This is a genomic window from Sanguibacter biliveldensis, from assembly GCF_033798665.1.
GTDB classification, from domain to species: domain Bacteria; phylum Actinomycetota; class Actinomycetes; order Actinomycetales; family Cellulomonadaceae; genus Sanguibacter; species Sanguibacter inulinus.
The window spans coordinates 1,488,249-1,545,919 of record NZ_CP138359.1 but is presented as its reverse complement, the minus strand read 5'-3'; the positions used below and the strand labels follow the sequence as shown (position 1 = coordinate 1,545,919).

Genomic DNA, 57,671 nt, shown 5'->3' with positions numbered 1-57,671 from the left:
TTAGTCATGTACTCCCCGGCGCCTGCTCCGAAGCCCGACTCGACATCGCGCTCCTGGGTCTTCGCGGTGAGCAGCAGCACCGGGGTGGTCGCGGTCTGCTCGGCGTCACGGAGCCTGCGGAGCACGTCGATGCCCGACATCCCCGGCATCATGACGTCGAGCACCACGAGGTCGAAGGACCCGTTCAGCCCGAGCTCGAGACCGGTGATCCCGTCGTTCGCCTGGGTGACGTCGAAGCCCGCGTTCGTGAGCTTGAGCGCGAGCAGGTCGCAGATGTCGTGGTTGTCGTCGACGACGAGCACCTTGCCCAGTGTCATGTGCCTTCAGCCCCCTGGAAGATCATGCCGACCACCCTAGGTCAGGTCGTCGCACCTGGCACGGGGAGGACGACGTGTGCTCGGTGGCTCGACGTGGCCGTCCGACGGCTCCGCCCAGGGTGATCGAGGCGGGCTCTCGCGGAGCGGTCACGAAACATGCCTGAAACACTGGGGCCCTTCCATGAAACACACGGGCCTTAGCGTGCCCAGAGCGAATGTCACCGATGGAGAGCTGGATCATGACTGCCAACCACGTCCGAAGCCAGGCGATCACCGAGGTCCTCAACCGCCCCGCCGTGCAGACAGCCGAGACGCAGCCGCTGAGCGAGACCTGGGCGACCGACGTCTTCAACCTCGCGAAGATGGAGGAGGCGCTCTCCAAGACCGCCTTCAAGGCCGTCAAGAAGACCGTCAAGACCGGCGAGCCGCTCGACCCGGCCACGGCTGACATCGTCGCCGCCGCGATGAAGACCTGGGCGATGAGCAAGGGTGCGAAGTTCTTCTCGCACGTGTTCTACCCGCTCACCAACATCACGGCCGAGAAGCACGACGGGTTCATCGTCACCAACGCCGACGGTCACGCGATCACCGAGTTCACCGGCAGCCTGCTCATCAAGGGTGAGCCCGACGGCTCGTCCTTCCCCAACGGCTCGCTGCGCATGACGAACGCTGCGCGCGGGTACACGGCCTGGGACCCGACGAGCCCCGCGTACATCATGTGGACCGCCAACGGCGCGACCCTGATGATCCCCTCGGTCTTCATGTCCTGGACCGGGGAGTCCCTCGACAAGAAGATCCCCCTGCTCCGCTCGATCTCCGCGATGGACGCCTCCGCGCGCCGGGTCCTGACGCTCATGGGTGAGACGGACGTCGCGCCGCTCGACGCGAGCTGCGGCCCCGAGCAGGAGTACTTCCTCGTCGACCAGCACTTCGCCGCTGCTCGCCCGGACCTGCTGCTCTCCGGCCGGACGCTCTTCGGCGCCCCGCCCGCCAAGGGCCAGGAGTTCGACGACCACTACTTCGGGGCGATCCCCGAGCGCGTCCAGGTGTTCATGCAGGCCTTCGAAGAGAAGCTCTACCGCCTGGGCATCCCCGCCAAGACCCACCACAACGAGGTCGCCCCCGGGCAGTTCGAGATCGCGCCGTACCACGAGTCCGCCAACGTCGCCGCGGACCACCAGCAGCTGCTCATGACCGTCATGAAGGCGACCGCCGCCGAGCACGGGTTCCTGTGCCTGCTGCACGAGAAGCCCTTCGCCGGCCTCAACGGCTCGGGCAAGCACGTCAACTGGTCGGTCGGGAACTCGACCCAGGGCAACCTGCTGGACCCGGGGACCTCGCCCGAGCACAACTTGAACTTCCTGCTCTTCTGCGGCGCGGTCATCCGCGGCGTGCACAAGTACGGACCGCTGCTGCGCGCCGTCATCGCCTCGGCGTCCAACGACCACCGCCTCGGTGCCAACGAGGCCCCGCCGGCGATCCTCTCGGTCTACCTCGGCGACCAGCTCGAGGGTGTCTACAACGACATCAAGGCAGGCAAGATCTCGGTCTCGACCGACGGCGGCATGATGGACCTCGGTCTGTCGCAGATCCTCAACTTCCAGCGTGACCCGGGCGACCGCAACCGCACGTCGCCCTTCGCCTTCACGGGCAACCGCTTCGAGTTCCGTGCCGTCGGGTCCTCGCAGTCGATCTCCGGGCCGCTCACAGCCCTCAACACCATGCTGGCCGACTCCCTCACCTGGGTCGCCGACCAGCTCGAGAAGCAGCTCGACGCCGGGCTGACGCGCCCCGAGGCCGTCGCTGTCGTCGTCAAGGAGCTCATGGAGCTGCACGGCGACGCCGTCTTCGGCGGCGACGGCTACTCCTCCGACTGGCACGAGGCCGCCGTGTCGGACCGCGGCCTGCGCAACCTGCCGACGAGCGCCGAGGCGCTCCCGGTCTACACCGAGCCCGACGTCATCGCGCTCTTCGAGCGGACCGGCGTGCTCTCGGCGATCGAGCTCAACGCCCGGTACGAGGTGTACTCCGAGCAGTACATCAACTCGATCGCGGTCGAGGCTCGCCTCGTGATCGACATGGCCCGGACGGTCATCTACCCGACCGCCCTCAAGTACGCCGCAGACCTGGCGACCACGTACTCGGTCGCCAACGAGGTCGGGGTGTCCTTCGACACCACGCAGGTCAAGGTCATCGCCGAGAACGCGAACCTGCTGCTCTCGACCGTGACGGAGCTGGAGTCCGCGCTCGCGCAGCACGACTTCGCGGACACGAAGGCTCACATGGAGCACTCGGCCACCTCGGTCCGGACCCTCATGGAGACAGCCCGCGGGTATGCAGACGCCCTCGAGGCCCAGGTGGACGACGCCGTCTGGCCGCTGCCGAAGTACCGCGAGATGCTCTTCATCAAGTAGCGGCCTCGCTCCCTCTCCAGGCTGACGACGCCTGCCAGGGGACGAGCCGAGCGAGCCTGGCCCGGCGTACCGAGGTGTGCGCCGGGCCAGGCTCGCTCTCTGGGCAGAGACATGGGAGGGCTCCTCGTGGCACTCTCACCGGGCGCCGACGGCTCGCTCGCCCTCACTTCTCAGGTGGACCGATGCCCCTAGGCCGCAAGTTCGCCGTGCTCTGGAGCGCGAACGCGCTGTCGAACCTGGCGGACGGGATCGCCTTCGTCTCGATGCCGCTCCTCGCGGCGTCCATGACCGACGACCCTCGTCTCGTGGCGGGGCTCGCGACGCTCTACGCCCTCGTCCGCCTCCTGGTGGCACTGCCCGTCGGCGTGTGGGTCGACCGGGCAGACCGTCGCACGCTCATGGTGACCGCCAACCTGCTGCGGGGCGGTGCGCTGGTGGCCCTCGCGCTCACGGTCCACCTCGGCGTCTCGTCGCTGGCCGTCCTCTACGCGACGATGGCCGTCGTGGGGACGCTGGAGAGCATGGTCGACAGCGCGGCCGTGGCCATGGTGCCCTCGCTCGTCGACCGCGATCGTCTCGACACCGCCAACGGCCGGATCGCTGCGGGCCAGCTCATCGCCGACGAGCTCGCCGGTCCACCGCTCGGCGGGTTCCTCTTCGCGCTCGCAGCGGCCGCGCCCGTCCTCGCGACGGGAGGCCTGTGGGCCCTGGCGGGCCTCGTCGCCCTCGCGCTCCCGGTGCGTGGATCGTCGAGAGCACCGTCGGACGCCGTGGTGCCTCGCCCGTCGGTCTTCGCGGAGGCTCGTGACGGCATCGTCTGGCTCGCGCACCACAGGGTCGTGGGTGGCCTAGCGCTGATCGGGGCGCTGGCCAGCGTCGGGTACATGCTGCCGTTCTCCATCCTCGTCCTGGTCGCCGAGGAGCGGCTCGGGCTGGACGGCACCGGTTACGGTCTGCTGCTCGCCTTCTCGGCGGTCGGTGGGCTGCTCGGGTCTGCCCTCGCCCCTCGGCTGCGGCGGCGCCTGGGCTACAGGTGGACGATCGTCGCCAGCCTCACCCTCGCCGCGGTGACGCTCACAGGGCTTTCCCTGACGAGTGACCCGCGGGTCGCGGGCGTGCTGCTCGCGCTGTACATCCTGCACGCCGTCGTCTGGAGCATCTGCGCCCTCTCGCTGCGCCAGCGGCTGATCCCCGACGGGCTGCTCGGACGTGTCGGAGCAGCCGCGCGCGTGCTCGGGCTGCTGGGCCTGGCAGTCGGGTCGGCGCTGGGCGGCGTGCTGGCGTCGGTCGACCTGGTGATCCCAGTCGTGGCCGGTGCCGTCGTCTTCGCCGGGTGCTGCGTGCTCGCAGCGGTCACGCTGCGCGGCGACCTGACGCCGCACTCACCACGCCTCGCTGAGGGCCGCCCACAGGCCGACGCGCCTGCCGGGGAGCACTAGAACCTGCCCTGCCCTGCCCTGCCCTGCCCTGCCCTGCCCTGCCCTGCCCGCGCAGCGGACCACAGGTCCGGCAATCAGCGTCGACGCGTCTCACCCCGCAGCGACGTAGCGATCGCTGCGGCTCCGCAGAGCGCGAACAGGGCGCCGAGCGCGCCGACGGGGCCTTCGCCCGCGGTCCACACGAGGAGCACGATCCCGGCGACGAGCGCTGCTCCGCCCAGACCCGCGCGCCACCGAGCCGCGCGGTGCGGGTCGGTCCGAGCCTCACGCACCGGCCACGGCACGCGACGACCGTTGCGGAGCCGGCCCGGGTGGTCCAGGGGACCAGGACCGTTGACCACGCGACCGGCGGGGTCGACCCACGCTCCCGTGCCGACCTCGGGGCAGCTGTGGTGCACGGTCCGCGACACCGTCTCGAAGTCTGCTGGTGACCGCCGGTACATGACGGTGATCCGCACGTCGGTCTCGACGTGGCCGTCGTGGTGCAGCGCGTCGTAGCGGCACACGCGGACCTGTCGGCCGCGCCACCGAGACGGGCGCACAGAGGCGACGGCGCGGACGGCGAGCGGGCGGTCGTCAGGGTGGTCGTCGGAGGGCACCCGACGATGGTCACACGACGACACCCGCCGGGCACGGTCTGCCACGCCTCTCCCCCGGACGACGACGCCCGCGCCACGACCCGTGGAGGGCCGAGACGCGGGCGTCAGACATGCAAGCACCGGGCGACGCGTGGTGCGCCGCCCAGCAGGCGTCAGGCTCCGAGGAGCCGCGCGCCGAGGTACGCGGTGACCTGGTCGAGGGCGACGCGCTCTTGCGACATGTCGTCGCGGTGGCGGATCGTCACGGCCTGGTCCTCGAGGGTGTCGAAGTCGACGGTGATGCAGAACGGCGTCCCGATCTCGTCCTGGCGGCGGTAGCGGCGCCCGATCGCACCGGCGTCGTCGAAGTCGACGTTCCAGTGCTTGCGGAGCTCGGCCGCGAGGTCGCGCGCCTTGGGCGAGAGCTGCTCGTTGCGCGACAGCGGCAGGACCGCGGCCTTGACCGGCGACAGGCGCGGGTCGAGCTTGAGCACGGTGCGGGTGTCGACACCACCCTTCGCGTTGGGGGCCTCGTCCTCGGTGTACGCCTCAGCGAGGAACGCCATGAGCGAGCGGGTCAGGCCGGCCGCGGGCTCGATGACGTACGGCACCCAGCGCTCGTTCTTGCCCTGGTCGAAGTAGCTGAGGTCCTTGCCGGAGTGCTCCGAGTGCGTCTTGAGGTCGAAGTCGGTGCGGTTCGCGATGCCCTCGAGCTCGCCCCACTCGCTCCCTGTGAAGCCGAAGCGGTACTCGATGTCGACGGTGCGCGTGGAGTAGTGCGACAGCTTCTCCTGCGGGTGCTCGTACAGGCGCAGGTTGTCACGGCTGATGCCGAGGTCCACGTACCAGGCCGTGCGCAGGTCGATCCAGTACTGGTGCCACTCGGCGTCCGTGCCCGGCTCGACGAAGAACTCCATCTCCATCTGCTCGAACTCGCGCGTGCGGAAGATGAAGTTCCCGGGCGTGATCTCGTTGCGGAAGGACTTGCCGATCTGGCCGATGCCGAAGGGCGGCTTCTTGCGGCTCGCGCCGACGACGTTGGCGAAGTTCACGAAGATGCCCTGCGCGGTCTCGGGGCGCAGGTAGTGCAGCCCGGACTCGTCCTCGACGGGGCCGAGGTACGTCTTGAGCATCATGTTGAAGTCGCGCGGCTCGGTCCACTGCCCACGGGTCCCGCAGTTGGGGCAGGCGATCTCGGCGAGGCCGCCCTCGGGGGCGCGACCCTTCTTCTCCTCGAACTCCTCGAGCATCTGGTCTTCGCGGAAGCGCTTGTGGCACGAGAGGCACTCGGTCAGCGGGTCGGTGAACACCCCGACGTGGCCGGAGGCCTCCCAGATCTTGCGCGGCAGGATGACTGCCGAGTCGAGGCCCACGACGTCGTCGCGGCTGGTGACCATCGTCCGCCACCACTGGCGCTTGATGTTCTCCTTGAGCTCGACACCGAGGGGCCCGTAGTCCCAGGCGGAGCGCGAACCTCCGTAGATCTCGCCGGACTGGAAGACGAAGCCACGACGCTTCGCGAGGGAGATGGCGGCATCGAGACGGGAGGGCGCTTGGGCCACAGTGATCACTCCAAGAACATCGGTGCCCGCACGTGGCTCGTGGGGCAGAGGTGGTCGACGCACGTCGTGCGCCGGCTCCCAGGTTACTCGCCGGCGCGTGCCCGACCTGCGTCGGGCTCGCCCGCGACGACCCGGCCGTCCACACCGAGGCCACACCGGCTGCCCGTCCACAGCCTGCGCGGACGAGCGCCCGCGCCCCTGGCTCACCTCGCTAGCCTGGCCAGGACAGATCGAGGACGACCGAGAGCCCGACCCGCCAGCGACCAGCACCTGGAGCACCATGACGACACCTCGACCGGCAGGCGCCTGGTACCGCACCGCACGGGCCGCAGGGCTGCTCGGGCCCGACGGGTCCGTGGCACCGACGATCTTCGCCGAGATGTCAGCGCTGGCGGCCTCGACCGGGGCGATCAACCTCGGGCAAGGGTTCCCCGAGGACGACGGGCCGGAGTTCGTCCGTGAGGCTGCGGTGAGCGCGATCCGTGCCGGGGTCAACCAGTACCCGCCAGGACCGGGCACGCCCGAGCTGCTGCGCGCTGTCGCGCAGCACCAAGAGCGCCGCTACGGGCTGCACGTCGACCCGAGCTCCGAGGTCCTCGTGACGGCCGGAGCGACCGAGGCGATCACCGCGACGCTGCTCGCGCTCTGCGAGCCCGGGGACGAGGTCGTGACCCTCGAACCCTTCTACGACTCCCACGCGGCGGCGATCGCGCTCGCCGGGGCCGTCCACCGGACGGTGCCGCTGCGACGGGCTGCCGTCTCGACGAGCACCGACGTCCGGGAGCACAGCGCAGGTCGAGAGCACGCCGAGCCGCCCGCCCGCTTCGCGCTCGACGTCGAGGCGCTGCGGGCGACCGTCGGACCGCAGACCCGGATCATCCTCGTCAACACCCCGCACAACCCCACCGGGACGGTCCTGACGCGCCCCGAGGTCGAGGAGATCGCGGCCGTCGCGCAGCGCCACGACGTGATCGTCGTGACCGACGAGGTGTACGAGCACCTGACCTTCGACGGCACAGAGCACATCCCGGTGGCGACCCTGCCAGGGATGGCAGACCGGACCGTGACGATCTCCTCGGCCGGCAAGACCTTCTCGCTCACGGGATGGAAGATCGGTTGGCTGCACGCGCGCGCCGACCTGGTCACCGCGATCCGCACCGTGAAGCAGTACCTCACCTACGTCAACGGTGCGCCGTTCCAGCCGGCCGTCGCGCTCGCGCTCACCGACCCTCGCGGAGAGGAGGCGGTCCAGGCGCTCGCGTCGTCGCTCGCACGGCGCCGTGACCTGCTGTGCGACGGGCTGGTGACGGCCGGCTTCGACGTCGTCGTGCCGCAGGGCACGTACTTCGTCGTGGCCGACGGCGCTCCCCTCGGCTACGACGACGGGGTCGACCTCGCGCGGCGGCTGCCAGAGCTCGCCGGGGTGGTCGGCGTTCCCGTCAGCGCGTTCTGCCATGCCGGCTCGGAGACGGCAGCGCTGTTCAGGTCGAGCATCCGCTTCACCTTCGTCAAGACCGAGGCGAGCATCGAGCGTGCAACCCGGCAGCTCGCCGCGCTGGGTGGCCGGTGAACCAGCACGGCCTTGACGCCAGCAGGCTGGTCGGCGACGACGCTCGCCGCCCGTGACCCACGAGACAGCGCAGGGGTTTGACACCCCTCCCCCGCACAATTGAGAATGATGCTCATGAACATGTCCCGGTCTCGTGTCCCAGCTGCCCTCGCGGTGAGCGCCCTCGGCGCTGCGCTCGCCCTCACCGGCTGCAGCAGCTCGGACACCCCGGACGACGGACGCCTCCAGGTGCTCGCCTCGTTCTACCCGCTCCAGTTCATCACCCAGGAGATCGGCGGCGACCTGGTCGACGTCAGCTCGCTGACTCCCTCGGGCGCCGAGCCGCACGACCTCGAGCTCTCCCCTGCCGCCGCCCGCGGCGTCGGCGAGGCGGACCTCGTCGTCTACCTCTCGGACTTCCAGCCGGCCGTGGACGACGCGATCGCCCAGCGCGAGCCCGCCCACGTCGTCGACGCCGCCGACTCCGCGAACCTCGAGGCTCACGAGCTCCAGGGCGCAGAGGGCGACGAAGAGCACGCAGTGCACGAGGGCGAAGAGCACTCGGCCGACGACGGGCACGACCACGGCACGCTCGACCCGCACTTCTGGCTCGACCCCGAGCGCCTCGCCGCGGTGAGCGCCGACGTCGTCGCCGAGCTGTCGGCGATCGACCCCGACAACGCCGACACCTACGCGCAGCGCGGCGAAGAGCTCGCAGCCTCGCTGACCGAGCTCGACACGACCTTCACCGAGGGCCTCGCCCAGTGCGACTCCCAGCTGCTCGTCACCTCCCACGAGGCCTTCGGCTACCTCGCTGAGCGTTACGGGCTCGAGCAGGTCGGGATCTCAGGCATCGACCCCGAGGGCGAGCCGTCGCCCGCGCGCCTCAAGGAGGTCTCCTCGATCATCAAGGACCGCGGCGTGACGACCATCTACTTCGAGACGCTCGTCAGCCCGAAGGTCACCGAGACCCTCGCCTCCGACCTCGGCATCACCAGCGCCGTCCTCGACCCGATCGAGAGCCTGTCCGACCCCGACGGGGACTACCGTTCTGTCATGCTGACCAACCTCGAGGCGCTCCAGGCAGGCCTGGGCTGCGCATGAGCCAGACCATCACCTCCGACGAGACCAGCGCGAGCGACGGCCCCGGCTCGTCGGCCGCCCCGGCGATCGAGGCGCACGGCATCCACGTGTCGATCGACGGCAGCCACATCTTGCGCGGGATCGACCTCACGGTCCGCTCGGGCGAAGTCGTGGCACTCCTGGGAGCCAACGGCTCGGGCAAGTCCACGCTCGTCCGCTCGCTCGTCGGCATCCTGCCGACCACGCACGGCACCGTCGCCATCCACGGCACCCCGCTCGGCCGCGACGTCCCCTGGCAGCGCATCGGTTACGTCCCGCAGCGCGTGAGCGCCTCGACGGGAGTGCCGTCGACAGCCCTCGAGGTCGTCTCGTCAGGACTGCTCTACGGGCGCCGCATCCGCCTGCCACGCTCGGCGCGCGCCGACGCCCTCGACGCGCTCGAGCGGGTCGGTCTCGCCGACCGGGCCGACCGCGCCGTCGGCGAGCTCTCCGGCGGGCAGCAGCAGCGCGTGCTCATCGCACGGGCTCTCGCCCGCAAGCCCGACCTGCTCGTCCTCGACGAGCCCGTCGCCGGGGTGGACCATCCGAGCCAAGAAGCCTTCGCAGCGACGCTCACGGCACTCGTCGAGCAGGGCACGACCATCCTCGTGGTCCTCCACGAGCTCGGGACCTTCGCACCGCTGATCTCGCGCACCGTCGTGCTCCAGCACGGCACCAAGGTGCACGACGGAGCGCCGCTGGTCCCGCTGGGCGACCACGGAGCCCCCGGCCACGACCACGTGCACCCGCACCACGACGAAGAGCCCGGCTCGTCACTCATCCAGGACACAGGATTCCCCTCATGACGACCTTCTTCACCGAGCTCAGCGGCATGCTCACCGACCCCTTCATGCGCCGGTCGCTCACAGCCGCGATCATCGTCGGCCTCACAGCGCCGGTCATGGGCACCTACCTCGTCCAGCGCAAGCTCTCGCTGCTCGGCGACGGCATCGGGCACATCGCGCTCACGGGTGTCGCCGTCGGGTGGCTGGTCGGCTCGACCATGGGCCTCGTCAAGAGCGACGCCCTCGCGATCCCCGGAGCAGTGGTCGCCGCGGTCCTCGGCTCGGTCGCGATCGAGCTGGTCCGCGAGCGCGGCCGCACGAGCGGTGACGTCGCCCTCGCGCTGATGTTCTACGGAGGGATCGCCGGCGGAGTGCTGATCATCGGCATCGCGGGCGGGACCAACGCGAACCTCATGTCGTACCTCTTCGGGTCGATCTCGACGGTGACCATCACCGACCTGTGGTTGACGGTCGGCCTGGGCGCGATCATCTTGCTCGTCGGGGTGGGGCTCAGCTCGGCGCTGTTCAGTGTCTCCCACGACGAGGACTTCGCCCGTGCCTCGGGTCTCCCGGTCCGCGGCCTGAACATCGCGATCGCGATCATCGCTGCGCTGACCGTCACGGTGTCGATGCGCGTGGTCGGTCTGCTGCTCGTCAGCGCGCTGATGATCATCCCCGTCGCCGTGGCGCAGCTGGTCACCACGTCGTTCCGCCGGACGATGATGGTGGCTGTCGGGATCGGCGTCGCGGTCTGCGTCGTCGGCCTGTCCATCACGTACTGGCTGCCGCAGTCGCCCGGCGCGATGATCGTCGTCCTCGCGATCGCCCTGTACGCCGTCGTGGCGGCGCTGCGGCCGCTCGTGGTGAGGCGCCGCACAGAGTCGCGCGACCCCCACCCCGATATACTCGACGACGTCACACTCGACCAGGGAGCCCCCAGATGCAGCGCATGACCCGGCAGCGGACCGCGATCGCGGACCTGCTCGAGTCCGTGGAGGACTTCCGCAGCGCGCAGCAGCTCCACGAGATCCTGCGGGCCCGCGGCGACAGCACAGGCCTCGCGACGGTGTACAGGACCCTCCAGGGTCTGGCCGACGCCAAGCAGGTCGACGTCTTGCGGACCGCCGAGGGCGAGAGCCTCTACCGCCGGTGCGAGCGCTCCGAGCACCACCACCACCTGGTCTGCCGCAGCTGCGGCGCCACTGTCGAGATCGACGGCCCGACAGTCGAGTCCTGGGCGACCCTCGTCGGGTCGACCCACGGCTTCACCGAGATCGAGCACACCATCGAGCTCTTCGGCACGTGCTCCGACTGCGCTGCCGCAGCGGGCACCTCCTGACCCGACGCCGGCCGGACCGTGCCTGAACAGCTCGAGAGCGCTCCCTTCGCCGCCATCTTCGGGTTCTTCTTCGCCGTGGCCTTCGTCCGGACACTGGTCACGTACGGGATCGCACGCATCGTCGCCGGCCAGGCCCTCGACGGCACCCGGGCCCACAACCGGGTCCTGGCACGGGTCCATGTCTGGTCGCTGACACCCCGAGCGCGGCGGGCCACGGCCTTCGTCCACCGCTGGGGAGTGCTCGCCGTGCCGATGAGCTTCTGCGCCGTGGGCACCAAGACTGTGGTCAATGCCGCGGCGGGCCTGACCCGCATGCCCTTCACGACGCGGTACCTGCCCGCTCTCGTGGCGGGCTGCCTGATCCACGCGACGATCTACGCGACCGTCGGGTGGGCGGCATGGACAGCCGCGCTCGCCGCCGCGACCGGGTCGGTGCGGGTGGCCGTCGCTCTCGGCGGGTTCGTCCTGCTCACCGTACTCGTGGTGCTGCACGCACGGCGCGTGCGCCGGAGCCGGGCGACGACCGAGACGTCAGAGTCATGAGCAGCCGGTGCGTCCCCCGGCCGGGACCGCGCTAGGCCGCAGGGCTGCGCTCAGCGGTCGCCGACCGGGCTCGCACAGATCCCGTCGCCCTCCTCATCCCCCTCCACGACGACGGGTCCTCGCACAGCCAGGGTCGAACGGACCTACTCGGACGACAGCGCGAGCGTGGGGGTGAGCCGCGCGGCCCTCACGGAGGGGGCGATCCCCGCAAGCACCCCCGTCACCAGCGACGCCACGATCCCTACGCAGACCACGCCGAGCGGGATGACGACCGGCCACCCGCGGGAGGTCGCCCAGACCACCGTCACGACTGCCCCTCCTGCGCTGCCGAGCACACCGCCGGCCAGGCACAGGCAGAGCGCCTCGGTCATGAACTGCGTCCGGATGGACGCACGCTGGGCGCCGAGCGCGCGTCGCAGCCCGATCTCGCGCCTGCGCTCCAGCACGGAGGCGAAGAGCGTGTTCGCGATCCCGACGCCTCCGACCAGCAGGGCGACGCCGGCGAGCCCGACGGACATGCCCGCGAAGGTCGCACCGCTCGCCTGCTTCGCTGCGATGACGTCAGACGGGCGGCTGACGAGCACCCGTCCAGGAGACTCGGGCGACAGCGTCGAGGCCAGGACTGGACGCAGCTCGCCGATGGTCTCGACGGGTGCGGCGACGTAGGCGACGGTCGGGCGGACGTCCTGGTCGAGCCAGGCCTCGGCGTCCTCCCAGTCCATGAGGACGGCCGACTGGAGGTCGACCGCGAGCGGGCTCGGTGCGAGGACGCCGACCACAGTGAAGGCGACCCCACCGATGTCGATCGTCACCGGTGCTGACGGCAGACGGTCGAGGCCGAGGCGCTCGGCTGCGTCGGAGCCGAGCACGACTGTCGGTTCGACGTCTCCGTCGAGCGCCCGACCGTCGGCCACCCGGAGTCGGAGCAGCTCGTCGAGAGAACCGCTCACGGCCAGCGCCGTGATGGCCCCGTCCCCCTGGGGGCGCAGGTCGCTGCTGCGGACCGTGGCGTGCGTGTTCGCGACCACCGCCGCACCGGTGACCGGGCCGACACGTCCGAGCATGGCCTGGCTCTCAGGCGGCAGGGTGCGGACCTCGTCCCCGGACTGCACGGGGTCGACCCGCAGGAGGTCGGCTCCGAGCGCTGACAGCCGACGATCGAGGTCCGCCTGCGACGAGGCCGGGATGCTCGTCACCAGGACGACCGTGGCGATGCCGATCGCGATGCCGAGAGCGGCCAGCAAGGACCGCAGGCGGCGGGAGCGGAGTCCGACGGTCCCGACGGCGAGAGCGTCGAGGAACGACAGGCGCGCGCGGCTCATCGCTGCTCCCCGGCGGAGCTCGCTGCGCCCGCGCCTGGGTCGCCAGGACGCGCAGCGTCGGAAGGACGGGCGGGGCCGCCAGGACGGGCAGCATCCGCAGGACGGGCAGGACGGGCAGGACGGGCCGGACGGGCAGCGTCGGCGGAGCGGGCATCGCCGTCAGCATGATCAGCACCGACGATCATGCCGTCGTGGAGCGCGACCCGGCGCGGCGACCGGGCGGCGACCGTGGCGTCGTGGGTGATGACGGCGATCGTGGCGCCCTCCGAGCTGAGCTGTTCGAGCAGGCCCATGACCAGCTCGCCGTTGCGGCTGTCGAGCGCGCCTGTGGGTTCGTCGGCGAGGACGATCGCGGGGTCCTTGGCGATGGCCCGTGCGATCGCGACCCGTTGCCGCTCGCCGCCCGAGAGCTGGGGCGGTCGGTGCAGCAGCCGGTGGTCGAGCCCGACCCTGTCGAGCGCCTCGGCCGCGAGCCCGCGCCGCAGCCGTCGCGGCACACCGGCGTAGAGCAGACCGGTCATGACGTTCTCTGTGGCGGTCTGGCCGTCGTCGAGGTGGAAGCTCTGGAACACGAAGCCGATGGACCGCGCCCGCAGCTCGGTGGTCTCACGGTCTGTCAGTCCGCTGGTGTCCTGGCCGTCGACGCGGACGGTGCCAGAGGTCGGTGCGTCGAGGGTGCCCATGATGTTCATGAGCGTGGACTTGCCCGAGCCGGAGCGTCCGACGATCGTGAAGAGCTCGCCGCGCTCGACCCGGAGAGACACCCTGTCGAGCGCCACGACGTCGGGCCCGTAGGTCTTGGTCACGTCGTCGAGCTCGAGGACGCTCACGAGGCGGTCACGACCTTCAGGCCCTCGTGCACGCCGTCACCCGAGACCTCGACCTGGGTGTCGGTGAACATGCCGATCTCGACCGGCACCAGGGTGCCGTCCTCGAGCTGGAGAGCGTGCCCGCCCTCGCGCAGGGCGAGCAGCGCGGCCGGAGGCACGGCGAGCACCTGGTCGTGGCGCTCGGTCGTGACGCGCACGGTGACGGGCCCGCTGTCCACCCCGGTCAGCGTCTCCTGGTCCGCGACCTCGACGAGCACCGACGTCGTGGCGTCGCCGGCCTCGCTGGTCGTGCCGACCTCGGTCACCGTCCCGGGAACCTCGGCGCCGCCGGGCAGCAGGACGGTGACCTCGCCCCCTTGCTGCACGGCAGCGCTGGGGACGTCGTCGCCCTGGAGCCGGACCACCTTGTGCGTGCTCGTGACGCGCAGGACGGCCGCCCCCTCTGCGGCGTCGCCAGGCTGCGCCAGGACCGCCGAGACGCGCACGTCCTCGGGGAGCACGACCACCTCGCCGGTCTGGACCGACGTCGTGCTCGTCGTGCGGGCGGGCGGGGCCTCGACGGTACCGGCGTCGGCCGGAGCCGAGGGCTCGCCCGCCTGACCGTCGGTCGGCGCGGGGGGCTCCTGACTCTCACCGTCGGTCGAGCCCGTCCCCTCGGCCCCGGCACCTCCCGGGCCGCCGTCCGCCGCACCGGGCAGCGCTGGAGCACCGGTCGGCCCCTGGTCGGTCGGGGAGCCCGTGGACCCCGGACCGTCGGGCGTGGCGGTCTCGACGGGACGGAGCCCGTTCGCCGTGCGCCACCGGCTGACGGCGGCGGCGAAGCGTGGGCCGGTCACGTCGCCGGGTGGGAAGGCGGCGAGATGTCCGAGAGCCACGAGGTTCTGCGCGACCACGTCGACGTCGGACCCGCGCATCCCCGAGCCGTCCAGGGTCCTGTAGAGCGGGGTCTCCCCGAGGAACAGGACGACGGGCTGGTCGTCGGTCCGCAGCACCGTGGACCCTCGGGTCAGCACCGTGCCGACGTCCGGCAGCCAGGTGATGGTGCCTGGCCGTGCGCTCTTGATCTCCCGAGAGCCGGAGAACTCGACCAGCCCCTGCGCCTCCTGCGTGACGACGAGGTCTTCACGCGTCACCTCGACCGTCGCCAGTGCCGGTCGCTCGACCGCAGTCGGCCTCGCTCCCCCGTCGGAGGAGCCGCTCGGCCAGGCTGTCGTCACCAGGGCCCCGACCGCGACGAGAGAGGCGGCGGCGGCACCTGCGACCACGACCGTCCGCCGGCCGGGGCGGGCTGTCTTCACTGCCACGACCCGGTCTCGACGACGCTCGACTCGCACTGGTCGTAGAGCTCCATGCCGAGGCTGATCGACCGCGAGTCGTTCGACGGCCCTCCGAAGGCGACACCGATGGTCCCGAGGTCCTGCACGACCTCGACGTAGGTCACCCCGCGGTCGTGCAGGCAGTCCACGACAGCCTGCACGAAGTTCAGCGCGTCGGGATTCTGGGGGTCGTGCTCCCACGGCGGGAGCGCGGCGAGGGGTGCGCAGACCTCGCTGGCTGCTGCGTCGGCGGCCGCCTGCTCGGGCGATGCCGGACCGACGCCCCCCTCGATGCTGCCACCTGTCGAGCCTGCTCCCGAGGGGATGCCCGTGCGGTCGGTCATGCACCGGTCGTACCCGGCCTGCGCCTCGATCTCCTCAGCCTCGGTCATGTCGAGCCGCAGCCGGACCGGTTCGCCGTAGGTGGCGAACAGGTCGTCGTCGGCGGCCCCGGCGGGCGGGCCGGCCGGGGCCGGGTCGGCGGACCCGGTCTCGGTGGGCAGTGCTGGCTCAGCGGGCGCTGCGGTGGTCGGGATGCTCGCGATCTCTCCCGCGCCGGTTTCGGCCGCGCCGCCCTGCGCTCCAGAGCAGGCGCTCAGGGCGATGACGAGAGCGAGCAGCGGGACGGCTGCCCGTGCGTGGGTGGTACGGAGGTGGACGTGCATGGTCGCTCCAGGGGTCGCAGGTGCTGGGAGGTGCGCGACGAGACGCTAGCGAGCGAATGTGAGGAACCTGTCTGGTGCTGTTGAGGTGCTCGTGAGCCGTGCTCCCAGGCGCTCTCCCAGGGGTCCTGCGCCCCTAGGATGGCGGCGTGACGACGATCGTGATCGCAGAGGACGACGAGCTCCAGGCAGAGCTCGCGCGGCGCTACCTGACCCGCGAGGGCTTCGAGACGACGGTCGTCGGCGACGGGCGCTCCGCCCTCGAGGCGGTCCGCAGCTCGGTCGTCGACCTGCTGGTCCTCGACGTCATGCTGCCCCAGATGGACGGCTTCGCCGTGTGCCGGGCGCTGCGCGCCGCAGGCGACGAGACGCCGATCCTCATGCTCACCGCCCGCTCCGAGGAGGACGACCTGCTCGTGGGGCTCGAGCTCGGGGCCGACGACTACCTGTCGAAGCCGTACTCCCCCCGCGAGATGGTGGCCCGGGCACGCGCACTGCTCCGCCGCCGCCGCACGGTCGACGACGGGCCCGTCACGGTCGGTCCGCTCGTCGTGGACCCCCGGCGGCACGAGGCGTCCGTCGGCGGCGCCCCGATCGACCTCACCCGGGCGGAGATGCAGCTCCTGACCCTCCTGGCGGAGCACGCGGGCCTGGTCCTCAGCCGACCACAGCTCTTGCGGCACCTGCACGGCTCCGACGAGTACACGACGGAGCGCACGATCGACACCCACATGAAGAACCTGCGGTCCAAGGTCGACGCCGTGTTCGACGGGCCCGAGCTCCTGCGCACCGTCTACGGGGTGGGCTACAAGCTGGTCGACCCGACCGCGACGGAGCCCGAGGCCGATGCGACGTAGCCTCGTCGCGCGGCTGCTCACCGCCGTCGTCGCGGTCGCCCTGGTCGCGGTCCTCGGGACCGTCTGGCTCACCCGCACCACCCAGCCCAGCTACAGCATCGAGCAGGCAGGCACCAACCTCGAGGCGGACGTCGCGATCGTCGACGAGCTGCTCGACTGGGGCGGGTCGCACGCGACCTGGGACGACGTCGGCCCCCTCGTCCACAGGCTCGCGCGCGAGCACGGGCGCCGCATCGCGGTCGTCGAGCAGGGACGCACCGTGGTCGACACCCGACCAGGGCTCCCCCACCCCGACCACGCCCGCACGGAGGTCGACCCCTGGCAGGACCTCGTCGACCAGGTGCTGGCACCCGACGGATCTCCGGGGACCGGGAGCGACGACCTCGCCCCGCTCCCCGACCACCTCAGCGGCGCGCTCACGCTCGACGACGAGCAGCGTGCAGAGAGTCTGCGCAGGGTGTCGGCGGTCGTCGAGTGCCTGGGGCTGGCCCCGGAGACGTCGATCGGATTCTGGCCGACAGGCCGGGCCGTGCTCGACGTCACCCCACAGCCGGAGGGCTGCGACGCTCCGGGGCTGGCGCAGCCGATCGGCCCGGAGCAGCGCGTCCTCGACCAGCTCACGGACCTGACCAACCCCTGCCTCATCGACGCTGGGCTGCCGCCTGTGGACCGTGTGGTGCTCCGGCCTGTCCGCGCCGACCCGGCGGGCATCGTGCTGGGGCTCGAGACGGGCGCAGCCCCGGTCCGTCGGCCCGCGGCCGGAGACGAGCTGCGCTGTGTCGCGGCAGCCTTCACGACGGCCTCGGCCGGGTCGGTCGCCCCATCCGTCGAGGTGTACCTCACGGACGAGCGCGGAGACCAGCGTGGTGCGCTCGACCTCAGCCCCGGGTCTCAGGCGCGCATCGCCCTCGTCTCGGCGGTGGTCGTGACGCTCGTGCTCGCCACGGCGGGACTCGTGGGTGTGCCTGCGGTCCGCCGGGTCCGCTCCGTGACACGCGCGGCACGCGAGCTCGCGGCGGGCGACCTCTCCGTGGTCGTGCCGGTGCGCGGGGGCGACGAGGTGTCCGATCTCGCCCGGGCCTTCAACACCATGGCTGCCGAGCTCGCGCGAGCGCGGGAGCAGCAGCAGCAGATGGTCGCCGACGTCTCGCACGAGCTCCGCACCCCGCTGACCACGCTGCGCGGCTGGCTCGAGGGCGCGCAGGAGGGTGTGGTCCCGACCGACGCGCACCTCGTCGACCTGCTCCACGGCGAGACGATGCACCTGCAGCAGATCACCGCGGACCTGCACACCCTCACCCGTGCCGACTCCGGGCACCTCGTGGTGCGCCCCGAGCCGACGGACGTCACCGCTCTCCTGCTCGACGTGCGCCGCGCGTCGAGCGGCAGGGCCGCCGCGGACGGTGTCGAGCTCGTGGTCGAGGCGCCCGACGGACTGGTCGCCGACGTCGACCCGGGTCGTGTGCGGCAGGTCGTCGACAACCTCGTCGCCAACGCTGTGCAGCACTCGAAGGGCTCAAGGGTCGACCTCCGCGCGTCGCAGGTCGACGGAGCCCTGGTGCTGGAGGTCGTCGACGACGGGGTCGGGATCAGCGCAGAAGACCTCCCCCGCCTGTTCGACAGGTTCTGGCGTGCGGACGACTCGAGGACCAAGGGCTCGGGCGGCTCTGGCCTGGGCCTGGCGATCAGCCGCACGCTCGTCGAGCTGCACCGCGGGACGCTGACCGCGGCCAGCGTCGTGGGCGGCGGCACCGTCTTCACCGCCACATTCCCGGGCACCGTGCCCCGGGGCGGAGAGGACGCACCGCGTCCTGCCTCTCTCAAGGTATAGCGGGGCCGGGGGCTTGCCGCAAGGCCCCCTCCGCGGTGGAGGATCGTCGCCCGAGACACTCGACACCTCGGGCAGAGGAGCAGTACCGTGCACCCCACCACCAGCGTCTTCGACCTCCCAGAGCATCTCGCCGCGAAGGCAGACCCCAGGCTCGTCGAGCACGACGAGCAGCACTTCGCCGCCCTGAGCGGATCGCTCGAGCAGAACGTCACCAGCCTCACTGCGCGCCTGGACGCCGTGCGGCGCTCCCCCGCGGGCAGCGGCCAGACCGCCGTGGAGCGTGACGCGGAGATCCACCGCCTCGTCGCCCGGCTGCGGGGACTGCGCAGGTACGGGCCGGACCTCTGCCTCGGTCGCACCGTCTCCGACGACGCGGCCGACCACCACGTCTACGTGGGACGGCAGGGTCTCGTCGATGCTGCAGGCGACCCGCTCCTCGTCGACTGGCGCTCCCCCGCCGCCGAGGCGTTCTTCGCCGCGACCCCGGCGCACCCGATGAGCCTGGCCAGCCGCCGTCGCTACAGGTGGCACCTCGGCCGGGTGCGCGACTACTGGGACGAGCCGCTCACCGCCGCCGTGGTCGACGGCGCCGCGGAGGACGGGCACGGCACGCTGCCCGACGCGCGGTCGGCCTTCGTCGCCAGCCTCGGCGGGAGCCGGACCGGTCGCATGCGCGACGTGCTCGGCACCATCCAGGGCGACCAGGACGCGATCATCCGTGCCGGCTCGCGCGGCACGCTCGTCGTCGACGGCGGGCCGGGGACCGGAAAGACCGTCGTCGCGCTGCACCGCTGCGCCTATCTCCTCTACACCGACCCGTCGCTCGGGCACCGGCGCGGCGGGATGCTGGTGGTCGGACCGCACGAGCCCTACCTCGACTACGTCGCCGACGTGCTGCCTGACCTCGGCGAGGACGGCGTCCTCACCTGCACCCTCGCCGACCTCGTCCCCGAGGGTGCGGACGCGGTACCGGAGGCCAGCCCAGAGGTCGCGCGGCTCAAGGGGACCACGCGGATGGTCGAGGCTGTCGACGCCGCAGTCCGGTTCTTCGAGCAGCCACCAGCCGAAGGCCTCCTCGTCCAGACCGCCTGGGCCGAGGTCTGGCTCAGCCCGGGCGACTGGACCCGGGCCTTCGGCTCCCCCGACCCCGGCACCCCGCACGACGAGGCGCTCGACAGCATCTGGGAGGAGATCCTCGACATCCTCGTGGGCAAGCACCAGGACGAGGTCGCGCGAGACGACGACGTGGAGGGCTCGCACAGGCTCGGTCGTCTCGACGGTGTCGACGAGTTCGACGTCGTAGACGACGTCGTAGACGACGGTCTCGACGTCGACGACGGCAGGTACGACGGCAGAGGGCACGGCGACAGCTCCTGGACCGACGACGGCGCGGGCGGCGTCCCGACCGAGGTGCTCCGCGCGGCGCTCCGTCGCGACCCTGAGCTCGTCGCGGCAGTCGAGCGAGCCTGGCCGATGCTCGACGCCACCGAGGTCGTCACCGACCTCTGGTCGGTCCCGGCGTACCTGCGGCTGTGCGCACCGTGGCTGAGCCCGGACGAGCGCGAGGCGCTGCGGCGCCCGGCGGGCAGCCCGTGGACGGACGCAGACCTCCCCCTCCTCGACGCGGCACGCCACCGCGTCGGCGACCCGACCGTCGCGGCTCGCCGGCTCCGCCACGACGCGACCGTCGCGAGCGAGCGCGAGTACAGGTCGCACGTCGTCGACTCCCTCGTCGAGGCGGACGACGACCCGGAGGGCACCTCCGTGATGCTCCGCAGCAGCGACCTCGCCGACGCGCTGGCCGGTGCCTTCGACACCATCGACCGGCGGCACGACGCCCTCGCCGGGCCCTTCGCGCACGTCGTGGTCGACGAGGCCCAGGAGCTCACGGACGCCGAGTGGCAGATGGTGCTGCGGCGCTGCCCGTCACGCAGCCTGACCGTCGTCGGCGACCGCGCGCAGGCACGCCGCGGGTTCCGCGAGCCCTGGGAGGAGCGCCTGAAGCGGGTGGGGCTCGACGAGATCACGGTCGCACCGCTCACGTACAGCTACCGGACCCCGGCAGCGATCATGGCCGAGGCCGAGCCTGTGGTCCGCGCCGAGATCCCAGACGCGAACGTGCCGGTCTCCGTGCGGAGGGGCGGGCCGCCCGTGCTCCACGGCCGCGTGGCAGACCTCCCCGCCGTCGTGGACCGCTGGCTCGACGAGCACCCCGACGGCACGGCCTGCGTGGTCGGCGCACCGGACTTCGTCACCACGGAGCGCGTACGCTCGCTGCCGCCGGAGCTGACCAAGGGCCTCGAGTTCGACCTCGTCGTGCTCGTCGACCCAGCCGCGCTCGGCACCGGCGTCCAGGGAGCCGTCGACCGTTACGTCACCATGACCCGCGCGACCGAGAAGCTGGTGCTGCTCACGCCCGACCCGACCTGACTGCGACGAGCAGCGCCAGCGCAACCCACCTCCGTCGTGGCCGGGCAGCCTCCGTCGACCCGAGAGACCCCGGCTGAGGTGCCGGTCGATCCCTGAGAACACCGCCACGGACGAGACTCAGTGCTGGTCGGTCTCGTGGACGTGACCCAGGGTCGTCACTCGGCGGGCGTCTCGCCTGCCCTGTCGACCGCTCCCCCGTACCGGCGGTCCCGCTGGGCGTACTCCTCGACGGCGCGCCACAGGGTGCGGCGGTCGACGTCGGGCCACAGCTGGTCCATGAACACGAGCTCGGCGTAGGCCGACTGCCAGATCATGAAGTTCGAGATGCGCTGCTCTCCGGAGGACCTCAGGAAGAGGTCGACGTCGGGCAGGTCGGGTTCGTCGAGGTACTTCGCGACGGTCTTCTCGGTGATCTTGCTCGGGTCGAGGCGCCCGGCGGCGACCTCCCGGCCGATGGCCTGGGCGGCGTCGGCGATCTCCGCGCGACCACCGTAGTTGACGCACATGGTGAGCGTGCAGACCGCGTTGTCCTTGGTCACCTCCTCCGCCGTCTCGAGCTCCGCGATCACCGAGCGCCACAGGCGTGGCCGTCTGCCAGCCCACCGCACCCGGACGCCCCACGAGTTCATGGTGTCGCGCTGGCGGCGCAGCACGTCGCGGTTGAAGCCCATGAGGAAGCGGACCTCCTCGGGCGAGCGCTTCCAGTTCTCGGTCGAGAAGGCGTAGGCCGAGATGTGCTGCACACCGATCTCGATCGCCCCGGCGACCACGTCGAGCAGCGCCGCCTCGCCAGCCTCGTGGCCCGCGGTGCGCGGCAACCCACGGGCGTTCGCCCACCGCCCGTTGCCGTCCATGACGACGGCGACGTGCTTCGGCACGAACTCGAGCGGGATCGCCGGCGCCGTGGCACCCGACGGGTGCGGGTCGGGACGGACCGGCGGACGCCGGTCGGCAGGCTCAGGGGTTCGGGTGCGAGCCATGGAGAGCTCCTTCTGTCGCCGAGATGGAGGAGGGGGCCGCTGGGGCTGTCGCTGACGGTGGAGCCGGGCTGTCCCCGTCGGGCCGCGCCGCGGTGGGATCGGTGAGGGCTGACGCGGGAGCGGCTGGACTCGTCCTGTCGACCATCCGCAACGACCGCAGCGCGCGCTCGAGGTGGTACTGCGAGTAGGCGGCGACGATCCCGTTGGCCTCACGGCGGCACCGGTCGTCGGTCGCGTCGGCGACGGCCCAGTCGCCGCTGAGCAGCGCGGCCAGCAGGTCGACGGTCTCCTGGGCTGGCGCTGTGGACCCCGGTGGGCGGCAACGCGGGCAGACGGTCCCACCCTGGGCGACGGAGAACGCCCGGTGTGGCCCTGGCTCGCCGCAGCGGGCACAGTCGGAGAAGGTCGGTGCCCAGCCTGCGACGGCGAGAGCACGCAGCAGGTACGAGTCGAGGACGAGACCCGGGGCGTGTGCGTGCTCGGACAGCGCACGCAGCGCACCGGCGAGGAGCCAGAACTGCTGGACGCTCGGCTCGCGCTCGGCCTCGACGAGGCGATCGGCGGTCTCGAGCATGACGGCGCCCGCCGTGTAGAGCCCGTAGTCGGCGAAGATCGCGCGGGCGTAGGGCTGGACGGTCTCCGCCTGGGTGACGATGTCGAGGTTGCGTCCGACGTGCAGCTGGACGTCGACGAACATGAAGGGCTCGAGGCGGGCGCCGAAGCGCGACGACGTCCGCCGCACGCCCTTGGCGACAGCCCGCACCTTGCCGTGCTCGCGCGTCAGGAAGGTGATGATGCGGTCTGCCTCACCCAGCTTGTGCGTGCGCAGGACGAGCGCTTCGTCTCGGTAGAGGACCACAGGCACCATTCTCCGTCATCCCACCGACAAGCGGAGCCGCCGCCGCGCGCCGTCACACGACGTCCACAGCACGAGGCCAGCACAGCGAGGCGACACCGGCACGCGCAACGGGACCGGACCGACAGACGAGCAAGAGACAGCGGAGCGACACCGGCAGGCCAGCACGCCGGTGCGAGACCGGCAGGAAGGCACAGCGGGGCCGTCTCGGCTCCGGACCCCAAGGTCCGTCTGCCAGGTCCGACCCCGCTGGTCGTGCGTCAGGTCGTGCGTCAGGCCGTGCGGCCCTGCCGGTTCACTGCCGAGATGATCGCCTTGAGCGAGGCGGTCGTGATCGACGGGTCGATGCCGACGCCCCACAGGACCTCGTCACCCACGGCGCACTCGACGTACGCGGCCGCTGTGGCGTCTCCACCCTCGGAGAGTGCGTGCTCGGCGTAGTCGAGGACCCGCACGTCGACGCCCACCTTGCTGACGGCGTCGACGAAGGCCGCGATCGGACCGTTGCCGCTGCCCTCGAGCGTCACCGGCGTGCCAGCGTCGACCAGGTCGACCGACAGCGTGTCGAGGCCACCTTCGACGCTCGACGCGCGGGTGCCACGCAGCGACAGGCGCCCCCACGGCTCGAGCGGACCGCCGGCCGGGGCCGGGAGGTACTCATCCGCGAAGATCTGCCAGATGTCCTCGCCCGTGACCTCGCGGCCACCGGAGTCGGTGACCGACTGCACGACGCGGGAGAACTCGATCTGCAGGCGACGCGGCAGGTCCAGGTGACGCTCGGTCTTGAGCAGGTACGAGATGCCGCCCTTGCCAGACTGCGAGTTGACCCGGATGACAGCCTCGTAGGAGCGTCCCAGGTCGCGCGGGTCGATCGGCAGGTACGGGACGCCCCAGACGAGGTCGTCGACCGTGACGCCCTTCGACTCGGCCTCGGCCGCCATCGCGTCCAGGCCCTTCTTGATGGCGTCCTGGTGCGAGCCGGAGAAGGCCGTGAAGACGAGGTCGCCCGCGTAGGGGTGACGCTCGTGGACGCCCAGCTGGTTGCAGTGCTCGACGGTCCGGCGGATGTGGTCGATGCCGCCACCTACCGTGAAGTCGATCTCGGGGTCGACCCCCTGGCTGAAGAGGTTCATGCCGAGGGTCACCAGGTCGACGTTGCCTGTGCGCTCGCCGTTGCCGAAGAGGCAGCCTTCGATGCGGTCGGCGCCGGCCTGGTAGCCGAGCTCGGCGGCAGCCACGGCGGTCCCGCGGTCGTTGTGCGGGTGCAGCGACAGCACGACGTTCTCGCGGTGCACCAGGTGGCGGTTCATCCACTCGATCGAGTCGGCGTAGACGTTGGGCGTCGCCATCTCGACCGTCGCGGGCAGGTTGATGATCACCTTGCGGTCCGGGGTCGGCTCGAAGATCTCGATGACCTCGTTGCAGATCCGCGCCGCGAACTCGAGCTCGGTCCCCGTGTAGGACTCGGGCGAGTACTCGTAGAAGACCTGGGTCTCGGGGATCGTCTGCTCGAACTTGCGGCACAGGCGCGCGCCCTCGAGGGCGATGTCGACGATCCCGTCCATGTCCGTGCGGAACACGACGTCGCGCTGGAGCGTGGACGTCGAGTTGTACAGGTGGACGATGGCCTGCTTGGCGCCGGCGATCGCCTCGTAGGTCCGGGCGATGAGGTGCTCGCGGGACTGGGTCAGCACCTGGATGACGACGTCGTCGGGGATCAGGCCGTCGTCGATGAGCATGCGGACGAAGTCGAAGTCTGTCTGCGAGGCCGACGGGAAACCGACCTCGATCTCCTTGTAGCCCATCGAGACGAGCAGCTCGAACATGCGCAGCTTGCGCTCGGGGTTCATCGGCTCGATGAGCGCCTGGTTGCCGTCGCGCAGGTCGACCGCGCACCAGCGCGGGGCCTTCGTGATGACCTTGTCAGGCCACGTGCGGTCGGGGACCTCGACGCGGAACTGCTCGGAGTACGGCACGTACTTGCCGAAGGGCATCGGCGAGGGCCGCTGGGCGGAGGCGGAGCGGGCGCTCGTCGCGCTCGTGCTGCGGGCTGAAGACTGGGGGTTCATGGCGGTGGTTCCTTCGTCGTCCTGTGCTCGAGTGGGTGTCGTTCGTGTAAGCCGGCACACCAACCACCGCGACGAGGAGACGGCCTACGAGGCCTCGTCGCGGCACAGAAGGAGGAGCTCAACCCGCTGGACGCCAATCACGTCGTCCACTGTACTCCTCGGTGCGCGACGCGCCAGGGCGTCTCACGGTCGCCCGTCCGACAGGTCGGTGACGCACGACGCCCGCCCCGCGCAGGCGCGAGACGGGCGTCGTGGTCCGGCTGGTCTGGGCTTCAGAACATGTCGGCGAGGTCGCCGAGGCTGTCTTCGAGCCACTGCGGGTCGTCGAGCTTGCCCTCGTCCTTGAGACGCAGGACGTTCGACAGGATCAGACCTGACGAGTCACCCCACGTGGCCGCACCGCTCATGTACCAGGAGCCGTCTTCCTCGACCGCGACGAGCGAGAGGTCGGTGACACCGAGCTCTTCGAGCAGCGGCACCTGGTCGGCGCAGCCCTCGACGGTCTCGCCGTCGGCCTCGGCCTCGATGCACTCGGCGTCGAGGGTCACCGAGAAGTCCGTGCCCTCGACCGATCCCGAGACCTCGAGCGACTCGAGCCTGAGCCACGCCACGCCGTCCTTCTCGTCACGCACCGAGAAGGACGCGTCGACGTCGACGTCCTTGAGGTCCTCCTGGAAGTCCTGGAAGAACTGGTCGTCGATGCTGCTCAGGTCGCCGTAGAGCGTGAGGGCCCGACGGTCGGCGAGAGGCAGCGCCTTGGCGAGCTCCGACGTCGTCCCCGTCTCGAGGTAGTCCTTGATACCGACGACCAGTCCCTCCCCCGCAGCCTCGGGAGAGTCGAAAGCCCCTGCGAGGTCGTCGCCGGGCATCTCGCCCCGCTCGACACCCGCCGCGAGCGAGGAGTACTCGGCGAGGGTGAGGTACGGGCTGACGTACCAGTCGCCGCCCTCCTCGACCACGACGAGGAAGGGCGCGATCGGGTCGTCGCCCAGGTCGAGCCCGAGGTCTCCCCCGAGGTCGGCCGGGTCGAGCATGAGGTCGTCGGCGGTGACCGTCGCGGGCAAGGACTCGGCGATCGCCTCGTCGATCGACGTCCGGATCTCGTCGTCGCTCGGGATCTCTGCGCCCTGCTCCTGGAGCGTGGCCCAGAGGGAAGACTTCTCGATCTCGTCGAAGAGGTCGATCGTCGCGTCGGCGAGCTTCTCGGCGTCGGCGTCGACCGTGAGCGAGCCGCTCGTGATGCTCACCTTCGCGAGTCCGTCACCGAGGTCTTCGCTGCTCACCTCGAGGTCCTCGAGCGAGAGGTCGAGGGCGTCGAGGTAGTCCTTGTAGGACTCGGTGAGGTCACCGACGTCGTCGCCGTCCGGCATGCGCGCGTCGAAGAGGTCAGCGGCCGTCGTCAGCTGGGAGATCTCCGTCGGCGACGTGACGCCGTACACGGAGACGAGGTCCTTTGCGGCGATCCCCTCGATCATCTGCGTGGCGGCCTCTTCGGGGGTGGCAGCGCCGCCCACCTTGGAGAACCAGAAGTGGTTCGCGGCGAAGGCGCCTGCTCCGAGGAGGACGAGGACACCCGCACCGACACCGATCCACAAGCCCTTGCGGGACTTCTTGGGGCTGGTGCCCGCAGGCGGCTGGCCCCACGCGGCATCCTGCGGTGGCTGCTGGCCCCACCCGGCATCCTGCGGTGGCTGCTGGCCGTAGCCCTGGGGCTGGCCCGTCTGCTGCTGCCAGGCGGACTGGGCCGGGTAGCCCTGCTGCGGCTGCTCACCCTGCTGGGCGGGCGAGCCCTGCCACAGCTGCTGGGTCTGGTCCTGCTGACCGGGCTGACCGCCCTTCTGCCAGACCGGCTGGGTGTGCTGAGCGTCCCCACCCTGCTGCGTGTCGGGGGCAGGCTGCCAGTCGGGGACGGGCGGGGCAGGCGGTGCGGGCGGCCCGGCAGCCGTTCCCTGCTGCGCGCCCCGCGCGTCGATCGCCGCCGCCACTGCGGGGTCCCCCTGGGCACGCAACCACGCGAGCAGCTCGGGGTAGGCCACAGGGTTCGCTGCGACAGCCGCACGGAGGTCCGGGCGCTGGGTCGCGATGTCCGCGAGGACGGCGGGCGGGGTCGATGGGTCGGCCGCGGTCGCCGCGGTGAACTCGCTCGGGGTGGTCATGGTGAACCTGTTCTGGTCGGTCGTGAGCAGGGAGGGCGGTGGTGGACCGGCGGGCAGCGCGGTCCTCAGACGGGAAGAGCCCACCCGCCACGAGGGCGGCTGGGCTCTTCCCGCACGTCGTCGGTGACCTGGGAGGTCAGCTCTGACGGTTGCGGAGCGCCGCGTCGACGGCCGGGTCGCCGAGCTGGCCGAGCCAGTCGAGGAGCGCCGGGTAGGTCGTCGGGTTGGCCGCGACCTGCGGACGCAGCTCGGGGGCCTCCTGGACGATCTGCGACAGGACCAGACCCGTGGTCGACGGGTCGAGGGCCTGCTGCGCCGTGTAGCCGTGCGACGGGGCGGCGGCCGGGGCCGGGGCGTGCTCGGGCTCGGAGGCCTTCTGCTCACTCGGCTGCGGAGCGTGCTGCTCGTCGTGCGTCGCCCCGTGCTGCGGAGCAGCAGCCGCGGACACCCCCGGGGCGTGGCCCGCGAGGTGGGTGTCCTGGTCGATCTCGCTCTCGGGCGTGGTCGACGGAGCCTGCCACGCAGACTGACCAGCCGGGTTCTGCGCGACCGGCGCCGAGCCGTAGCCGCCCTCGGAGGCGGCCGGGGTGCCGTAGGACGGCTGGACCGCCGGGGTCCCGTAGGCACCCGTCGGTGCGCCGTACTGGCCCTGCTGCGGGGCACCGTACTGACCCTGCGGTGCACCGTACTGACCCTGGGGAGTGCCGTACTGGCCCTGGGGTGCCTGACCGCCCTGCGGCTGGCTCCACTGGTATGCAGCGTCACCCGCAGCGCGAGGTGCGGGACGGTTCTGCGCGAAGTAGGTGCGGATCTCCTTGGGCACCGTCAGCGCGATGACGACGATGGCCGGGAGGGCGAAGGCGAGGAGCAGGTGCCCCTCGGAGACGATCTTGTACTCGGCGTACCCGGTGCCCACGGTCGGGGAGATCACGAGGATCACGATGCCCAGCACGAAGGCGAGACCCGCGGCGGCGAAGGCGACGTTGCGGCCGTTGGCCGGGCGGGACGCGAGCGAGAGGCGCGCGAAGACCGCGGCAGCGGCGACGACGAGGCCGAGGATGATCGACGTGATGAGACCGCCGAGGCCGACGTCGAGGCTCTCGCGCTGCGGGAAGCCGATCCACAGTGCCGAGAGCACCACGGTCGAGGCCGCGACGAGCGCTAGGTAGTCGAGGGCGTGGACGGCTGCGCCGATCCAGGTCGCGCTCGGCTCTTCGGTGCGCACGGTGCGGCGGAAGGCGGGCGAGGAGACCGCAGCGGCGAGCCCCGGGAGGAAGATCGCGCCAAGGCCGGCCTGGAGCGACAGGCTCGTCGCGGGGGCGAAGGGGAACAGCGCGTGCACGGACTGCGCCTGGATGAAGGAGCTGCTGTCGCCGGCGCCGAACAGGAAGATCACGGCGAGCGCGGCGCCGAGCGCCACGAGGAACAGCCGCCAGGAAGCCGAGCGCTGGACGAGGACGCCGTAGACGGCCCAGCCGAAGAACCCGACGAGGAACAGCCAGGAGACGATGCCGATGGTCACGATGATCGCGCTGTCGTAGTCGCCTGCGTCGACGAGGAACATGATGAGCGAGATGACCATCGTCACGGCCGCGAGGCCGGCGATCGACAGGGTGACCAGGCGCCACGTCTTGGGGGCGGCGAGGTCGAGGTGCTCGGGGCCCATCTCGGTCTCGCGCGGCTGCGCGGCGAGCAGGGCGCCGGCGAGCCCGAGACCGAAGGCGGTCCCGACGCCGTAGCTGTCGCCGACCTTGAAGATGTCGAGGACGACGTAGACCACGACGGTGATCACGTACGGAGCGTTGGCCAGCTGGCGGGCTAGGCGCGTCTTGTGGACCGTCCAGGACGCGGGGAAGATCCCGCCGCGAGCGAGGTACGGGATCGCGAGGGACAGCACCGAGATCACCGTGACGATGATGACGACGAAGTTGAAGCTGTCGCCGACCTTCGCGCCGGGCGTCACCCAGAGGGCGAGCGAGACGAGGAGCAGCAGCGCTGCGACCCCGTCACGGACGAAGTCGGACACGGGGATGCCCGTGAAGGGGTTGGGGCGAGGGGCCTTAGGAGCCTGGGGCGCGTAGCCACCCTGCTGACCGGGGGCGTAGCCGCCCTGCTGGCCCGGCGCGTAGCCGCCCTGCGGGTACCCGTTCGGGCCCTGCTGCCCGGGCTGCGGCGCGTACTGGCCCTGCTGCGGGGCGTACTGCCCCGGCTGGCCCTGCTGGCCAGGCTGCGGCGCGTACTGGCCGGGCTGACCCTGCTGTCCGGGCTGCGGTGCGTACTGGCCGGGCTGGGGGGCCGAGGCCTGAGGGTTCTGCGGCGGCCCCTGGTGCGGGTACCCGCCCGGCGTAGGCGCCTGGCCTTCGTGGCTCATGTTCTCCCTTTCGTCGTTGCCGTCCGTGCGCGAGCCGGGCGCCGGGCGCGCCCACCCTCGCGGGGGGCGCGGCCCTGCGGCGACCGCGTCGGTGACGGGCGGCTGCCGTGCCTGGCCGACGCGCTCGTGACCGGCACTGATGTGCGTGCACGACACGTCTCACGGACGAGCATGGACCAGATCCGGGCTGCGTGCACCGTCTGACCCCCGGTAGAACTCCCCATGCGGGCCCCGACGGGCCCGTCAGAAACCGAGGCGACGCATCTGCTTGGGGTCGCGCTGCCAGTCCTTGGCCACCTTGACGTGCAGGTCGAGGTAGACGCGGTTGCCCAGCAGCGCCTCGATGCCGCGGCGTGACTCGGTGCCGATGTGGCGCAGGCGCGAGCCCCCGCGGCCGATGATGATGGCCTTCTGGCTGTCGCGCTCGACGAAGATGTTCACCCGCACGTCGAGCAGCGGGTTGGACCCGTTGCTGCCCTCACGCGGCAGGATCTCGTCGACGACGACCGCGAGGGAGTGCGGGAGCTCGTCACGGACGCCCTCGAGGGCTGCCTCGCGGACGAGCTCGGCGACCATCACGGCCTCGGGCTCGTCGGTCAGCTCACCGTCCGGGTAGAGCTCGACGCCCTCGGGCAGGTGCGTGACGAGGACGTCGGCGAGGGTGCTCACCTGGTAGCCGCCCTTGGCGGAGACGGGGACGATGTCAGCCCACTCCCCCAGTTGGTCGACGGCCAGCAGGTGCATCGCGAGCTCTTCGTGGCTCACCAGGTCGGCCTTGGTGACGACGGCGATGACGGGTGTGCTGCGGCGACCGCCCTTGAGCTCGGCGAGCTGGTTCGCGATGTACCTGTCGCCGGGTCCGATCTTCTGGTCGGCGGGGAGGCAGAAGGCGATGACGTCGACCTCGGACAGCGTGTCGCGGACGAGGTCGTTGAGGCGCTCACCGAGGAGTGTGCGCGGCCTGTGCAGCCCGGGGGTGTCGACGAGGATCAGCTGGGCGTCCGGGCGGTTGACGATGCCGCGGATCGTGTGACGGGTCGTCTGGGGCCGGTCCGAGGTGATGGCGACCTTCTGCCCGACGAGCGCGTTGGTGAGCGTCGACTTTCCGGCGTTGGGGCGGCCGACGAAGCAGGCGAACCCCGACCTGTGCACTGTGCCCTCGGGCGCGTCGGTGGGTGTGCGGGTCATGAGGCGTTCTCCTGCTGGTTGCGGTGCGTGCGGAGGTCGTCGCGCGCATGGTGGTCGTCGATCACTCGTCGTTCCTGGGTCGTGACCGGGTCTCCGGCCTCGCTCCTGGAGACGAGAAGGGTGGCGAGCTGGCGCCTGCGTCCGTCGACGCGCTCGGCCACGAGGTGGACCCCGTGGACGTCGGCGGTCGCACCTGTGAGCGGCACCTTGCCGAGGGCCTTCGCGAGGAGGCCGCCGGCGGTGTCGACGTCGTCGTCGTCGATCTCGAGGTCGAAGAGCTCACCGAGCTCGTCGACGGGCATGCGGGAGGAGACCCTGTAGGTCCCCGGTGAGGTCTCCTCGACCTCGGGGGCTGCGGCGTCGTGCTCGTCGGTGAGCTCTCCGACGATCTCCTCGATCGCGTCCTCGATCGTCACCAGGCCGGCGATGCCGCCGTACTCGTCGACGACGAGCGCGATGTGCGACGAGGCACCCTGGAGCTCGCGCAGCAGGTCGTCGACAGGCTTGGACTCGGGCACGAAGGTCGCCTGGCGCATCACCTTGGCGACGGTCCGCGAGGCACCGTCCTCGGCGTCGTTGAGCACCCTGACGACGTCCTTGAAGTACACGACGCCGAGGAGCTCGTCGACGGAGTCGCCGACCACCGGGACGCGGGAGAACCCTGACCGCAGGAACAGCGAGAGCGCCTTGGGCAGCGGGGTGTACGCGGCGCAGGTGACCATGTCGGTGCGCGGGACCATGACCTCGCGGGTCAGGGTCGACCGCAGGCCGAAGACGGAGCGCAGCATGGTGCGCTCGTCGTCCTCGATCGCGTCGGAGTCGTTGACCCTGTCGACCATGTCGCGCAGCTCGTGCTCTTCCTCGGCCTCGGCCGTGGCGCGCGCCGAGGACGTCAGCGCGGTGACACGGCCCGCGACGGCGAGGCTGACCGACAGCAGCCCGCTGAGCCTCACGAGGGTCTGCGCCGGACGGTGCCGCCCGATGGTGCGCGGGCTGATGCGGACCAGCACGAGCGCCACGAGGGCGCTGCTGAGGACCGCGAGCACCAGCACGAGCCACCACTCGTCGACGAAGGCGGCGAAGCACACGGTGATGCACGCCGTCGAGAGCATCTCGGCGAACACCCGCAAGAACGCCGCCGAGGCGGCCGTCTGGCCGGGTTCTGCGACGAGGCGCTGCACGCGCGACGCGAGGTCTGCGCGGTTGTCGACGATCTCCGCGACGGCCGACCGGCTGATCCGGGTGACTGCTGCCTCCCCGGCGCTGAGCAGCGCCGCGAGGAGGATGCCGACGACGGCCAGCACGACGAGCAGGCCGACCGGTGCGTCGTCGAGGATGTTCATCTGGTCGGACGCCCCGCGAGGAACGTGAGCAGGAGCCGGCGCTGCAGGCCGAACATCTCCTTCTCCTCCTCGGGCTCGGCGTGGTCGTAGCCGAGCAGGTGCAAGATCCCGTGCGTGGTGAGCAGCAGCATCTCCTCGACCGTGGAGTGACCGGCGACCGCGGCCTGGGCTGCGGCGACCTCGGGGCACACGACGACGTCGCCGAGCAGGCCGGCCGGGGTGACCTCGCCCTCGCGCCCGGGACGGAGCTCGTCCATCGGGAAGGACAGCACGTCGGTGGGGCCGGGTTCGTCCATCCACTGGATGTGCAGCTCGGTCATCACCTCGGTGCCCACGAAGAGGATCGACAGCTCGGTCTGCGAGTGCACGTGCATCTCGTCGAGGACGAACCGTCCGAGTGCGGCGAACTCGGCCTCGTCGACCTCGTAGCCGGACTCGTTGTTGACTTCGATGCTCACCTGCGGTGGCCTTTCTCGGTGGTCCGGTCGGTCGACCGGGCGTCGTGACGGGTGGAGTGACGGTCGGTGGTGAGGTCCCACCGGGAATAGGCCTCGATGATGTCGCCGACCAGCCTGTGGCGGACCACGTCGGTCGAGGACAGCCTGCAGAACTCGATGTCGTCGACGCCTGTCAGGACGTCTTCGATGACCCGCAGGCCGGACTGGGTCCCGCCCGGCAGGTCGACCTGGGTGACGTCGCCGGTGATGACCATCTTCGACTGGAAGCCCAGGCGGGTGAGGAACATCTTCATCTGCTCGGTCGAGGTGTTCTGCGCCTCGTCGAGGATGATGAACGCGTCGTTGAGGGTCCGGCCGCGCATGTAGGCGAGCGGGGCGACCTCGATCGTCCCGGCCTCGATGAGCTTGGGGATCGACTGCGGGTCGAGCATGTCGTGCAGCGCGTCGTACAGAGGGCGCAGGTACGGGTCGATCTTGTCCGAGAGCGTGCCGGGCAAGAACCCGAGCCGCTCCCCGGCCTCGACGGCCGGGCGGGTCAGCACGATCCTGTGGACCTGGCGGGCCTGGAGCGCCTGGACTGCCTTGGCCATCGCCAGGTACGTCTTGCCCGTACCGGCAGGACCGATGCCGAAGGTCACGGTGCTCGCGTCGATCGCGTCGACGTAGTGCTTCTGCCCGGCGGTCTTGGGGCGGATGCTCTTCCCGCGGCTCGACAAGATGTCGAGGGAGAAGACCTCGGCCGGGCGCGACGTGCTCGACGCCGTGAGCATCGCGATGGACCGGGCGACCACGTCGGCGGTCAGCGGTGCTCCCGACTGGGCGACCTCGACGAGCTCGTCGACGAGGCGCGCGGCGAGCGCGACGTCTCCGACAGGGCCCCGCAGCACGATCTCGTTCTCCCGGACCCTCACGTCGACCGTCGTGAAGCCGGCCTCGAGGGCCCGCAGCACCGAGTCGACAGGCCCCAGCAGGCTGGCGATGGACACGTCGGCCGGGACGACGATGCGGTGCTCGACGTCGGTGGGTGACGTCCCACCTGTGCTCTCTGCAGCTGTCATAGGGCGGTGTGCTCGGTCCTTCGGCTCGTGGTGCGGTGATCGTGCAGGTGGGGTGCAGTGGATGGGGGTGGTGCGGGGCCTCAGTCTAGGTGGCTCAGCCGACGAGGGCGCCGAGCTGTGTGCCACCCAGGACGTGGGCGTGGACGTGGAACACGGTCTGCCCGGCGTGCGGTCCCGAGTTGAAGATCAGCCGGAACTGCCCGTCGGCACGCTCGCCGGCGACCTGCTCGGCGACACCGACCAGCTCCGCGAGCACGTCGGGGGCTGCTGCCGCGAGCTGCGACACGTCTCCGTGGTGCGTGGTCGGGACGACGAGCACGTGCATCGGTGCGCTCGGGTTGATGTCCTCGAAGGCCACCACGTTCTCGGTCCGCGCGACGATCGTCGAGGGCACCTCCCCCGCGACGATGAGGCAGAACAGGCAGTCAGGCTCAGGTGCGCTCGTGGTCATCCTCCGAGGCTATCCGGTCGACCGGACGGCGTCAGCCTGAATCGTGTGCGCTGCGAGGCGCTCACGCCCAGCGCCCCAGGCGCTCGGAGAGCAGCGCCACAGCGATCGGTCCGGCGGTCGAGGTGCGCAGCACGTGCGGGCCGAGCCTGACGAGCGTGGCACCAGACTCGGTGAGCAGCGTGCACTCCCGCTCGCTGATCCCGCCCTCGGGTCCGACGACCACCAAGATCTCACGCGGTGCGTCCGAACCCGTCGCGCTGTCCTCGGGCGTCCGAGCAGCCAGGCCCTGGGCCCCCGCACCGAGCGCCGGGAGCCCAGGCAGCACGGCCTGGGCGATGGGCAGCGTCGCCTCTTCGTGCAGGACGAGGACCGTGCCACCTGCGGCGACCACCTGGGCTGTGCGGGCGGCGAGGCCCTTCGCGTCGACGACGTCGCCGACACCCGGCAGCGAGGCACGCCGGGCCTGCTTGGTCGCCGCGCGGACCGTCGCGACCCAGCGGGCCCGAGACTTCGCGGCGCGGTCCCCGCGCCACACCACGACAGACCTCTCGGCCTGCCACGGCAGCACGGCATCCACGCCGGCCTCGGTCGCCGCCTCGATCGCGAGCTCGTCGCGGTCGCCCTTGGCCAGAGCCTGGACGAGCACGAGGGACACCCCGTCGGACGGCTCGCGCTCGACCGAGACGACCTCGAGGGTCACCTCGGAGGCCTGCACGGCCGTCACCCGGCAGGTGAGCCGCAGGCCCGCGCCGTCGACGACGTCGATCCGCTCGCCGACGCCGCGACGCTGGACGACACCTGCGTGCCGCCCCTCGAGGCCGTCGAGGAGGTACGTGTCACCCGGGACCAGAGACCCCAGGTCCCCGGCCTCGGCCAGGAAGACCGGTGCGCTCATCAGCGGCCGGTGAGCTTCTCACGCAGCCGGCTGAAGACACCCGGGTGGGCCGCAGCGACGCGCCCCTCGGGACGCTCTTCGCCGCGCAGGACCGCGAGCTGACGCAGCAGCTCTGCCTGCTCCTCGGACAGCGACGTCGGGACCTGGACCTCGACGTGCACGTTGATGTCTCCGCGCCCGCCACCGTGCAGGTGACCCACACCGAGGTTCTTCAGCGTGATGACCTGGTCGGGCTGCGTGCCCGGGCGCAGGTCGACCGACTCGGGACCGTCGAGGGTCTCGAGCTCGATGACCGTGCCGAGGGCGGCAGCGGTCATCGGCACCTCGAGCGTGCAGTGTAGGTCGTCCCCGCGGCGCAGGAAGGTCTCGTGCTTGCGCTCGCGGATCTCGAAGTAGAGGTCTCCGGCGGGACCGCCGGCAGGACCGACCTCGCCCTGCGAGGTGAGCTTGATGCGGTTGCCGGTCTCGACGCCCGCGGGCACCTCGACGCTGACCGTGCGGCGGCTGCGGACGCGGCCCTCGCCCGAGCACTCGGCGCAGGGCTCGGGGATCGTCGTGCCGAAGCCCTGGCAGGCTGCGCACGGGGCCGTGGTCATGACCTGGCCGAGGAAGGAGCGGGCCACGCGCTGGACCGTGCCGCGTCCGTTGCAGACGTCGCAGGTGCGCGGGGACGTGCCGGGGCGGCAGCACGAGCCGGAGCAGGTCCCGCAGACCACTGCGGTGTCGACCTGGATGTCGCGGCGCACGCCGAAGGCTGCCTCGGAGAGGTCGATGTCCAGGCGCACGAGGGCGTCCTGGCCGCGGCGCGAGCGCGGGATCGGGCCGCGCTGGGTCTGGCCGCCGCCGAAGAACGTCTCGAAGATGTCCTGGAAGCCGAAGCCTCCGCCACCGTTCATGCCGCCGCCTGGAGCCGACGGGTCGTGGCCCATGTCGTAGGACCGGCGCTTCTCGGGGTTCGAGAGCACCTCGTAGGCGCGACCGACGTCCTTGAACCTGTCTTCGGCGTCCGGACCTGCGACGTCAGGGTGCAGCTCGCGGGCGAGCTTGCGGTACGCCTTCTTGATCTGGTCCTGGCTGGCGTCACGGTCGACGCCGAGCACCTCGTAGTAGTCGCTCACTGGTTGGTCTCTGCCGTTCGTCGAAGGGGGCTGGTGCGGCGTCCTGTCGCGGCACCACGGTGCTCGCTCTGAACTCTGCAACGTCTGGACGGGGGTTCTTGTTTCATCGCGTGCGTCACGTCGTGGCCAGACCGCCGGGCGGCGGGGCCACGACGGGCCCTATGCACCGAGGATCCTGGACAGGTAGCGGGCGACGGCCCGCACCGAGGCGATCGTGGCGGGGTAGTCCATGCGGGTCGGGCCGATCGACCCGATGGTCGCGACCGAGTCGCCGTCCGAGCCGTACCCGGTCGTGACGACCGAGGTCTCGAACAGCCCTGTCAGCTGGGTCTCGTGACCGATCCGCACGTTGACCCCTGAGGAGTCGTCACCCATCTCCGTGAGGAGGTTGAGCAGCACGACCTGCTCCTCGAGGGCCTCGAGGACAGGGCGCAGGGCGTGCTCGAACCGCATGCTCGCGTGCGCGAGGTTCGCGGTCCCGGCGAGCACGATGCGCTCTTCGCCCTCCTGGGAGAGCGTGTCGGTGACGACCTCGGCGACCCGCGCGACGAGCGCCTGGTCCTCGGGGTCGAAGGTGGCCGCGAGAGCGTCGAGGGCCGTGCGCAGCTCCGGGAGGCGCCGGCCGGCGGCGGCGGCGTTGAGCCGGGCGCGCAGCGCGACCAGGACGATCTCGTCGGGGGTCGCGTCGAGCTCGAGGGTGCGCTGCTCGACACGGCCGGTGTCGGTGATGATGACCACGAGGAGCCGGCGCTCGCCGAGGACGACGAGCTCGAGGTGGCGCAGGCCGGAGCGGCGCAGCGACGGGTACTGGACGACGGCGACCTGGCCCGTCAGCTGGGCGAGCAGCCGCCCGGCCCGGGTGACGACGTCGTCGAGGTCGACGGCGCCGTTGAGGAAGGTCTCGATCGCGTTCTTCTCGGCCGCGCTGAGCGCCTTCACGCCCGCCAGGCGGTCGACGAACATGCGGTAGCCCTTGTCGGTCGGCACCCGTCCCGCGGAGGTGTGGGGCTGGGCGATGAAGCCGCCCTCCTCGAGGACCGCCATGTCGTTGCGGATCGTCGCGGGCGAGACGCCGAGGCTGTGCCGTTCCGCGAGGACCTTGGAGCCCACGGGCTCGCGGGTGTGGACGTAGTCCTCGACGATCGCGCGCAGGACGTCCAGCCGTCGCTCGTCGCTCGCCGCCACGGACCTCTCCTTCACGTCGTCGCCTGCCTGGGCCTCTGCGCTGCCTGCGCGGTCTGGCCTGTCATCGGCCTGTCTTCGGGCTGTCGTCAGGCCTCCATCAGCACTCGGGAGGCCTGAGTGCTAATTCTACGACAGGGCACCGTCACGGTGCACGCGGCGCTCACGCCTCCCCTGGAGACAGCCGTGCGGCCCGGAGCTATCGTGTGAGCAGACCTGGACCGGCACGCGACGGAGCGTGCCGGCGACGACGGGAGGTCCGGCGCATGCACACTCCGTCGGACGCACCGGCGGCCCTGCCGGTCCTGTCCGCCCGCTCTGGTCTGCCCGCCCTCCCCCTGCTGCCACAGCCCGGCGGGGTGCGTGATCTCGTGCAGGCCTCGTGGGTGCGCTCGTCGGCCTCACGTCTCGACCCCGACGCCGTACCCGAGCCGACCCTGCTCGACGACTCTCTCCGGGCCGTGCGGGACGAGCACCCGCTCACACGCGTCCTCGGCACGATCCAGACTCTCCTCGTGCGGCACACGACCGACACCGGCCTCATGGTGGCCGTCGGAGACCAGGCCGGGCGGCTGCTCTGGGTCGACGGCGACCACGACGTCCGCCGTCGGGCGGAGAGCATGGGTTTTGTGGCCGGGACCGACTGGTCCGAGACCGCCGTGGGCACCAACGCCCCCGGGACGGCGCTCGTGCTCGGCCGTGCCGTGCAGATCCGACGGACCGAGCACTTCGCGCGGATCGTGCACCCGTGGAGCTGCACTGCCGTCCCCGTGCACGACCGCGCGACGGGCTCGCTGCTCGGGGTCATCGACATCACCGGGGGTGACGACGCCGTGGCCCCCACGACCCTCGCCCTCGTAGAGGCGACGGCGCTCGCCGTCGAGGCCGAGCTGCACCTGCTCACCCTCGAAGACCGGCTCGCGCGCAGGGCGGCGCGGCGGCCGTCGGGCTTCACGCTGAGGCGGCTCGCAGCACCCACCGTGGCGAAGGCCGCACCAGCAGCAGAGACGACGCAGCCCGCCGGGCAGACTGGCACCACCCGCGGGCACGCCCCGCTGCTGCGGGTCCTCGGGCGGGACGACGCGCTGCTCGAGGTCGCCGGGGACAGGCTGGTCCTGAGCGGGCGCCACGCCGAGATCCTCACGCTGCTCGCCTGGCACCCGCGCGGCCTCGGCGCCGAGGAGCTCGCGACCGCCGTCTACGGGCGCGACGACGCCCTCGTCACCCTGCGCGCCGAGATGGTCCGCCTGCGGAGGGCGCTCGAGCCCGCGTCGCTCCAGGTCCTCTCGCGTCCCTACAGGGTGGGCACGCCGCTCGACCTCGACGCCTCTCAGGTGCTCGCCTTCCTCGACCGCGGCGCTCACAGGGTCGCCTTCGCGGGGTACGTCGGCCCGGTCCTGCCAGGGTCGGCATCTCCCGGGGTCGCCGACCTCCGCACCGAGGTGAGCCGACGCCTCCGCGAGTCGCTGCTCGCCGACGCCGGGGTCGACACCCTCCTCGCCTTCGCGCGGACCGACGAGGGCACGGACGACGTCGAGCTGTGGACGGCGTGCCTGCGGCTGCTGCCCGGTCGCTCGCCCCGCCGGGCTGCTGTCGTCGCGCACCTCGAAGACCTCGAGCTCAGGCTCGGCCGGGTGACGCCCTGACGACCTGGGCGAGCAGGCGTGGCGCGCCCGGCGTTCGACCGCTCGACCGCTCGTGCAACTCGATGCAACCTCGGCGGGCCTAGCGTCGAGGAGAGCCCGGTCACCGCCGGGCGCTCATCAGACAGCGTCGTCGAAGGAGCACACATGACCGTCTACGCAGCCCCCGGCACCCCGGGAGCACTCGTCACCTTCAAGCCCCGCTACGAGCACTGGATCGGCGGCACCTGGGTCGCCCCCGTCAAGGGCCAGTACTTCGAAGACATCTCCCCCGTCAACGGCAAGCCCTTCGCCGAGGTCGCCCGCGGCACGGCCGAAGACATCGAGGCGGCCCTCGACGCCGCGCACAAGGCGGCTCCCTCGTGGGGCAAGACCACAGGCACCGAGCGCGCCGACGTGCTCAACAAGATCGCCGACGTCATCGACGCGAACCTCGAACTGCTCGCGGTCGCCGAGACCTGGGACAACGGCAAGCCGGTCCGCGAGCCCCTCAACGCCGACCTCCCCCTCGCCGCGGACCACTTCAGGTACTTCGCGTCGGTCATCCGCGCGCAGGAGGGCGAGTTCACCGAGCTCGACAACGACACCGTCGCCTACCACTACGCCGAGCCCCTCGGTGTGGTCGGGCAGATCATCCCGTGGAACTTCCCGATCCTCATGGCCACGTGGAAGCTCGCACCCGCCCTCGCGGGCGGCAACACGATCGTGCTCAAGCCCGCCGAGCAGACGCCCGTGTCGATCCTCGTGCTGATCGAGCTCATCGGCGACATCCTCCCGCCCGGCGTGCTCAACGTCGTCAACGGCTTCGGTCTCGAGGCCGGCAAGCCGCTCGCCTCTAGCCCCCGGATCCGCAAGATCGCCTTCACGGGCGAGACGACCACGGGCCGGCTGATCTTGCAGTACGCGAGCGCGAACCTCATCCCGTCGACGGTCGAGCTGGGCGGCAAGAGCCCGAACATCTTCTTCGAGGACGTGGCCGACAAGAACGACTCGTACTACGACAAGGCGCAGGAGGGCTTCGTGCTCTTCGCCTTCAACCAGGGCGAGGTGTGCACCTGCCCGTCGCGGTCGCTGATCCAGAAGCCGATCTACGACACCTTCCTCTCCGACGCCCTCGACCGGACGAAGAAGGCCGTCCAGGGGAACCCTCTCGACACGGACACCCAGGTCGGCGCGCAGGCCTCGAACGACCAGCTCGAGAAGATCCTCAGCTACATCGACATCGGCAAGCAGGAGGGCGCACGCCTGCTGCTCGGCGGAGAGCGGGTCGACCTCGGCGGTGACCTCACCGACGGCTACTACGTCGCACCGACGATCTTCGAGGGGCAGAACTCGATGCGGATCTTCCAGGAGGAGATCTTCGGGCCGGTGGTCGCGGTGACGAGCTTCGACGACTACGACGACGCCATCGCGAAGGCGAACGACACGCTCTACGGCCTCGGGGCCGGCGTGTGGTCGCGCAACGGGAACCTCGCCTACCGCGCAGGGCGAGACATCAAGGCGGGACGCGTGTGGGTGAACAACTACCACGCGTACCCGGCGGGGGCGGCCTTCGGCGGGTACAAGAGCTCGGGGATCGGGCGGGAGAACAGCAAGCTCGCGCTCGACCACTACCAGCAGACGAAGAACCTGCTGGTGAGCTATTCGGAGTCGGCCCTCGGGTTCTTCTAGGAGCGTGCTCGGACTCATCGAGGAGGATCCATGATCGACGCCGACGTCGTCATCGACGGAGAGACACAGTCGCGGGTCGCCGCGACGGACAGCGCGGTCGAGCTGCTGCGCAGGTTGTGGGAGCAGCACGGGCCGCTGATGTTCCACCAGTCCGGCGGGTGCTGCGACGGCTCGTCGCCCATGTGCTACCCCGCGGGTGAGCTGTTCACCTCGGCGGCCGACGTCCTCCTCGGTCGCTTCGACATCGCCGACCAGGGAGCCGACGGCGCGCAGGCGCAGACCATCGACTTCTGGATGTCGACCGAGCAGTTCGCGTACTGGCGCCACACGCACCTGACCGTCGACGTGGTCCCAGGGCGCGGTTCGGGCTTCTCGGTCGAGAGCCCCGAGGGGGTGCGCTTCATCATCCGGTCGCGGCTGATGGACGTGGCGGACGCCTTCGCCTGATCGGGGCAGCCCCTGCGTGCGACGGACGGCGAGGCTCCGCTCGTCCGTCGCACGCGGCGGCTAGCCTGCTGCGGTGAGCTCAGACCGCTACTCCCAGGACGTCCTCGCCGCCGGCCCGCACCCCTCGGCGCGCCGCCCCACCTCTCGGCCCGTGCCCGCCGACCGCGGGCTCGTCGTCGAGGAGGTCATGACGGGGTGGGTCGGGGCTGTGACCCGTGTCGAGAAGTCCGGCGGTCTGCACGTCGTCGTCCTCGAAGACCGCGCCGGGCGCACCCGCACCTTCCCGCTCGGCCCGGGGTTCTGGGTCGACGGCGCCCCTGTCACGCTCACTCCCCCGGTCACCTCCACGGCCCCCGCCGCACCCACCCGCACGGCGAGCGGGTCGCGCGTGGTCGCCGACGCCCGGGCGCGCGTCGCCCGCGGCAGCCGCATCTGGGTCGAGGGACGCCACGACGCCGAGCTCGTCGAGAAGGTCTGGGGCGACGACCTGCGCGTCGAGGGTGTGGTCGTCGAGCTCCTCGAAGGAGTCGACAACCTCGCCGACGCGCTCGCCGACTTCAAGCCGTCGAAGGGCCGCCGGGTCGGTGTGCTCGTCGACCACCTCGTCCCGGGGAGCAAGGAGCAGCGCATCACCGACGACGTGCTGCGCGCCTTCCCCGGCGGCAACGTCAAGGTGCTCGGCCACCCCTACGTCGACGTGTGGCAGGCCGTGCGCCCGCAGCGCATCGGGCTCGACGCGTGGCCGGTGATCGACCGTGGCACCGAGTGGAAGTACGGGATCCTCCAGCGCCTGGGCTGGCCCGCCGAGAACCAGACCGACGTCGCCCTCGGCTGGAAGAAGATCCTCGGGACCGTCCGCAGCTACGCGGACCTCGAGCCTTCCCTGCTCGGCAGGGTCGAAGAGCTCATCGACTTCGTGACGGTCACCGACTGACCCAGCCGGTCCAGACGCTCCTGAGGTCCTGCCGGGTGAGGTCTTGCCGTGCCATCCTCGGAGACAGCCCGTCATCGACGAGAGCCTGCACCCCGGCCGGGGTGCAGGCTCTCGTCATGGTGCGTGGAGCTGGACGTCGTCAGACGGGCTGCTCGTTGATGAGCTTCCTGTAGACGTACGCCGAGGCGAGGATCGACACCGGCACCGCCACCAGCAGGCCGACGAACAGCACGATCGTGCCGGCGAGCATCGCGAGGTACACGAAGACGTAGAGCAGGATCGCGGTCGACAGGTTGTCGAGGACGAGGCGGACGCTCGCCTTGATCGAGTCGATGATCCCGAGACCCTTGTCGATGATGAAGAACAGCGCGAACTGCGCGAAGAACCCGACGATGATCGACCCGATGAAGGTGAAGCTGACGATCGTCGACACGATGCTGATGAGCAGCGACGTGAGGATGACCGTGCCGATGCGGTCGACCGCGAAGAAGTCGGCCAGCGACGGGCGCCTCCCCTGCGTGATGGCCAGCGCCCCACGGATGATGCCCGCCTGCGCGAGGAAGACCAGCAAGAACATGATGAGCGTGAAGACGATCGCGCCGAAGCCCAGGCCCGCGAGGCCTGCGGCACCGATGTCGCCATCGTCTGCCGAGAGGCTGCTGCCGACGAGGACAGCGAAGAAGATCCCGCCGATCACCGAGAAGGCCACGATGTAGGCGAGCGCCGCCAGCAGGAACACGCCGATGTTCTGCGTGAACTTCTGCCACCCGTAGCGGAAGCCGTCGGGCACGGGCGACTCGGGGGCCCCGTACTGCCCCGCGGAGATCGGCGGGGCGCTCGGCGGCGGGTAGGCGGACCCGGGCGGCGGGTAGCCGCCGGTCGAGTACTGGTCCTGAGCGCCGTAGGCGGGCTGCTCCGGGGTGGTCTTCTCCCAGCCCGAGGGCTGACCCGGTGCCGACTGACCGTAGGCGGGCGGCTGCTGGCCCGCTGCGGGCTGGCCGTAGGCCGGGGGCTGCTGGCCGTAGCCGGGCTGCTGACCCTGGGCAGGCTGGCCGTAGACGGGCGGCTGCGCCGGCCCGGGGGGCGGCGGATATCCCGACTGTGCGTAGGGGTCCTGCGTGCCGTCGTCCGGCGTCTTGTCGCTCATGCGATCTCCTCGGTCCTCGGTCCCGGCGGACGACCGCGGGATGCGGTCGGACCACGGCCGGGGGCTGTCTACCTCACCCTAGGGGGGCGGCAAAGGTCCAGGCTAGAGCCCCCGACGACCGTGCGCCTGCGCAGACCACACGCTGGCACGTGGTCTCTGAGCACTCAGAGGACGAGCACCTGCACTCAGGGGACGAGCGCCTGCGCTCCGGTGAGGGCGTCCGCCACGGTGCGGGCGTAGAGGTCCTGCCCCGCAGGTGCCGGGTGCACACCGTCCTTGCCGAGGACGTCGGGCTGGGCAGCGACCGCGGCAGCCCAGTCGGCCACGACCACGTTCTCGGGGTGGCGGGCCGCAGCGGCCCGCATCTGGTCGTTCGTCGGGCCGATCCAGCTGCGGTCCGCGGAACCCGTGACGAGCACGAGCACGTGGTCGGGACCGACGGCGGCGACGACGTCCTCCATGACCCGCTCGGTCACCGTGCTGTTGGTCCCCAGGGACACGACCACGTACTTGCGCAGGGTCCCCGCGTCCCGCATCGCCGTGATGATCTCGGGTGCCGTGCTCATCTGGCGTGACACCTCGGCGTCGACGAAGACCCCTGGCAGCGCCGCCTGGAGGGCCGGCACGCTGATGAGGCTCACCGAGTCGCCGACCAGGGTCACCTGGTCACCCGGCGGCGGGACCGTCGGGGCGGGGGCCGGTGTCGGCTCTGCTGGCGCTGTCGGCTCGGGCGTGGGCTCGACCGTGGGCGCAGGCGCGGGCTGCGCCGCGTTGGCCTCCTGCGCAGCCTGTGCCCCTTCGAGGATCTGCGCCTCGAGCGAGGACGTGGCGGGCTCGCGGACCCCGGCGAGCACGAAGGCGCTCACGAGACCGAGGGCCAGCACCGCGGCCACCGCGAGACGGACCCGGGCGAGGGGCGAGCGGCCCGGTGCTGCCTGCTCGGCGCGCGCAGCGACGACCAGCCGCCGTGCGCGGCCCGCGACCCGCATCCAGAGCGCCCGGATGCCGGCGATCATCACCGGACGCTCGAGGTACTTGTACGACACCCAGGCGGCGACCGCAGTGACCACGGTCGCCACGGCGGCGACCGACCACGACGTCGACCGACCCGGGTTCTCCGCGCCCATGAGGCTCGCGACGAGCACGACGATCGGCCAGTGCCACAGGTAGATCCCGTAGGAGCGCACGCCGACCCAGCGCAGGGGCCGGACCTCGACCCGTCGTGCGAGCGGCTGGCTGCGGATGAGGAAGGCGATGAGCCCGAGGGCGAAGAGCGAGGCGAGCACGAGCCCGCCGCGGTACGTGAACGCGTCGTCGACGGACATCGTGAGGGTCAGGACCACGAGGCCCACGGCGCTCGTGAGGCCGAGGGCGTGACGCCACCACCGACGGCGCGACGTCGGGAACCAGCGCGCGAAGCGGCTCTGGACGGGCAGCAGAGACTGGCTCGCGAACTCCACGTCAGGCACCTGCGGGGTGTCGCGCGGGGTCCGCGGGGCGAACCAGAGCGCGAAGAACGCCCCGGCCATCAGACCGAAGAGGTGCGTGTCCGTGCCGAAGTACACGCGCGACGGGTCCCCCGACGGGTCGTAGGCGACGGCCATCCACACCGCTGATCCCACGGCGAAGAGACCCGTGACCACCAGACCGGTCACCCGAGAGCGCCGCACCGAGAAGACGGCGAGCAGCACGAGCGGCCAGAACAGGTAGAACTGCTCCTCGACCGCGAGGGACCAGAAGTTGGCGAAGAGCTGCGGCACGAGGTCGGCCGAGTACGAGGTGCCCTGGGCGATCGCGAACCAGTTGCTCGCGAAGGTCAGCGCCCCCAGGACCTGCAGCTTGATCCCGACGAGGACGTCACCGCCGATCACCCCGGCCGCAGCTGTGCAGACCACCACCACGGCCACCATCGCCGGGATGATGCGTCTGACCCGCCTCGTCCAGAAGTGCCGCAGGGACACGCGCCCGGTCTGCACACGCTCGCGCACGAGCAGCGTGGTGATGAGGAAGCCGGACAGCACGAAGAAGACGTCCACACCGATGAAGCCGCCCGGGAGCAGCGCCGGCAAGAAGTGGTAGACGAGGACCGCGAGGACGGCGACGGCCCGCAACGAGTCGAGGCCGTAGATGCGCGGCGGCCGCGACGACGAGCGGGGCGCGACAGGCTTGCGGATCGTCCCGAGCGGCACCGCCGGACGGTCCATCCGTTCGAGCCCTTCGGGCAGCGTGACACGCCCGAGCTCGCGGACCGTGGTCGACGGTCCGCGGTCCGAGCGTGGCTGACGGGGAGTCGAGGCAGCCATCGTCAGTCGGTGAGGTCTCTGACGACGGTGTCGGCGAGCAGGCGCCCACGACGGGTCAGCACGACACGCCCGGCGATGGCCGCGCGCCCGTCGACGAGCCCGTCGGCCACGTGCTGGGCCACGGCCGTGCGGGCACGGGGAGACAGGTCGGCCGTCGCGAAGCCCTCGCGCAGACGGACACCGAGCATGACCCGCTCGAGCTGCGCCGAGGCGTCGTCGAGGGTCTCCTGCCCGGCCGACGGGCTCAGACCCTGACCGAGCCGGTTGGCGTAGCGGACGGGGTGCTTGACGTTCCACCAGCGCAGGCCGCGGGTGCCCGGGACGTCCGAGCCGAGGTAGGAGTGCGCGCCTGGACCGACGCCCCACCAGTCGTCGCCGCGCCAGTAGGCGAGGTTGTGGCGGCAGGCCCGCTGCACGCCGTCGACCGTGCGCGCCCAGTTGGAGACCTCGTACCAGCCGAGGCCAGCCTCGGTCAGCAGGTCGTCGGCGAGCTCGTACTTGGCGGCCTGGTCGTCCTCGTTCGGCAGGGTCAGCTGCCCGCGGCGGACCTGGGCGGCCATCTTGGTGCCCTGCTCGACCACGAGCGCATAGGCCGACACGTGGTCGACACCTGTCGCGAGGGCCGACTCGACGCTCGTCCGCCAGTCGTCCAGGGTCTCCCCCGGTGTGCCGTAGATGAGGTCGAGTGAGACGTCGAGGCCGAGGTCGCGCGCCCACCGGACCACGTCGGGGATGCGGCGCGGGTCGTGCGTGCGCTCGAGGGTCGCGAGCACGCTCGGGACCGCCGACTGCATACCGAAGGACACCCGCGTGAACCCGGCGTCGGCGAGGACCTTCAAGGACTCCGGGGTCACCGAGTCCGGGTTCGCCTCGGTCGTCACCTCGACGTCCTCGGCGAGCCCCCACGTGCTGCGGACAGCCGCCAGCATCGTCGCGAGGTCGCGGGCCGGCAGCAGCGTGGGCGTGCCGCCACCGACGAACACCGTCGACACCTCGCGGCGCGGCAGGCCTGCCGCGTCCATGAGGCGCCCGGCCATCTCGATCTCGGAGACGGCCGTCGTCGCGTACGCGGACTGGCTCGCGCCACCGCCGAGCTCGCTCGCGGTGTACGTGTTGAAGTCGCAGTACCCGCACCGCACTGTGCAGAACGGGACATGCATGTAGACGCCGAACCGGCGGTCAGCCGCACCGGACGCCACCCAGGTGGGGAGCGTGCCGTCGTCGGGAGCCGGGTCGCCGTCGGGGAGAGCCGGGGTCACGACTGCCTCACTTCTTCTTGTCTCGGGACTCCGTCTGCTCGGAGGTCAGGGCGGCGATGAAGGCTTCCTTCGGGACCTCGACAGACCCGATGGTCTTCATGCGCTTCTTGCCCTCCTTCTGCTTCTCGAGGAGCTTGCGCTTGCGGGAGATGTCTCCGCCGTAGCACTTGGCGAGGACGTCCTTGCGGATGGCACGGATGGTCTCGCGCGCGATCACGCGCGCACCGACAGCAGCCTGGATCGGCACCTCGAACTGCTGACGGTTGATGAGGTTCTTGAGCTTGCCGACCATCGACAGGCCGTAGGAGTACGCGTTGTCCTTGTGCACGATCGCGCTGAAGGCGTCCACCTGCTCGCCCTGCAGCAGGATGTCCACCTTGACGAGGTCGGCCGCCTGCTCGCCGATCACGTCGTAGTCGAGCGAGGCGTAGCCGCGGGTGCGGGACTTCAGCTGGTCGAAGAAGTCGAAGACGATCTCCGCGAGCGGGAGGATGTAGCGCATCTCGACCCGGTCGGCCGAGAGGTAGTCCATGCCCTGCAGCTCGCCGCGTCGGCCCTGGCACAGCTCCATGACGGCGCCGATGAACTCCGAGGGGGCGATCACCGTGGCCTTGACGATGGGCTCGCGGACCTCGCCGATCTTGCCGCCCGGGAACTCGCTCGGGTTGGTCACCGTGACGATGCTCTTGTCCTCCATCGTCACCTCGTAGATGACGTTGGGGGCCGTCGAGATGAGGTCGAGGTTGAACTCGCGCTCGAGGCGCTCGCGGACGATCTCGAGGTGCAGAAGACCGAGGTAGCCCACACGGAAGCCGAATCCGAGCGCGACCGAGGTCTCGGGCTCGTAGATGAGCGCGGCGTCGTTCAGCTTGAGGCGGTCCAGGGCGTCACGCAGGACCGGGTAGTCCGAGCCGTCGACCGGGTAGAGGCCGGAGAAGACCATCGGCTTGGGGTCGGAGTAGCCGCCGAGCGCGTCCTCGGCAGGCTTGGCCGCGTTCGTGACGGTGTCACCGACCTTGGACTGGCGGACATCCTTGACACCGGTGATGAGGTAGCCGACCTCGCCGACGCCCAGCCCCTTGGTCGGGATGGGCTCGGGTGACGAGACGCCGATCTCGAGGAGGTCGTGGGTCGCCCGGGTCGACATCATGATGACGCGCTCGCGCGGGGCGAGGTTGCCGTCGACCACACGGACGTAGGTGACCACGCCGCGGTACGTGTCGTACACGGAGTCGAAGATCATCGCGCGCGCCGGGGCGTCGGGGTCGCCGACGGGCGCGGGCGTCTTGAGCACGATGCGGTCGAGCAGCTCGGGGACGCCGACACCCGTCTTGCCCGAGATCTTCAGGACGTCCTCGGGCTCGCAGCCGACGAGGTTCGCGAGCTCTTCCGCGTACTTCTCGGGCTGGGCGGCCGGCAGGTCGATCTTGTTGAGCGCCGGGATGATCGCCATGTCGTTCTCCATGGCGAGGTACAGGTTGGCGAGCGTCTGGGCCTCGATGCCCTGCGCAGCGTCGACCAGCAGCACCGCGGCCTCGCAGGCCGCGAGGGAGCGCGAGACCTCGTAGGTGAAGTCCACGTGGCCCGGGGTGTCGATCATGTTGAGGGCGTAGCCGGTCGGCACGCCGTTCTCGTCGGCGACCTCCCACGGCATGCGCACGGCCTGCGACTTGATGGTGATGCCGCGCTCGCGCTCGATGTCCATGCGGTCGAGGTACTGCGCGCGCATGGCACGCGGGTCGACGACGCCGGTCATCTGGAGCATGCGGTCGGCCAGGGTCGACTTGCCGTGGTCGATGTGCGCGATGATGCAGAAGTTTCGGAGCAGCTCCGGAGCAGTGGCCGCGGGCTGGATGCGGGCGAGGTTGGCCGCTGAAGGGATGGGAGTCACGTGGTCGATTGTCCCACGGACCCGCCGCGGGGCGGCACCCTGTCGACGCGTCGTCGAGCGGTGCCGCCCCGCGGGGCCCCAGCCAGGTGCCGGGGACCGCCGGGACTCGCGGCTGCGGACGGGGTCAGTGCTCGGTCGCGGCCTTCTCGGAGCCTGCACCCGTGAGCGACCTCACCTCCATCTCGGCGAACTTCGCCTTCACGCCCTTCTCGCGGCTCGTCAGCGTGCCGACCACCCCGAGAAGGAAGCCGAGCGGGATGGTGACGATCCCCGGGTTCTCGAGCGGGAACCACGCGAAGTCGATGCTTGCGTCGCGGATCATCGACAGGCTGTTGCCGGCCTCGTCAGTCTTGCCGGAGACCACGGGCGAGAAGGCGATGAGCACGAGGCACGAGCCGAGCCCGCCGTACATGCTCCACAGGGCGCCCCGCGTGTTGAACCTCTTCCAGAACAGCGAGAAGAGGATGGTCGGCAGGTTCGCGCTCGCGGCGACGGCGAAGGCCAGGGCGACGAGGAAGGCGACGTTCTGGCCGTTGGCGAAGATGCCGCCGATGATCGCGAGGAGACCGATGACCACGACGGTCATCCGGGCGACCTTGACCTCGCCGTCGGGGTTCACCTCGCCCTTCTTGATGACCGAGGCGTAGATGTCGTGGGCGAAGCTCGCGGCGGCCGTGATGGTCAGTCCCGCGACGACGGCGAGGATCGTCGCGAAGGCGACGGCCGAGATGAGACCGAGCAGGATCTCCCCGCCGAGGGCGAAGGCCAGCAACGGGGCCGCCGAGTTCACGCCGCCGGGTGCGGCGTTGATCGTGTCGGCACCGACCAGGGCTCCGGCCCCGTAGCCGAGCACCAGCGTGAAGAGGTAGAAGATGCCGATCAGCCAGATGGCCCAGACGACAGACCTGCGGGCCTCTTTGGCTGTCGGGACCGTGTAGAAGCGCATGAGGACGTGCGGCAGACCGGCTGTGCCGAGCACCAGGGCGAGCGCGAGGGACAAGAAGTTGAGCTTGCTCGTCTCACTGCCGCCGTACTGCGCGCCAGGCTCGGCGAGCCCGGGGATGCCCGAGGTGGTGATCGCCCCCTGGATGACGTCCGAGAGGTTGAAGCCGAACTTCGCGAGGACCCAGACCGTCATGATCCCGGCGCCCGCGATGAGCAGGATCGCCTTGATGATCTGCACCCAGGTGGTGCCCTTCATGCCGCCGATGAGCACGTAGACGATCATCAGCGCACCGACCACGGCGATGACGAGGCCCTGGCCGGCCCGGCTGTCGATGCCGAGCAGGAGCGCGACGAGACCGCCCGCCCCGGCCATCTGCGCGAGGAGGTAGAAGAACACGACTGCCAGGGTGGTCAGCGCCGCCGCCATGCGCACAGGGCGCTGCTTGAGGCGGAAGGAGAGGACGTCGGCCATCGTGAACTTGCCGGTGTTGCGCAGCAGCTCGGCGACGAGCAGCAGCGCCACGAGCCACGCGACGAGGAAGCCGATCGAGTACAGGAACCCGTCGTAGCCGTTGATCGCGATCGCGCCGACGATCCCCAGGAAGCTCGCGGCCGAGAGGTAGTCCCCCGCGATGGCCGTGCCGTTCTGCGGACCCGTGAAGGACCGGCCGCCCGCGTAGTAGTCCTCGGCCGTCTTGTTCGTGCGGGAGGCCCGCAGCACGATGACGAGGGTCACCGCGACGAAGGCGAGGAAGATGCCGATGTTGACGACGGGGTTGCCGATGTCCTCGGAGGCGGCGACCACGCCTGCTGCGTGGGGCTGCCCAGAGAGGTCGAGCGGGAGGTGCCCCGAGAGCGGGGCGGGGACGGCGCCGGAGAGGCCCGGCAGGACGACGGCGGTCATACGAGATCACGTCCCTCGATGCGCTGACGGAGCTCGTCCGCCATGGGGTCCTGCTTCTTGTTGGCCCAGCGGGCGTAGATCATCGTGATCGCGAAGGTCGTGACGAACTGGCCGAGGCCCATGAGGAGACCGACGTTGATGGTCCCCCACACCTTCGTGCTCATGAAGTCGTGCGCGTAGTCCGCGAGCAGCACGTAGGTGAGGTACCAGAGGAAGAAGAAGGCTGTCATCGGGAAGACGAAGCGCCTGAAGCGCCGTCGCAGCGCCTGGAACTCCGGGCTGTCCTGCACCTGCTCGTAGTCGAGGAGGTCGCCGGTGCGGTCGTGCGGTCCGGGTGGGCCCGTCGGCGGTCGGCCGTCGGGCGGGGTCGGGGACTGGGTCGAGTCGGTCATCGCGCCTCCTGTGGCTGCCCGGGCGTCGTTGCACGGAGCAGGCTGAGTTGTGTGACCCGGGCCACACTGCCGCAGGTGCGGATGGGTCGCAACCAGGGCGACCGACGCGGTGGCAGCTAGTCTGCGGTCATGGCGAAGACTCCCTGGACCTCGACAGCCGTCCGTCTCGCGCGAGCCGTGATCGGCAGCCTGACGCGAGGCGGGACGGCGGGAGGGCGACCGGCAGCGGGTGCTCCCCGCGGCGGTGGGACAGGCGCGCGCGAGGGTGGGGGCCGAGGCAGCGGCAGCCGCACGGGCACGTCGGCCCAGGGCACCACGGGCGGGCCGACCGCAGCAGCTGCGTACCCCGGCGACTTCACAGGCACCCTGCGGCCGCAGTACTCGCCTCAGCTCGACGGCGCCCCGGACCCTGGCGAGATCGTCTGGACCTGGGTCCCCTACGAAGAGGACTTCTCTCGCGGCAAGGACCGCCCCGTGCTGCTCGTCGGACGGGACGGTGCCTGGTTGCTCGGGCTGATGCTCACGAGCAAGGACCACAGCCGCGACGCCGCCGACGAGGCGCGGTACGGACGCCGGTGGATCGACGTGGGCTCGGGTCCGTGGGACTCGCAGGGCCGGGACAGCGAGGTGCGGGTCGACCGCGTCGTGCGGGTCGACCCTGGGGCCGTCCGCCGGGAAGGCGCGATCCTGCCCGAGACCGTGTTCACGAAGGTCGTGACGGCCGCTCGACGCTGAGAGCGTCTCGCTCAGCGGAGGCCCCGGTGAGCGGGGGTCTCGGTGAGTGTCGGCTCACACGGTCGCAGGCCGTCAGACCTGTCGTCGAGCGGGGCGATCTGGTAGGTTCGATCATTGCGTGCTCCGCCCGGGTCGGCGGGCACCATTCCAGTACCTCTCCACGGGTTCCCCACCCCAGTCCCGGTGCTGGAAACGCCTTCTACGACCTGTTCACTCGCTCCGGCGAAATTATCAGAGAGTCCTCACGTGGCTAACATCAAGTCTCAGATCAAGCGCATCGGCACCAACGAGAAGGCTCGCCTTCGCAACAACGCCGTCAAGACCGAGCTCCGCACGCACGTTCGTCGTGTGCGGACCGCGATCAACGCCGGCGACAAGGATGCTGCTGCCGCTGCACTGGTCATCACGTCCAAGAAGCTCGACAAGGCCGTGTCCAAGGGCGTCATCCACGCCAACCAGGCCGCGAACCGCAAGTCGGCTCTTGCAAAGGCCGTCCACGGCCTGTGAGTCTCACTGATCTCTGACACCTCGGTGCCAGAGATCGCGCCCAAGGCGTCGCTTCCCGTGTCGGGGCGGCGCCTTCGTCGTACCCGGGCTCGGCGGGACGGGCGCCGAGGTCACCACATCTCTTCACACGTTTATCTCATCTATGAGATACGGTGGCGAGCATGACGACGATCGACGCCGCGCGGATCGGTACCCTCATCCGCGACGCCCGCAAGCTCCACGGTTGGACCCAGGCGCACCTGGCCGAGAAGATCGGGACCAGCCAGAGCGCTGTCAACCGGATCGAGAAGGGTGGCCAGAACCTCTCGCTCGACACCGTCCGGCGGATCTCCGAGGCCCTCGACGCCGAGCTCCTCACGCTCGGCCGCAACGACGTCATGCACCTGCGGGTGCACGGGGGCCGTGAGCTCAGCGGCGCCGTCGACATCCGCTCGTCGAAGAACGCTGCCGTCGCGCTGCTCTGCGCCTCGCTGCTCAACCGCGGACGGACCACCCTCCGCGGGGTCGCGAGGATCGCCGAGGTCGACCGCATCCTCGAGGTGCTGCGCAGCATCGGCGTGAGCGCCGAGTGGACCGAGGACGGCCGCGACCTCGTGCTCCAGCCACCCGTGACCCTCGCCCTCGACGAGATGGACCAGGAGGCGGCGCGCCGCACCCGCAGCATCCTCATGCTGCTCGGCCCGCTCGTGCACGACCGCCCCGCCTTCCAGCTCCCCTACGCCGGGGGCTGCGACCTCGGGACCCGGACGGTCGAGCCGCACATGCTCGCGCTGCGCCACTTCGGCGTCGAGGTCCGCGCGACGGAGGAGAAGTACCACGTCGAGGTCGACCACGACCGCCGGGCAGACGGCGCGATCGTGCTCGTCGAGCGCGGCGACACCGTCACCGAGAACGCGATCCTCGCAGCGGCCCGTCACGACGGCGCCACGACGATCCGCAACGCGAGCCCGAACTACATGGTCCAGGACCTCTGCTTCTTCCTCGAGGACCTCGGCGTGAAGATCGAGGGCATCGGGACCACGACGCTCGTGGTGCACGGGGTGCCCGTGATCGACACCGACATCGAGTACGCACCGTCCGAGGACCCCGTCGAGGCGATGACCTTCCTCGCGGCTGCTGTCGTCACGAAGTCGTCGATCACGATCCGCCGCGTGCCGATCGAGTTCGTCGAGATCGAGCTCGCGATCCTGCGGACCATGGGCTTCCGCTACGACATGACCGAGGAGTACATGTCGACGAACGGGCGGACCAGGCTGGTCGACCTCACCACGCACGTGAGCGAGCTCAAGGCACCGATCGACAAGATCCACGCGATGCCCTTCCCTGGTGTGAACATCGACAACCTGCCGTTCTTCGCCGTCATCGCGGCGTCGGCCGAGGGTGGGACGCTCATCCACGACTGGACCTACGACAACCGCGCGATCTACCTCACCGAGCTGACGAACCTCGGCGCGAACGTCCGGCTGCTCGACCCGCACCGCGTGCTCGTCGAGGGCCCGACGCGGTGGCGCGGGGCGGAGCTCATGTGCCCGCCGGCGCTGCGTCCCGCGGTCGTGGTGCTGCTCGGCATGCTCGCCGCGCAGGGCACCTCGGTGCTGCGCAACGTGTACATGATCCGCCGCGGCTACGAAGACCTGGCCGACAGGCTCACGGCGCTCGGTGCGCAGATCACGGTGTTCCGGGACGCCTGAGGACGACCGCTCGACCTCCCCGGCCGACGCCCGCGAGCACCTGCCCGCATGCGTCGGCCAGGGACCACGGCTGCGAGGTGGTCCCTGGCGTGCGACGGCAGAAGCGGTCGGCACAGGGCGCCGAGCGGCGGGGCGTCAGCAGTCCCTCAGCGGCCCGCGCTGCGGGCGACGGTGAGGACGGCGCGCTCGACGGCGAAGACCGGGTCGCGGCCGGCGCCCTTGACCTCGGCATCGGCCTGGGCTGTCGCCGTGATGGCCGTCGCGAGGCCTTCGGGCGTCCAGCTCGCGAGGTCTTTGCGGGCACGGTCGACCTGCCACGGGGCGAGCCCCATGTCGGAGGCGCTGCCGCCCCGGCCGCGCATCCCGGCGACCTTGGCGAGGGTGCGCAGCTTCATGGCGAGGGCGGCGACGACGGGGACGGGGTCGGCCCCGGTGTCGAGCGCGTGACGGAGCAGGGCGACAGCCTGACCGGCGTCGCCTGCGATGGCGGCGTCGGCGACCCTGAAGCCCGTCGCCTCGACCCGTCCGCCGTAGTAGCGGGACACGGCGGTCTCGTCGATGGTCTTCTCGGAGTCGGCCATGAGCTGCGAGCAGGACGAGGCGAGCTCGCGCAGGTCGCTGCCGACAGCCTCGACGAGCGCGCGGACCGCACCCGCTGTGGCGCGGCGTCCGCCGCGCTTGAACTCGGCAGCCGCGAAGGCCACCTTCTCGGCGTCCTTCTTGATGGGGTCGCAGGTGACCACCGGGGCGCCACTCGCGCGGATCGCGTCGAGCATCTTCTTGCCGCGCACTCCCCCGCGGTGCTCGAGGACGAGGAACACGTCGTCGGCCGGGGCAGAGAGATAGGCGATGACATCGGTCATCAGGGCATCGGTGGTCGCCTCGACGCTCTCGACCACGACGATCCGCGGCTCGGCGAAGAGTGACGGGCTGGTGAGGACCGAGAGCATGCCTGACTGGTAGAGCGCCGCCTGGACCGTCGTCTTCTCGGTCTCGGGGTCGACCTCGCGGGCCAGCCCGACGAGCCTCTCGACAGCCCTGTCGACGAGCAGCCCCTCGGCCCCGTGGACCAGGACGACCGGTGCGAGCGTCGCCTCGTCCCACGCGAGTCCAGGAGTCTTGCCACGTGCTGAGCTTCGGGGGGCGGCCATGGTCCAAGGGTGTCACGAGCAGCCGCCTGCGACCAAGGTCTGACCCCGGCGGACGAGGACTCCCGAGGTGCTGCACAGGTCGGTGCGCAGGATGGTCGCGCCGTGGGACTCATAGAGGTCGAGGGCGTCCTGCGTGGGGTGCCCGTAGGTGTTGTCGGCGCCGACACCGACGAGCACGACGTCGGGGCTGAGCAGGCGAGCGAGGTCTGGGTCCTGCGCGCGGGAGCCGTGGTGCGCCATCTTGACGACGTCGACAGGGCCGAGGCTCACACCGTCGTCGGTCAGGCTCCGCAGGAGGGCGGCCTGGCCTCGTGCCTCGAGGTCACCGAGGGCCACGACGCTGAGCTCCGGGGTGCGGATCACCATGACGACGCTCCCGTCGTTCGCCGCCCCGTCCTCAGCCGTCTCCACTGTCGGTTGCCCGGCAGCTCGGCCCTCCGCGCCCCCTGCAACGGGGGCCAAGACCCCCCACACGACCTGCTCGGGCGCCGGGCCGGCCAGCAGCTCCAGCCCGCCCGGGTTCGCGCTCACTGCCTGCCACGGGATGCTCGCGGCGTCGAGCAGCCGTGCGACCCCCTCGGCGTGGCCGGCCGGCTCCCGGACCGGGCTGACGTAGGCCTCCTCGACCACGCGCCCGTCGAGGACCTCGGCGAGCCCGCCGACGTGGTCGTCGTGGAAGTGCGTGAGCACCAGGAGGTCGAGGGTCGTGACACCGAGCTCGTCGAGGCAGCGTGCCGCTGCGTCACCGGGCGGTCCGACGTCGACCATGACCGCCCGGCCCGGTCCGGTCTGAACGACGAGGGCGTCGCCCTGGCCGACGTCGCACACCACTACCTGCCAGTCGGCGTCCCAGGCCACTCCCCCGCCGCGCAGCACGTCAGCCAGCCACGGCGGCTGTGTCTGCCAGACGACGAGGAGCCCGACGAGCGCGCAGGTCAGCAGGCCGGCGGCTCGCGAGAGCGGTCGTGCCGCCGCGTGCACGGCCCCGGTCCCGCGTGACCCCCCGGTGCCCAGCCTGGCGAAGACGGCTGGAGCCCGTCCCCGGCGCGGTGCGCTGGGCGGTGCCCCGATCCCGGCGACGAACATCCCCGTCCGCGCCGTCCACACGATGCTGCTCCAGCGCCAGACGAGCACGACCCCTGCCGCTGACACGAGCGCGAGCAGGAGAGCACCCGGTGCCCCGGCCGCCCATGGGATGCTCGCGAGGGGTGCTCCTGCGAGGCGCTCGGCGACCTCGGCGATCCACCAGGTGGCCCAGCCTGCGACCTGCGCGAACAACCCTGCCGCACCCGGCCACCACGGCGCGAGGAGCGCTCCGACGACGCCGAGGACCGTGGCCGGGACGAGCGCCGGGGCGGCCAGCACGTTGGCCGGGACAGCGTAGGTCGCCACGACAGGGTCGAGCAGGACGATCACCGGCGCGCAGGCGAGCTGGGCGGCGAGCGGGACCGCGACAGCCAGAGCCATCCACCGCGGCAGTGCGCGTCCGAGCCAGGCGGCGATCGGCCGGGTCCCGACGACCAGCCCTGCGGTCCCCAGAGCGGAGAGCACGAAGCCATAAGAGCGCACAAGGAATGGGTCCACCGCGAGCAGCACGAGGACCGCCGCGCACAGCGCCGAGAGCGCCTGACCAGGACGCCCGAGCAGCACGGCGACCAGGGCGACGGCGGACATCGCGGCGGCCCGCACGACGCTCGGCTCCGGGTGCACGAGCAGCACGAACCCGGCCATCGCGAGCCCGGCGACCACGACCCTGACGCGCCGAGGCAGCCGGACGAGCGTGCACAGCCCGGCGACCGTCGCGAAGATGATCGCGAAGTGCGACCCCGAGACGGCCGTGACGTGGGTGAGCGAGGTCGTCTTCATCGCGGCGTCCAGACGCGGCGAGAGCATCGACGTGTCCCCCACGGCGACACCTGGCACGAGGCCGCGCGCCTGCTCGGGCAACGTGGACGAGACGTCGACGAAGGAGGACCGCACCGTGCTCACTGCCCGCAGGAGGGGACCTGGAGGCTCGAGGACCCGCAGCGCGGGAGAAGAGGGGGCCGCCTCCCGCAGCGCGAGCATCGCTGTCGTCGCGCTCCCCGGGTCGACCGCGAGCAGCTGCCCGTCGACCTCCACGGTCGAGCCGTAGTCGACGTCAGCCAGGGCCGTGCCTCCGAGCACGACCACGTCCCCGTGAGCAGGGCCGGTCGACAGCACGCCGCCGGACCAGCCGGTCACCGACGTCAGGGCGATCGTCCGCACGACCCGCGGCTCGCCATCAAATCCAGCGGAGGTGGTCCGCGGCTCCGACACGACCGACCCGCGGACGGTCCCGCTCGCTCCGGCTCCGACAAGACCGGGCAGGAGACCCGTGCTCCCGGCCTTCAGCTGTGCTGCGACCACCAGACTCAGCACCATCACGACAGCACCGACGAGCACGAGCTGACCGAGACTGGCACGCACGACCGGCGGCGGGGCTGACCACCACCGGAGCAGCACGGCACGGACCGCGACGAGCAGCAGGACGGTGACACCCGCAACCGCTGCGCACACGGCGACCGGCCGGACCTCGGAGGCGACAGACCACCAGGTCACCGACGAGCCAGCCAGCGTCGCCGGGACCAGCCGGAGGTCCCGCGGGACGCCGCTCATACCGTGACCAGGGCGCGGAGGCCCTCGAAGACGACAGGGCCGATCCCCGAGACGTCCTGGAGCTGGTCGACCGAGCCGAAGGTACCGTTGGACTCTCGCCAGTCGAGGATGCGCTGCGCGAGCGCCGGACCCACCCCGGGGAGAGTCTGGAGCTCCTCCGAACCCGCGCTGTTGAGGTTCACCGATGCCGCACCTGGAGTCCCGCTCGTGTCACCTCCGCCCGGTCCACTCGCCGGAGCTGGCCCGGCCCCGGGCACCTGGACGGCCTCCCCGGGTGCAGGCACGTAGACCTGCTCGCCGTCGACGGCCTGCCGGGCAAGATTCACCGCTGCGGTGTCGGCCTCCGCGGTCGCGCCGCCTGCCGCGGCGATGGCGTCGACCACCCGTGAGCCC

At 71.1% G+C, this 57,671-nt stretch carries 46 protein-coding genes and 1 pseudogene (2 of these 47 cut by a window edge); 18 read left to right on the top strand and 29 right to left on the bottom strand.

Annotation, left to right across the window (positions count from 1 at the left end; all coding sequences use genetic code 11):
• Positions 1-317, bottom strand: partial view of a response regulator transcription factor gene (locus tag SANBI_RS06695; RefSeq protein WP_056131673.1) — the 5' portion only. 64 nt of this gene lie to the left of the window's left edge; 317 of the gene's 381 nt are visible here — the first part of the coding sequence; its start codon is at positions 315-317; the stop codon falls past the left edge of the window.
• 239 nt (positions 318-556) lie between these two features.
• On the opposite strand from SANBI_RS06695, the gene SANBI_RS06690 reads away from it, so the two are divergent.
• On the top strand, positions 557-2,731 hold the full coding sequence (locus tag SANBI_RS06690; protein WP_319160155.1) for a glutamine synthetase III family protein: 2,175 nt from the start codon (positions 557-559) through the stop codon (positions 2,729-2,731).
• Positions 2,732-2,913: 182 nt separating this feature from the next.
• Positions 2,914-4,170 carry an MFS transporter gene (locus tag SANBI_RS06685; protein WP_319160153.1) on the top strand — a complete coding sequence of 419 codons (1,257 nt, stop codon included), beginning with the start codon at positions 2,914-2,916 and terminating at the stop codon, positions 4,168-4,170.
• A 74-nt stretch (positions 4,171-4,244) separates the two neighbouring features.
• Here SANBI_RS06685 and SANBI_RS06680 read toward each other — a convergent pair whose 3' ends face one another.
• A complete protein-coding gene (locus SANBI_RS06680; RefSeq protein ID WP_319160151.1) occupies positions 4,245-4,769 on the bottom strand; it encodes a hypothetical protein in 525 nt (174 codons plus the stop codon).
• A 152-nt stretch (positions 4,770-4,921) separates the two neighbouring features.
• The gene (locus SANBI_RS06675; protein WP_056133952.1) at positions 4,922-6,310 is read right to left on the bottom strand and encodes a glycine--tRNA ligase; all 1,389 of its coding nucleotides are present in this window, start codon (positions 6,308-6,310) and stop codon (positions 4,922-4,924) included.
• Between the two features lie 280 nt (positions 6,311-6,590).
• Between SANBI_RS06675 and SANBI_RS06670 the strand changes: the two genes are divergently transcribed.
• The 6 genes from SANBI_RS06670 to SANBI_RS06645 all read left to right on the top strand — a co-directional run bounded on the left by SANBI_RS06670 (position 6,591) and on the right by SANBI_RS06645 (position 11,648).
• Entirely contained in the window at positions 6,591-7,880 is a 1,290-nt protein-coding gene (locus SANBI_RS06670) for an aminotransferase class I/II-fold pyridoxal phosphate-dependent enzyme (RefSeq protein WP_319160147.1), read from the top strand.
• 105 nt (positions 7,881-7,985) lie between these two features.
• Positions 7,986-8,963, top strand: a complete 978-nt coding sequence (locus SANBI_RS06665) for a metal ABC transporter substrate-binding protein (protein WP_408669742.1) — start codon at positions 7,986-7,988, stop codon at positions 8,961-8,963.
• Positions 8,960-9,787 carry a metal ABC transporter ATP-binding protein gene (locus SANBI_RS06660; RefSeq protein WP_319160146.1) on the top strand — a complete coding sequence of 276 codons (828 nt, stop codon included), beginning with the start codon at positions 8,960-8,962 and terminating at the stop codon, positions 9,785-9,787. Before SANBI_RS06665 ends, SANBI_RS06660 begins: the two co-directional genes overlap by 4 nt.
• Positions 9,784-10,719 carry a metal ABC transporter permease gene (locus tag SANBI_RS06655; protein ID WP_319160144.1) on the top strand — a complete coding sequence of 312 codons (936 nt, stop codon included), beginning with the start codon at positions 9,784-9,786 and terminating at the stop codon, positions 10,717-10,719. The genes SANBI_RS06660 and SANBI_RS06655 overlap by 4 nt, the downstream gene beginning before the upstream one ends.
• Positions 10,707-11,105, top strand: a complete 399-nt coding sequence (locus SANBI_RS06650) for a Fur family transcriptional regulator (RefSeq protein WP_319160142.1) — start codon at positions 10,707-10,709, stop codon at positions 11,103-11,105. Before SANBI_RS06655 ends, SANBI_RS06650 begins: the two co-directional genes overlap by 13 nt.
• 18 nt (positions 11,106-11,123) lie before the next feature.
• A complete protein-coding gene (locus tag SANBI_RS06645; RefSeq protein ID WP_319160140.1) occupies positions 11,124-11,648 on the top strand; it encodes a DedA family protein in 525 nt (174 codons plus the stop codon).
• Positions 11,649-11,791: 143 nt separating this feature from the next.
• Here the strand turns inward: SANBI_RS06645 and SANBI_RS06640 are convergent, their stop codons facing one another.
• From SANBI_RS06640 to SANBI_RS06625, 4 genes are read right to left on the bottom strand one after another with little or no spacing between them, the layout of a single operon-like run.
• Complete coding sequence (locus SANBI_RS06640) at positions 11,792-12,970, bottom strand: ABC transporter permease (RefSeq protein WP_319160137.1); 1,179 nt, start codon at positions 12,968-12,970, stop codon at positions 11,792-11,794.
• Positions 12,967-13,800 carry an ABC transporter ATP-binding protein gene (locus SANBI_RS06635; protein ID WP_319160135.1) on the bottom strand — a complete coding sequence of 278 codons (834 nt, stop codon included), beginning with the start codon at positions 13,798-13,800 and terminating at the stop codon, positions 12,967-12,969. Before SANBI_RS06635 ends, SANBI_RS06640 begins: the two co-directional genes overlap by 4 nt.
• A complete protein-coding gene (locus SANBI_RS06630) occupies positions 13,797-15,104 on the bottom strand; it encodes an efflux RND transporter periplasmic adaptor subunit (RefSeq protein ID WP_319160133.1) in 1,308 nt (435 codons plus the stop codon). The genes SANBI_RS06635 and SANBI_RS06630 overlap by 4 nt, the downstream gene beginning before the upstream one ends.
• The gene (locus SANBI_RS06625; protein WP_319160132.1) at positions 15,095-15,781 is read right to left on the bottom strand and encodes a hypothetical protein; all 687 of its coding nucleotides are present in this window, start codon (positions 15,779-15,781) and stop codon (positions 15,095-15,097) included. Before SANBI_RS06625 ends, SANBI_RS06630 begins: the two co-directional genes overlap by 10 nt.
• A gap of 146 nt (positions 15,782-15,927) precedes the next feature.
• Here SANBI_RS06625 and SANBI_RS06620 point away from each other — a divergent pair, with 146 nt between their 5' ends.
• From SANBI_RS06620 to SANBI_RS06610, 3 genes are all read left to right on the top strand, one after another.
• Positions 15,928-16,635, top strand: coding sequence for a response regulator transcription factor (locus SANBI_RS06620; protein ID WP_319160130.1), 708 nt, complete (start codon positions 15,928-15,930; stop codon positions 16,633-16,635).
• Entirely contained in the window at positions 16,625-18,466 is a 1,842-nt protein-coding gene (locus tag SANBI_RS06615; protein WP_319160128.1) for a sensor histidine kinase, read from the top strand. The genes SANBI_RS06620 and SANBI_RS06615 overlap by 11 nt, the downstream gene beginning before the upstream one ends.
• A gap of 87 nt (positions 18,467-18,553) precedes the next feature.
• Positions 18,554-20,896, top strand: coding sequence for a HelD family protein (locus SANBI_RS06610; RefSeq protein WP_319160126.1), 2,343 nt, complete (start codon positions 18,554-18,556; stop codon positions 20,894-20,896).
• Positions 20,897-21,051: 155 nt separating this feature from the next.
• Here SANBI_RS06610 and SANBI_RS06605 read toward each other — a convergent pair whose 3' ends face one another.
• The 13 genes and pseudogenes from SANBI_RS06605 to hrcA all read right to left on the bottom strand — a co-directional run bounded on the left by SANBI_RS06605 (position 21,052) and on the right by hrcA (position 37,024).
• A complete protein-coding gene (locus SANBI_RS06605; RefSeq protein ID WP_319160124.1) occupies positions 21,052-21,876 on the bottom strand; it encodes an isoprenyl transferase in 825 nt (274 codons plus the stop codon).
• Positions 21,877-22,006: 130 nt separating this feature from the next.
• Positions 22,007-22,735 (bottom strand): annotated as a pseudogene (recO, locus tag SANBI_RS06600) (DNA repair protein RecO); the annotation flags it as partial.
• 269 nt (positions 22,736-23,004) lie between these two features.
• Positions 23,005-24,801, bottom strand: a complete 1,797-nt coding sequence (leuA, locus tag SANBI_RS06595; protein ID WP_319160120.1) for a 2-isopropylmalate synthase — start codon at positions 24,799-24,801, stop codon at positions 23,005-23,007.
• A gap of 272 nt (positions 24,802-25,073) precedes the next feature.
• A complete protein-coding gene (locus SANBI_RS06590) occupies positions 25,074-26,957 on the bottom strand; it encodes a variant leucine-rich repeat-containing protein (protein WP_319160117.1) in 1,884 nt (627 codons plus the stop codon).
• A 136-nt stretch (positions 26,958-27,093) separates the two neighbouring features.
• Complete coding sequence (locus SANBI_RS06585) at positions 27,094-29,328, bottom strand: DUF7937 domain-containing protein (protein WP_319160115.1); 2,235 nt, start codon at positions 29,326-29,328, stop codon at positions 27,094-27,096.
• 243 nt (positions 29,329-29,571) lie between these two features.
• Entirely contained in the window at positions 29,572-30,516 is a 945-nt protein-coding gene (gene era / locus SANBI_RS06580; protein ID WP_056131621.1) for a GTPase Era, read from the bottom strand.
• Positions 30,513-31,859, bottom strand: coding sequence for a hemolysin family protein (locus SANBI_RS06575; RefSeq protein ID WP_319160111.1), 1,347 nt, complete (start codon positions 31,857-31,859; stop codon positions 30,513-30,515). Before SANBI_RS06575 ends, era begins: the two co-directional genes overlap by 4 nt.
• Complete coding sequence (gene ybeY / locus SANBI_RS06570) at positions 31,856-32,317, bottom strand: rRNA maturation RNase YbeY (RefSeq protein ID WP_056131615.1); 462 nt, start codon at positions 32,315-32,317, stop codon at positions 31,856-31,858. The genes SANBI_RS06575 and ybeY overlap by 4 nt, the downstream gene beginning before the upstream one ends.
• Positions 32,314-33,375: a PhoH family protein gene (locus SANBI_RS06565; RefSeq protein ID WP_056131612.1), complete on the bottom strand. Its 1,062-nt coding sequence runs from the start codon at positions 33,373-33,375 to the stop codon at positions 32,314-32,316. Before SANBI_RS06565 ends, ybeY begins: the two co-directional genes overlap by 4 nt.
• Before the next feature lie 94 nt (positions 33,376-33,469).
• A complete protein-coding gene (locus SANBI_RS06560; RefSeq protein ID WP_319160108.1) occupies positions 33,470-33,826 on the bottom strand; it encodes an HIT domain-containing protein in 357 nt (118 codons plus the stop codon).
• Positions 33,827-33,887: 61 nt separating this feature from the next.
• Positions 33,888-34,721 (bottom strand): 16S rRNA (uracil(1498)-N(3))-methyltransferase, encoded by an 834-nt coding sequence (locus SANBI_RS06555; protein ID WP_319160106.1) that lies wholly within the window; start codon positions 34,719-34,721, stop codon positions 33,888-33,890.
• Positions 34,721-35,839, bottom strand: a complete 1,119-nt coding sequence (gene dnaJ, locus SANBI_RS06550; protein WP_179912280.1) for a molecular chaperone DnaJ — start codon at positions 35,837-35,839, stop codon at positions 34,721-34,723. The genes SANBI_RS06555 and dnaJ overlap by 1 nt, the downstream gene beginning before the upstream one ends.
• Before the next feature lie 159 nt (positions 35,840-35,998).
• Positions 35,999-37,024 (bottom strand): heat-inducible transcriptional repressor HrcA, encoded by a 1,026-nt coding sequence (hrcA, locus tag SANBI_RS06545; RefSeq protein ID WP_056133941.1) that lies wholly within the window; start codon positions 37,022-37,024, stop codon positions 35,999-36,001.
• Between the two features lie 263 nt (positions 37,025-37,287).
• Here hrcA and SANBI_RS06540 point away from each other — a divergent pair, with 263 nt between their 5' ends.
• The 4 genes from SANBI_RS06540 to SANBI_RS06525 all read left to right on the top strand — a co-directional run bounded on the left by SANBI_RS06540 (position 37,288) and on the right by SANBI_RS06525 (position 41,716).
• Positions 37,288-38,667 (top strand): helix-turn-helix domain-containing protein, encoded by a 1,380-nt coding sequence (locus SANBI_RS06540; RefSeq protein WP_319160101.1) that lies wholly within the window; start codon positions 37,288-37,290, stop codon positions 38,665-38,667.
• Between the two features lie 144 nt (positions 38,668-38,811).
• On the top strand, positions 38,812-40,335 hold the full coding sequence (gene exaC, locus SANBI_RS06535) for an acetaldehyde dehydrogenase ExaC (protein ID WP_319160099.1): 1,524 nt from the start codon (positions 38,812-38,814) through the stop codon (positions 40,333-40,335).
• A 30-nt stretch (positions 40,336-40,365) separates the two neighbouring features.
• Complete coding sequence (locus tag SANBI_RS06530; RefSeq protein ID WP_319160097.1) at positions 40,366-40,782, top strand: DUF779 domain-containing protein; 417 nt, start codon at positions 40,366-40,368, stop codon at positions 40,780-40,782.
• Between the two features lie 73 nt (positions 40,783-40,855).
• Entirely contained in the window at positions 40,856-41,716 is an 861-nt protein-coding gene (locus SANBI_RS06525; protein ID WP_056131591.1) for a DUF3097 domain-containing protein, read from the top strand.
• 139 nt (positions 41,717-41,855) lie between these two features.
• On the opposite strand, the gene SANBI_RS06520 is transcribed toward SANBI_RS06525, so the two are convergent.
• From SANBI_RS06520 to SANBI_RS06495, 6 genes are all read right to left on the bottom strand, one after another.
• Positions 41,856-42,863 carry a DUF2189 domain-containing protein gene (locus tag SANBI_RS06520; protein ID WP_319160095.1) on the bottom strand — a complete coding sequence of 336 codons (1,008 nt, stop codon included), beginning with the start codon at positions 42,861-42,863 and terminating at the stop codon, positions 41,856-41,858.
• A 185-nt stretch (positions 42,864-43,048) separates the two neighbouring features.
• Positions 43,049-45,166, bottom strand: a complete 2,118-nt coding sequence (locus SANBI_RS06515) for an acyltransferase family protein (RefSeq protein WP_319160093.1) — start codon at positions 45,164-45,166, stop codon at positions 43,049-43,051.
• Between the two features lie 2 nt (positions 45,167-45,168).
• Positions 45,169-46,425 carry a radical SAM family heme chaperone HemW gene (hemW, locus tag SANBI_RS06510; protein WP_319160091.1) on the bottom strand — a complete coding sequence of 419 codons (1,257 nt, stop codon included), beginning with the start codon at positions 46,423-46,425 and terminating at the stop codon, positions 45,169-45,171.
• 7 nt (positions 46,426-46,432) lie between these two features.
• A complete protein-coding gene (gene lepA, locus SANBI_RS06505) occupies positions 46,433-48,316 on the bottom strand; it encodes a translation elongation factor 4 (protein ID WP_056131578.1) in 1,884 nt (627 codons plus the stop codon).
• A gap of 124 nt (positions 48,317-48,440) precedes the next feature.
• Entirely contained in the window at positions 48,441-50,165 is a 1,725-nt protein-coding gene (locus SANBI_RS06500; protein ID WP_319160088.1) for a solute symporter family protein, read from the bottom strand.
• On the bottom strand, positions 50,162-50,557 hold the full coding sequence (locus SANBI_RS06495) for a DUF485 domain-containing protein (RefSeq protein ID WP_319160086.1): 396 nt from the start codon (positions 50,555-50,557) through the stop codon (positions 50,162-50,164). Before SANBI_RS06495 ends, SANBI_RS06500 begins: the two co-directional genes overlap by 4 nt.
• A 129-nt stretch (positions 50,558-50,686) precedes the next feature.
• Here SANBI_RS06495 and SANBI_RS06490 point away from each other — a divergent pair, with 129 nt between their 5' ends.
• The 3 genes from SANBI_RS06490 (at position 50,687) to SANBI_RS06480 (ending at position 53,490) form a co-directional block, all read left to right on the top strand.
• Entirely contained in the window at positions 50,687-51,292 is a 606-nt protein-coding gene (locus tag SANBI_RS06490) for a type II toxin-antitoxin system PemK/MazF family toxin (RefSeq protein ID WP_319160084.1), read from the top strand.
• Positions 51,293-51,538: 246 nt separating this feature from the next.
• Entirely contained in the window at positions 51,539-51,799 is a 261-nt protein-coding gene (gene rpsT / locus SANBI_RS06485; protein WP_056131572.1) for a 30S ribosomal protein S20, read from the top strand.
• A 161-nt stretch (positions 51,800-51,960) separates the two neighbouring features.
• Positions 51,961-53,490, top strand: coding sequence for a UDP-N-acetylglucosamine 1-carboxyvinyltransferase (locus tag SANBI_RS06480; RefSeq protein ID WP_319160082.1), 1,530 nt, complete (start codon positions 51,961-51,963; stop codon positions 53,488-53,490).
• Between the two features lie 146 nt (positions 53,491-53,636).
• Here the strand turns inward: SANBI_RS06480 and holA are convergent, their stop codons facing one another.
• The 3 genes in view from holA to SANBI_RS06465 are tightly spaced (at most 12 nt apart) and all read right to left on the bottom strand, a layout consistent with a single transcriptional unit that may run on beyond the window.
• On the bottom strand, positions 53,637-54,641 hold the full coding sequence (holA, locus tag SANBI_RS06475; protein ID WP_319160080.1) for a DNA polymerase III subunit delta: 1,005 nt from the start codon (positions 54,639-54,641) through the stop codon (positions 53,637-53,639).
• 12 nt (positions 54,642-54,653) lie between these two features.
• Positions 54,654-57,278 (bottom strand): ComEC/Rec2 family competence protein, encoded by a 2,625-nt coding sequence (locus tag SANBI_RS06470; protein ID WP_319160078.1) that lies wholly within the window; start codon positions 57,276-57,278, stop codon positions 54,654-54,656.
• Positions 57,275-57,671: the end of a ComEA family DNA-binding protein gene (locus tag SANBI_RS06465; protein ID WP_319160076.1), read on the bottom strand. It continues 500 nt past the right edge of the window; the window shows 397 of its 897 coding nt (coding positions 501-897); its start codon lies off the right edge, out of view; it ends in the stop codon at positions 57,275-57,277. Before SANBI_RS06465 ends, SANBI_RS06470 begins: the two co-directional genes overlap by 4 nt.

What these genes read in the sequence shown, in the direction of transcription:
- SANBI_RS06540 (WP_319160101.1), top strand. Translation starts at nt 37,288, where the DNA reads ATGCACACTCCGTCGGACGCACCGGCGGCCCTGCCGGTCCTGTCCGCC.
- SANBI_RS06520 (WP_319160095.1), bottom strand. Translation starts at nt 42,863, where the DNA reads ATGAGCGACAAGACGCCGGACGACGGCACGCAGGACCCCTACGCACAG.
- SANBI_RS06640 (WP_319160137.1), bottom strand. Translation starts at nt 12,970, where the DNA reads ATGAGCCGCGCGCGCCTGTCGTTCCTCGACGCTCTCGCCGTCGGGACC.
- SANBI_RS06565 (WP_056131612.1), bottom strand. Translation starts at nt 33,375, where the DNA reads ATGACAGCTGCAGAGAGCACAGGTGGGACGTCACCCACCGACGTCGAG.
- SANBI_RS06660 (WP_319160146.1), top strand. Translation starts at nt 8,960, where the DNA reads ATGAGCCAGACCATCACCTCCGACGAGACCAGCGCGAGCGACGGCCCC.
- SANBI_RS06515 (WP_319160093.1), bottom strand. Translation starts at nt 45,166, where the DNA reads ATGGCTGCCTCGACTCCCCGTCAGCCACGCTCGGACCGCGGACCGTCG.
- SANBI_RS06615 (WP_319160128.1), top strand. Translation starts at nt 16,625, where the DNA reads ATGCGACGTAGCCTCGTCGCGCGGCTGCTCACCGCCGTCGTCGCGGTC.
- SANBI_RS06555 (WP_319160106.1), bottom strand. Translation starts at nt 34,721, where the DNA reads ATGAGCGCACCGGTCTTCCTGGCCGAGGCCGGGGACCTGGGGTCTCTG.
- exaC (WP_319160099.1), top strand. Translation starts at nt 38,812, where the DNA reads ATGACCGTCTACGCAGCCCCCGGCACCCCGGGAGCACTCGTCACCTTC.
- SANBI_RS06690 (WP_319160155.1), top strand. Translation starts at nt 557, where the DNA reads ATGACTGCCAACCACGTCCGAAGCCAGGCGATCACCGAGGTCCTCAAC.
- SANBI_RS06655 (WP_319160144.1), top strand. Translation starts at nt 9,784, where the DNA reads ATGACGACCTTCTTCACCGAGCTCAGCGGCATGCTCACCGACCCCTTC.
- SANBI_RS06470 (WP_319160078.1), bottom strand. Translation starts at nt 57,278, where the DNA reads ATGAGCGGCGTCCCGCGGGACCTCCGGCTGGTCCCGGCGACGCTGGCT.
- SANBI_RS06605 (WP_319160124.1), bottom strand. Translation starts at nt 21,876, where the DNA reads ATGGCTCGCACCCGAACCCCTGAGCCTGCCGACCGGCGTCCGCCGGTC.
- SANBI_RS06585 (WP_319160115.1), bottom strand. Translation starts at nt 29,328, where the DNA reads ATGAGCCACGAAGGCCAGGCGCCTACGCCGGGCGGGTACCCGCACCAG.
- SANBI_RS06575 (WP_319160111.1), bottom strand. Translation starts at nt 31,859, where the DNA reads ATGAACATCCTCGACGACGCACCGGTCGGCCTGCTCGTCGTGCTGGCC.
- SANBI_RS06500 (WP_319160088.1), bottom strand. Translation starts at nt 50,165, where the DNA reads ATGACCGCCGTCGTCCTGCCGGGCCTCTCCGGCGCCGTCCCCGCCCCG.
- SANBI_RS06685 (WP_319160153.1), top strand. Translation starts at nt 2,914, where the DNA reads ATGCCCCTAGGCCGCAAGTTCGCCGTGCTCTGGAGCGCGAACGCGCTG.
- SANBI_RS06625 (WP_319160132.1), bottom strand. Translation starts at nt 15,781, where the DNA reads ATGCACGTCCACCTCCGTACCACCCACGCACGGGCAGCCGTCCCGCTG.
- SANBI_RS06490 (WP_319160084.1), top strand. Translation starts at nt 50,687, where the DNA reads ATGGCGAAGACTCCCTGGACCTCGACAGCCGTCCGTCTCGCGCGAGCC.
- SANBI_RS06530 (WP_319160097.1), top strand. Translation starts at nt 40,366, where the DNA reads ATGATCGACGCCGACGTCGTCATCGACGGAGAGACACAGTCGCGGGTC.
- SANBI_RS06495 (WP_319160086.1), bottom strand. Translation starts at nt 50,557, where the DNA reads ATGACCGACTCGACCCAGTCCCCGACCCCGCCCGACGGCCGACCGCCG.
- SANBI_RS06480 (WP_319160082.1), top strand. Translation starts at nt 51,961, where the DNA reads ATGACGACGATCGACGCCGCGCGGATCGGTACCCTCATCCGCGACGCC.
- era (WP_056131621.1), bottom strand. Translation starts at nt 30,516, where the DNA reads ATGACCCGCACACCCACCGACGCGCCCGAGGGCACAGTGCACAGGTCG.
- leuA (WP_319160120.1), bottom strand. Translation starts at nt 24,801, where the DNA reads ATGAACCCCCAGTCTTCAGCCCGCAGCACGAGCGCGACGAGCGCCCGC.
- SANBI_RS06665 (WP_408669742.1), top strand. Translation starts at nt 7,986, where the DNA reads ATGATGCTCATGAACATGTCCCGGTCTCGTGTCCCAGCTGCCCTCGCG.
- SANBI_RS06590 (WP_319160117.1), bottom strand. Translation starts at nt 26,957, where the DNA reads ATGACCACCCCGAGCGAGTTCACCGCGGCGACCGCGGCCGACCCATCG.
- holA (WP_319160080.1), bottom strand. Translation starts at nt 54,641, where the DNA reads ATGGCCGCCCCCCGAAGCTCAGCACGTGGCAAGACTCCTGGACTCGCG.
- SANBI_RS06670 (WP_319160147.1), top strand. Translation starts at nt 6,591, where the DNA reads ATGACGACACCTCGACCGGCAGGCGCCTGGTACCGCACCGCACGGGCC.
- SANBI_RS06560 (WP_319160108.1), bottom strand. Translation starts at nt 33,826, where the DNA reads ATGACCACGAGCGCACCTGAGCCTGACTGCCTGTTCTGCCTCATCGTC.
- SANBI_RS06650 (WP_319160142.1), top strand. Translation starts at nt 10,707, where the DNA reads ATGCAGCGCATGACCCGGCAGCGGACCGCGATCGCGGACCTGCTCGAG.